This is a genomic window from Paenibacillus sp. FW126-R14 (assembly GCF_058789495.1).
This window is the reverse complement of sequence record NZ_JBYTBS010000023.1, coordinates 1-57,671: the sequence shown is the minus strand read 5'-3', so window position 1 is coordinate 57,671 and position 57,671 is coordinate 1. Positions and strand designations below refer to the sequence as shown.

At 51.3% G+C, this 57,671-nt stretch carries 53 protein-coding genes, 2 tRNA genes and 1 riboswitch (1 of these 56 running past the window's edge); of the genes, 15 read left to right on the top strand and 40 right to left on the bottom strand.

Features of this window, described 5'->3' with window-relative positions:
* The 3 genes from AC3WRW_RS16300 to uptA all read right to left on the bottom strand — a co-directional run.
* Positions 1-254, bottom strand: partial view of an MBL fold metallo-hydrolase gene (locus AC3WRW_RS16300; RefSeq protein ID WP_492547354.1) — the 5' portion only. It extends 370 nt beyond the left edge of the window; the window shows 254 of its 624 coding nt (coding positions 1-254); its start codon is at positions 252-254; the stop codon falls past the left edge of the window.
* A gap of 22 nt (positions 255-276) precedes the next feature.
* Positions 277-843 (bottom strand): thioredoxin family protein, encoded by a 567-nt coding sequence (locus tag AC3WRW_RS16295; RefSeq protein ID WP_171687497.1) that lies wholly within the window; start codon positions 841-843, stop codon positions 277-279.
* Positions 844-918: 75 nt separating this feature from the next.
* Positions 919-1,518 (bottom strand): undecaprenyl phosphate transporter UptA, encoded by a 600-nt coding sequence (uptA, locus tag AC3WRW_RS16290; RefSeq protein WP_492547353.1) that lies wholly within the window; start codon positions 1,516-1,518, stop codon positions 919-921.
* A gap of 262 nt (positions 1,519-1,780) precedes the next feature.
* On the opposite strand from uptA, the gene AC3WRW_RS16285 reads away from it, so the two are divergent.
* From AC3WRW_RS16285 to AC3WRW_RS16270, 4 genes are all read left to right on the top strand, one after another.
* A complete protein-coding gene (locus AC3WRW_RS16285) occupies positions 1,781-2,152 on the top strand; it encodes a cupredoxin domain-containing protein (protein WP_492547392.1) in 372 nt (123 codons plus the stop codon).
* Between the two features lie 74 nt (positions 2,153-2,226).
* Positions 2,227-2,934, top strand: coding sequence for a response regulator transcription factor (locus AC3WRW_RS16280; RefSeq protein WP_492547391.1), 708 nt, complete (start codon positions 2,227-2,229; stop codon positions 2,932-2,934).
* Positions 2,931-4,310: a sensor histidine kinase gene (locus AC3WRW_RS16275; RefSeq protein ID WP_492547352.1), complete on the top strand. Its 1,380-nt coding sequence runs from the start codon at positions 2,931-2,933 to the stop codon at positions 4,308-4,310. Before AC3WRW_RS16280 ends, AC3WRW_RS16275 begins: the two co-directional genes overlap by 4 nt.
* A 99-nt stretch (positions 4,311-4,409) precedes the next feature.
* Entirely contained in the window at positions 4,410-4,727 is a 318-nt protein-coding gene (locus AC3WRW_RS16270; protein WP_492547351.1) for a dehydrogenase, read from the top strand.
* Between the two features lie 56 nt (positions 4,728-4,783).
* Here AC3WRW_RS16270 and AC3WRW_RS16265 read toward each other — a convergent pair whose 3' ends face one another.
* A complete protein-coding gene (locus AC3WRW_RS16265) occupies positions 4,784-6,082 on the bottom strand; it encodes an alpha-glucosidase/alpha-galactosidase (protein WP_492547350.1) in 1,299 nt (432 codons plus the stop codon).
* Positions 6,083-6,226: 144 nt separating this feature from the next.
* Between AC3WRW_RS16265 and AC3WRW_RS16260 the strand changes: the two genes are divergently transcribed.
* Positions 6,227-7,081, top strand: coding sequence for an AraC family transcriptional regulator (locus tag AC3WRW_RS16260; RefSeq protein ID WP_492547349.1), 855 nt, complete (start codon positions 6,227-6,229; stop codon positions 7,079-7,081).
* 127 nt (positions 7,082-7,208) lie between these two features.
* On the opposite strand, the gene AC3WRW_RS16255 is transcribed toward AC3WRW_RS16260, so the two are convergent.
* From AC3WRW_RS16255 to AC3WRW_RS16245, 3 genes are all read right to left on the bottom strand, one after another.
* Positions 7,209-7,502 carry a Dabb family protein gene (locus AC3WRW_RS16255; RefSeq protein ID WP_171687489.1) on the bottom strand — a complete coding sequence of 98 codons (294 nt, stop codon included), beginning with the start codon at positions 7,500-7,502 and terminating at the stop codon, positions 7,209-7,211.
* 110 nt (positions 7,503-7,612) lie between these two features.
* Positions 7,613-8,293: an NAD(P)H-binding protein gene (locus AC3WRW_RS16250; RefSeq protein ID WP_492547348.1), complete on the bottom strand. Its 681-nt coding sequence runs from the start codon at positions 8,291-8,293 to the stop codon at positions 7,613-7,615.
* 58 nt (positions 8,294-8,351) lie between these two features.
* On the bottom strand, positions 8,352-9,149 hold the full coding sequence (locus AC3WRW_RS16245; RefSeq protein WP_492547347.1) for an RDD family protein: 798 nt from the start codon (positions 9,147-9,149) through the stop codon (positions 8,352-8,354).
* A gap of 138 nt (positions 9,150-9,287) precedes the next feature.
* Between AC3WRW_RS16245 and AC3WRW_RS16240 the strand changes: the two genes are divergently transcribed.
* Positions 9,288-10,262 carry a stage II sporulation protein M gene (locus tag AC3WRW_RS16240; RefSeq protein ID WP_492547346.1) on the top strand — a complete coding sequence of 325 codons (975 nt, stop codon included), beginning with the start codon at positions 9,288-9,290 and terminating at the stop codon, positions 10,260-10,262.
* Here the strand turns inward: AC3WRW_RS16240 and AC3WRW_RS16235 are convergent.
* The 6 genes from AC3WRW_RS16235 to AC3WRW_RS16210 form a co-directional block, all read right to left on the bottom strand.
* Entirely contained in the window at positions 10,257-11,630 is a 1,374-nt protein-coding gene (locus AC3WRW_RS16235; protein WP_492547345.1) for a DUF58 domain-containing protein, read from the bottom strand. The two genes, AC3WRW_RS16240 and AC3WRW_RS16235, sit on opposite strands and share 6 nt — an antisense overlap.
* Positions 11,581-12,501, bottom strand: a complete 921-nt coding sequence (locus tag AC3WRW_RS16230) for an AAA family ATPase (protein WP_492547344.1) — start codon at positions 12,499-12,501, stop codon at positions 11,581-11,583. The genes AC3WRW_RS16235 and AC3WRW_RS16230 overlap by 50 nt, the downstream gene beginning before the upstream one ends.
* 5 nt (positions 12,502-12,506) lie before the next feature.
* Positions 12,507-13,649 carry a DUF4350 domain-containing protein gene (locus tag AC3WRW_RS16225; RefSeq protein WP_492547343.1) on the bottom strand — a complete coding sequence of 381 codons (1,143 nt, stop codon included), beginning with the start codon at positions 13,647-13,649 and terminating at the stop codon, positions 12,507-12,509.
* A complete protein-coding gene (locus AC3WRW_RS16220; RefSeq protein ID WP_492547342.1) occupies positions 13,624-14,277 on the bottom strand; it encodes a DUF4129 domain-containing protein in 654 nt (217 codons plus the stop codon). The genes AC3WRW_RS16225 and AC3WRW_RS16220 overlap by 26 nt, the downstream gene beginning before the upstream one ends.
* Positions 14,270-15,304, bottom strand: coding sequence for a hypothetical protein (locus tag AC3WRW_RS16215; RefSeq protein ID WP_492547341.1), 1,035 nt, complete (start codon positions 15,302-15,304; stop codon positions 14,270-14,272). Before AC3WRW_RS16215 ends, AC3WRW_RS16220 begins: the two co-directional genes overlap by 8 nt.
* Before the next feature lie 124 nt (positions 15,305-15,428).
* Positions 15,429-17,030, bottom strand: a complete 1,602-nt coding sequence (locus tag AC3WRW_RS16210; protein WP_492547340.1) for a sensor domain-containing diguanylate cyclase — start codon at positions 17,028-17,030, stop codon at positions 15,429-15,431.
* Between the two features lie 185 nt (positions 17,031-17,215).
* Between AC3WRW_RS16210 and AC3WRW_RS16205 the strand changes: the two genes are divergently transcribed.
* Positions 17,216-19,363, top strand: a complete 2,148-nt coding sequence (locus tag AC3WRW_RS16205) for a DNA topoisomerase III (RefSeq protein ID WP_492547339.1) — start codon at positions 17,216-17,218, stop codon at positions 19,361-19,363.
* Between the two features lie 85 nt (positions 19,364-19,448).
* Here the strand turns inward: AC3WRW_RS16205 and AC3WRW_RS16200 are convergent, their stop codons facing one another.
* The 4 genes from AC3WRW_RS16200 to AC3WRW_RS16185 form a co-directional block, all read right to left on the bottom strand.
* Positions 19,449-19,793 carry a hypothetical protein gene (locus AC3WRW_RS16200; RefSeq protein WP_492547338.1) on the bottom strand — a complete coding sequence of 115 codons (345 nt, stop codon included), beginning with the start codon at positions 19,791-19,793 and terminating at the stop codon, positions 19,449-19,451.
* 99 nt (positions 19,794-19,892) lie between these two features.
* Positions 19,893-20,363 carry a signal peptidase II gene (gene lspA, locus AC3WRW_RS16195; protein WP_492547337.1) on the bottom strand — a complete coding sequence of 157 codons (471 nt, stop codon included), beginning with the start codon at positions 20,361-20,363 and terminating at the stop codon, positions 19,893-19,895.
* 147 nt (positions 20,364-20,510) lie between these two features.
* Positions 20,511-21,146 carry an HAD-IA family hydrolase gene (locus AC3WRW_RS16190; RefSeq protein ID WP_492547336.1) on the bottom strand — a complete coding sequence of 212 codons (636 nt, stop codon included), beginning with the start codon at positions 21,144-21,146 and terminating at the stop codon, positions 20,511-20,513.
* Positions 21,140-21,436, bottom strand: coding sequence for a hypothetical protein (locus AC3WRW_RS16185; RefSeq protein WP_492547335.1), 297 nt, complete (start codon positions 21,434-21,436; stop codon positions 21,140-21,142). Before AC3WRW_RS16185 ends, AC3WRW_RS16190 begins: the two co-directional genes overlap by 7 nt.
* A gap of 164 nt (positions 21,437-21,600) precedes the next feature.
* On the opposite strand from AC3WRW_RS16185, the gene AC3WRW_RS16180 reads away from it, so the two are divergent.
* The 7 genes from AC3WRW_RS16180 to AC3WRW_RS16150 all read left to right on the top strand — a co-directional run bounded on the left by AC3WRW_RS16180 (position 21,601) and on the right by AC3WRW_RS16150 (position 30,180).
* Positions 21,601-22,164, top strand: coding sequence for a CcdC protein domain-containing protein (locus AC3WRW_RS16180; RefSeq protein ID WP_492547334.1), 564 nt, complete (start codon positions 21,601-21,603; stop codon positions 22,162-22,164).
* A gap of 256 nt (positions 22,165-22,420) precedes the next feature.
* Entirely contained in the window at positions 22,421-24,718 is a 2,298-nt protein-coding gene (locus AC3WRW_RS16175) for a helix-turn-helix domain-containing protein (protein ID WP_492547333.1), read from the top strand.
* Between the two features lie 153 nt (positions 24,719-24,871).
* Positions 24,872-25,822 carry an ABC transporter permease gene (locus tag AC3WRW_RS16170; RefSeq protein WP_492547332.1) on the top strand — a complete coding sequence of 317 codons (951 nt, stop codon included), beginning with the start codon at positions 24,872-24,874 and terminating at the stop codon, positions 25,820-25,822.
* 11 nt (positions 25,823-25,833) lie between these two features.
* A complete protein-coding gene (locus AC3WRW_RS16165) occupies positions 25,834-26,700 on the top strand; it encodes a carbohydrate ABC transporter permease (protein ID WP_492547331.1) in 867 nt (288 codons plus the stop codon).
* Positions 26,701-26,743: 43 nt separating this feature from the next.
* Complete coding sequence (locus AC3WRW_RS16160) at positions 26,744-28,282, top strand: extracellular solute-binding protein (protein WP_492547330.1); 1,539 nt, start codon at positions 26,744-26,746, stop codon at positions 28,280-28,282.
* Positions 28,283-28,305: 23 nt separating this feature from the next.
* Positions 28,306-29,724, top strand: coding sequence for a sulfatase family protein (locus AC3WRW_RS16155; RefSeq protein ID WP_492547329.1), 1,419 nt, complete (start codon positions 28,306-28,308; stop codon positions 29,722-29,724).
* Between the two features lie 168 nt (positions 29,725-29,892).
* Complete coding sequence (locus tag AC3WRW_RS16150) at positions 29,893-30,180, top strand: hypothetical protein (protein ID WP_492547328.1); 288 nt, start codon at positions 29,893-29,895, stop codon at positions 30,178-30,180.
* Positions 30,181-30,463: 283 nt separating this feature from the next.
* On the opposite strand, the gene AC3WRW_RS16145 is transcribed toward AC3WRW_RS16150, so the two are convergent.
* The 18 genes from AC3WRW_RS16145 to yyaC form a co-directional block, all read right to left on the bottom strand.
* Positions 30,464-31,504 carry a FecCD family ABC transporter permease gene (locus AC3WRW_RS16145; protein WP_492547327.1) on the bottom strand — a complete coding sequence of 347 codons (1,041 nt, stop codon included), beginning with the start codon at positions 31,502-31,504 and terminating at the stop codon, positions 30,464-30,466.
* Positions 31,501-32,526 carry a FecCD family ABC transporter permease gene (locus AC3WRW_RS16140; RefSeq protein ID WP_492547326.1) on the bottom strand — a complete coding sequence of 342 codons (1,026 nt, stop codon included), beginning with the start codon at positions 32,524-32,526 and terminating at the stop codon, positions 31,501-31,503. The genes AC3WRW_RS16145 and AC3WRW_RS16140 overlap by 4 nt, the downstream gene beginning before the upstream one ends.
* Before the next feature lie 80 nt (positions 32,527-32,606).
* Positions 32,607-33,590, bottom strand: a complete 984-nt coding sequence (locus AC3WRW_RS16135) for an ABC transporter substrate-binding protein (protein ID WP_492547325.1) — start codon at positions 33,588-33,590, stop codon at positions 32,607-32,609.
* Positions 33,591-33,728: 138 nt separating this feature from the next.
* A complete protein-coding gene (locus AC3WRW_RS16130; protein ID WP_492547324.1) occupies positions 33,729-35,063 on the bottom strand; it encodes an LLM class flavin-dependent oxidoreductase in 1,335 nt (444 codons plus the stop codon).
* Positions 35,064-35,081: 18 nt separating this feature from the next.
* Positions 35,082-35,720: an RraA family protein gene (locus AC3WRW_RS16125; protein ID WP_492547323.1), complete on the bottom strand. Its 639-nt coding sequence runs from the start codon at positions 35,718-35,720 to the stop codon at positions 35,082-35,084.
* A 29-nt stretch (positions 35,721-35,749) separates the two neighbouring features.
* A complete protein-coding gene (locus AC3WRW_RS16120) occupies positions 35,750-37,705 on the bottom strand; it encodes an IucA/IucC family protein (RefSeq protein WP_492547322.1) in 1,956 nt (651 codons plus the stop codon).
* A complete protein-coding gene (locus AC3WRW_RS16115; protein WP_492547321.1) occupies positions 37,705-39,525 on the bottom strand; it encodes an IucA/IucC family protein in 1,821 nt (606 codons plus the stop codon). The genes AC3WRW_RS16120 and AC3WRW_RS16115 overlap by 1 nt, the downstream gene beginning before the upstream one ends.
* Before the next feature lie 10 nt (positions 39,526-39,535).
* Positions 39,536-40,774 (bottom strand): MFS transporter, encoded by a 1,239-nt coding sequence (locus AC3WRW_RS16110; RefSeq protein ID WP_492547320.1) that lies wholly within the window; start codon positions 40,772-40,774, stop codon positions 39,536-39,538.
* Positions 40,775-40,776: 2 nt separating this feature from the next.
* Positions 40,777-42,531: an IucA/IucC family protein gene (locus tag AC3WRW_RS16105; RefSeq protein WP_492547319.1), complete on the bottom strand. Its 1,755-nt coding sequence runs from the start codon at positions 42,529-42,531 to the stop codon at positions 40,777-40,779.
* Positions 42,532-42,566: 35 nt separating this feature from the next.
* Positions 42,567-43,934 carry an aspartate aminotransferase family protein gene (locus tag AC3WRW_RS16100; RefSeq protein ID WP_492547318.1) on the bottom strand — a complete coding sequence of 456 codons (1,368 nt, stop codon included), beginning with the start codon at positions 43,932-43,934 and terminating at the stop codon, positions 42,567-42,569.
* Between the two features lie 125 nt (positions 43,935-44,059).
* Entirely contained in the window at positions 44,060-44,524 is a 465-nt protein-coding gene (locus tag AC3WRW_RS16095; protein ID WP_492547317.1) for a helix-turn-helix transcriptional regulator, read from the bottom strand.
* Positions 44,521-46,536, bottom strand: a complete 2,016-nt coding sequence (locus tag AC3WRW_RS16090) for a helix-turn-helix domain-containing protein (RefSeq protein WP_492547316.1) — start codon at positions 46,534-46,536, stop codon at positions 44,521-44,523. The genes AC3WRW_RS16095 and AC3WRW_RS16090 overlap by 4 nt, the downstream gene beginning before the upstream one ends.
* A 145-nt stretch (positions 46,537-46,681) precedes the next feature.
* Positions 46,682-47,119, bottom strand: coding sequence for a rhodanese-like domain-containing protein (locus AC3WRW_RS16085; protein ID WP_492547315.1), 438 nt, complete (start codon positions 47,117-47,119; stop codon positions 46,682-46,684).
* Between the two features lie 104 nt (positions 47,120-47,223).
* The gene (locus AC3WRW_RS16080) at positions 47,224-48,111 is read right to left on the bottom strand and encodes a LysR family transcriptional regulator (protein ID WP_492547314.1); all 888 of its coding nucleotides are present in this window, start codon (positions 48,109-48,111) and stop codon (positions 47,224-47,226) included.
* A gap of 211 nt (positions 48,112-48,322) precedes the next feature.
* Positions 48,323-48,772, bottom strand: coding sequence for a hypothetical protein (locus tag AC3WRW_RS16075; protein ID WP_492547313.1), 450 nt, complete (start codon positions 48,770-48,772; stop codon positions 48,323-48,325).
* Between the two features lie 58 nt (positions 48,773-48,830).
* Entirely contained in the window at positions 48,831-49,811 is a 981-nt protein-coding gene (locus AC3WRW_RS16070; protein ID WP_492547312.1) for a phosphotransferase enzyme family protein, read from the bottom strand.
* Between the two features lie 857 nt (positions 49,812-50,668).
* On the bottom strand, positions 50,669-52,417 hold the full coding sequence (locus tag AC3WRW_RS16065; protein ID WP_492547311.1) for an ABC transporter ATP-binding protein: 1,749 nt from the start codon (positions 52,415-52,417) through the stop codon (positions 50,669-50,671).
* Positions 52,418-52,506: 89 nt separating this feature from the next.
* Positions 52,507-53,040, bottom strand: coding sequence for a spore protease YyaC (gene yyaC / locus AC3WRW_RS16060; RefSeq protein WP_492547310.1), 534 nt, complete (start codon positions 53,038-53,040; stop codon positions 52,507-52,509).
* A 97-nt stretch (positions 53,041-53,137) separates the two neighbouring features.
* Between yyaC and AC3WRW_RS16055 the strand changes: the two genes are divergently transcribed.
* A complete protein-coding gene (locus tag AC3WRW_RS16055) occupies positions 53,138-54,316 on the top strand; it encodes a glycosyltransferase family 2 protein (RefSeq protein WP_492547309.1) in 1,179 nt (392 codons plus the stop codon).
* Positions 54,317-54,405: 89 nt separating this feature from the next.
* Here AC3WRW_RS16055 and AC3WRW_RS16050 read toward each other — a convergent pair whose 3' ends face one another.
* The 5 genes from AC3WRW_RS16050 to AC3WRW_RS16030 all read right to left on the bottom strand — a co-directional run bounded on the left by AC3WRW_RS16050 (position 54,406) and on the right by AC3WRW_RS16030 (position 57,670).
* The gene (locus AC3WRW_RS16050) at positions 54,406-55,065 is read right to left on the bottom strand and encodes a hypothetical protein (protein ID WP_492547308.1); all 660 of its coding nucleotides are present in this window, start codon (positions 55,063-55,065) and stop codon (positions 54,406-54,408) included.
* 168 nt (positions 55,066-55,233) lie between these two features.
* Positions 55,234-56,064, bottom strand: coding sequence for a C40 family peptidase (locus AC3WRW_RS16045; RefSeq protein WP_492547307.1), 831 nt, complete (start codon positions 56,062-56,064; stop codon positions 55,234-55,236).
* A 61-nt stretch (positions 56,065-56,125) separates the two neighbouring features.
* Positions 56,126-56,276: riboswitch (cyclic di-AMP (ydaO/yuaA leader) on the bottom strand.
* A 142-nt stretch (positions 56,277-56,418) separates the two neighbouring features.
* Positions 56,419-57,348 (bottom strand): aldo/keto reductase, encoded by a 930-nt coding sequence (locus tag AC3WRW_RS16040; protein ID WP_492547306.1) that lies wholly within the window; start codon positions 57,346-57,348, stop codon positions 56,419-56,421.
* A gap of 171 nt (positions 57,349-57,519) precedes the next feature.
* Positions 57,520-57,590 (bottom strand) — tRNA-Gly (locus tag AC3WRW_RS16035).
* Positions 57,591-57,596: 6 nt separating this feature from the next.
* A tRNA-Pro gene (locus tag AC3WRW_RS16030) sits at positions 57,597-57,670 on the bottom strand.
* Position 57,671: the final 1 nt, after the last annotated feature.

The following is a 57,671-nucleotide window of genomic DNA, read 5'->3' as shown; positions in this document are numbered from 1 at the left end:
AGCCAATCGGCTTCCAGATCGTGAATGTAAACGGGACAGTTTTTGAGCTTGCGAATTTCCTCAACGCCGCCGATATGATCGAAATGAGCATGCGTCAGAAGAATCGCCTCAATATCCAAATCGGCAATCTTCTTGATCAGCGACTTCGGATTCATCCCAGGATCGATGATAATGCCTTTTTTTGTTTCCGGATCGGATAATAAATAGGCGTTCGTGCTTACAGGTCCCAAAACAAATGTATCTATATTAATCATATGCCCTCACCTTGGAATTCGCTTAGAACGACTCGATTAAGTCACGAAGTTCCTTCACGATAACCGCATGGTACCCGTTACCTTCGCCATATTGACGGCCCATTTCGGCTCTGGCTACTTGAATTTTTTCGTTATAATCAGGCGCTTCGCGATCTGGATTTTCTTTCTTGAACTGCGTCATGACCGCCTGCACGTTTTTCGGACGAGGTCCCCAGTGTCCAAGCACAAAGCCGCCGGTATCGGTAAACACAACGATCGGAATCGCGCGGCCGCCGCCTGTCAGGAATTGATCGATAACGTCGTAGTTTTGCTCAATAATCAGCACTTCTACAGGCACACCGCTGTTCTCCAGCGCTTTGAATACGACAGGCACGTTGCGAACGACGTCGCCGCACCATTCTGCAGCAATAATGAGGCAGCGCAGATCGTCGCGGTTGTTGAGAGAATCGAAATATTCCTTATCCTCTTCATTGTCCCATTCGAATCCATTGTAATACGCCAGAAATTGCTCTTGATTTTTCTCCATGCTGTCAATGAATTGCTGAGGCTTTAAGCCTGTGCGCAGTTTGCTTGCAAGATTCGTGCTCATCGCTACCCATCTCCTTTTTCATGATTCTTCTTTAATATTGTAACAAATTGCTTCGAAAGCGCCAAATACAGGAAGCTAATTCTTCGCTTTTCTTTTCAAATAGAGTTGATATCCCACATATAAAAGCGTCAGTATAATTGCTGCAATGATTAATGGTTTAATATAAGGCCCGGCGATTTCGTCAATCGTCTCCCAGTTGTCTTTGAGCTTCATCCCCAAGTAAACATAGAGAAAAGAATAAGGAATTAGAGCTAGCCCCGTGTACAGTGTAAATTTGCCAAGCGGCATTTTGGCCATGCCACCAGGAAGCGATATCGCGTGACGAACAATGGGAATGAATCTGGCTGTGAAAATCATGCCCGTGCCATAGCGGTTGAACCACGCTTCAGCTACATCGATATGATGCTTGCTAATAAGCAAGTATTTGCCGTACTTCTCCAGGAAAGGTCTGCCTCCGTAACGTCCGATCCAATAAAGCACGATTTGTGCCAGGGTCCCGCCGACAACCGCGCAAACAATAGCACCAATAAACTGAATTTCTCCTTTGGATACCAAGTAGCCGGCATAGGCAAGAAGCAGCTCGTTCGGAATTACTTCCAGCATCAATCCGAGGAAAATCCCCCAATACCCAAGCCCTTCCAAGTAAAGCAAAACATTGTGAATCAACTCACCCATTCCTGAACCCTCTCTCCCTCTATTATCCATTCCGAATCTACCCTTCATTCTACCACAGACGGGCTCTGATCAACCAGCTTCGCCGTTCTCCCGCCGCCTGGCAGCAGCAAGTATCATAAACATATTCATGCGCTGACAAGCCTCTGCATAAAATGTACAAGTATGTTTGTACAGGAGGCGGGTCCCTATGTCCCAAGTATGGATTGTAAAACGCAAGCATCTCTATCGGGCAGCCCTCGTACTGCTGCTGCTTCTTTCCGGCATGCTCTATTTGAACCGCGGGAAAATCGTCCCCACGCTGGCCGAACCGGCGTCCGAAAGAACCATCCACATGGTTGTGGGGGAGTTCAAATCGACGTCCAAAGACGGGAAAACGATCGAAGCGTACCGGTGGGATCCAGGCACAGTCCTTATCCGTAAAGGCGAGAGAATCAAACTGAGCATCTACGGCGTCAACGGCGACAGCCATCCTTTTCTGATTGAAGGACTCAACATTAGCGGTGAAGTCAAAAAAGGAAAAGAAACCGTCGTCCATTTCACCGCCGAGCAAGAAGGCACCTACCGCATTATTTGCATGACGCATGCCGATATTGCCCATAACGGTCCGATGATCGGATATCTGGTCGTGGATTAACGGTCAGCGATTCCTCCATCGCATACAAGAAGTGGCAATAAGCTTTCTTTTCGTTTACACTGTTGCCAAGCTTAATGATTATCGAAAAGAAGGTGCGCAAACTGATAACCCAGATTCTTGTTGCCGATGATGATGCTCACATTAGAGAACTGCTCCGTTTCGTATTTTCCAAGGAAGGATACAAGGTGTTTGAAGCAGCGGACGGTGAGCAAGCGTCAGAATTGATGGTGCGCGAGCAGATTCATATAGCGGTTGTCGATGTGATGATGCCCAATCGGGACGGCCTCGCTCTATGCGCAGAAATTCGCGGACATTACGATATACCGGTTCTTCTTTTAACCGCGAAGGGAGAGCTGGAAGATAAGGAGCGAGGCTTTGCGTCCGGGACCGATGATTATATGGTAAAACCGTTCGAACCGAAGGAATTGTTGTTTCGCGTACGCGCCTTATTGCGCCGTTACCAGCTTGTCTCCTCGGAAAAGATTACGTTAAACCAGACCGTTATCAATCTCAAAAGCTATGAAGTGATTTCCCAAGGGCAAACGATGCTTCTTCCGCTCAAAGAATTTCAGCTGCTGGCGCAATTGGCCAGCCATCCCGGGCGCATTTTTACGCGGGAGCAGCTGATTCAGATGCTTTGGGGAACCGACTACCAAGGCGATAGCCGGACCATTGATGTACACATTAAGCGGCTTAGGGAGCGATTTCAGGACATGACCGGCGATTTCATTCTTACAACGGTGCGGGGGCTTGGCTACAAGCTTGAGGTGACCGGAGGGTGAAGACGCTATATTTTCGGATTGTCATGACCTTCGTCGTCATTGCCATGGTCAGCAGCATGCTGGCCCTGCTGCTATCGAACAGTTATTACTCGGCTAAACTGCGGGACGAAAATGAAGAACAAATCTGGCGAGTAACGAACGAAATCCGCTCGTTATATGAACAGGTGCCTGAGCTGGAACCGGGCGTCTTTTTCACGCATATCGCGGGCATGGGCTTTCAGCTTTATGCGGTTAACGATCGAATGGAAGGCACCTTCTACGGGGCTCCTTTCCGGCATATCCAGCTTGATTCCGAACAAATCCGCCAGGTGTTGAACGGCGAAACCTACCGCGGCATTCTTGTCGAGCGCCACTTCCTTATGGTGACCGGCTTTTTTGAAAATAGTTTGCGAAACAGCATCGGAGTCCCTCTTCAGGTGCAGGGAAAGCCATATGCCTTATTCGTGCGGCCTAATTTGGAGCAGCAGATCGGCGGCGTTCGCGTCCTTATGGCCTTCCTGCTAGGGCTTACCTTTCTATTCAGCATCCTTCTCATCGTTATTTTCTCGCAGTACATTGTGAAGCCGGTCAAAAGGCTGCGGGAAGCTACGAAACGGATCGTTGGGGGCGATTTCAACATCGCCATGGACGTTTCCCGGCAGGATGAGATCGGCGGGCTGGCCAGAGATTTCACCTATATGGCGCAATCGCTCAAACAGCTGGATGAGATGCGGCATGAGTTCGTCGGCAATGTTTCGCATGAGATTCAGTCGCCTTTGACGTCCATACAAGGCTTCGCGCAATCCATTCTGGATAAAGGCACGTCTGAGGAAGAAAAGGAAAAGTATCTGCATGTCATTTTAGAAGAGAGCAAGCGGCTCTCCTCCCTTAGCAAGCAGCTCCTGACACTAGCTTCGTTGGACAAAGAAAGCCATGTCGTCAAGCGGAGCGTCTACCGGCTGGACGAGCAGATCCGCCAAATTCTCATCGTCACCGAATGGCAATGGAGCGAGAAGGAAATTGCGATCGAGCTTGATCTGCCGGAGGTCACGATATCCGCGGATGCCGGGCTGCTCCACCAAGTGTGGCAAAATTTCGTTACGAACAGCATCAAGTTCTGCAGGCCGGGAGATACCCTGAGGATCGGCATTCAGCTGGAGGCGAAGGACATTCTGGTAGAAATCAGCGATACCGGCATCGGAATTCCTGCCGATGAGCTGCCGCACATTTTCGACCGCTTCTACAAAGCCGATAAAGCAAGAAACCGCGCCAATGCCGGAAGCGGCCTCGGGCTGGCGATCGCGCAGAAGATTATTGCGCTCCATCATGGCCGCATCGACGTGCAAAGCGATTTGGGCCAAGGCACCTCGTTCAAGGTGCGTCTCCCTCGAGAGTAAACGAACATTCAGCAACTTGGGCTCCTTAGGTTCCTGTCCCTAGTGGCTCCAAGCCCACTCCATGCATACAAATAGCATAGAGGGAGTGTGGTTGCAGTCATGATCAACAACAAGCAAAGTGAAAAACATAAGCAGCAGCTGCCCAATGCCCGCAGCATTCGGAGAGCTTGCAGCAAGGAGCTGTACCGGACTGTGAAACGGTTGAAAATATGGCTAACCCCGGAGCAAATTAAAGAAGCCGAGGAGCTGTATGTGAAAAAGGTGATGCTCAATCTCCCCTTCATCGTGGAGAACGGCTCCAACCGTAGAGCGCTGTCCGACTGGTTTGACGATAACGTCGGACCTGAGATTGCTCCGATTTGGAAAGTCGAACCAGCGGCCCTCAACAGCGCCTTTCGCGATGCATTTGGCGGGTAAGTAAAAAGGCCATGCGTATGCCAAACATACGTCATGACCTTTTTTTATGGAAAGGATTATGAAAACTCAGGCAGCCAGCTGCCATGAGCGGCAATCAAATCGTCGCACATCGCCACGATGTCGTCCATCGACAGCTCTGCCGCCGTATGCGGATCCAGCATCGCCGCGTGATAAATATGCTCGCGTTTGCGTGTAATCGCCGCTTCAATCGTCAGTAGCTGCGTATTGATGTTCGTACGGTTAAGCGCCGCAAGCTGTGGCGGCAGATCGCCGACATAAGTAGGCGTAACCCCGTTGCGGTCAACGAGACAAGGCACTTCCACGCACGCTTCGCGCGGCAAATTCGTAATTAAGCCGGTATTCATCACGTTGCCGCCGATTTTGAACGGAACATCCGTTTCAATCGCTTCGAAAATGTACGACGCATACTCGTGAGAACGCACATGCGTCAAATTCGCATCGTTCACGAGATCCTCGCGCATTTGCTTCCAGCGGCTGATCTGCTCGATGCAGCGGCGCGGGTACTCGTCAAGCGGAATGTTAAAGCGGTCAATCAGCTCCGGATAATTCCGTTTGATAAAGTAGGGATGATATTCCGCATTGTGCTCGGAGGATTCCGTAATATAATGGCCGAATTTCAGCATCATTTCAAAACGGACCATATCCGGGTGCTTTTCTTTCTGCTTCTCAATCGCCCGCTTCTTGATTTCCGGGTACAGATCGACGCCGTCCTTCGTAACTTCAAGCAGCCAAGCCATATGGTTGATGCCTGCGATTTTGGCTTTTACGCCTTCCTTCTCCATGCCAAGGCTTTTAAACAGCTCAGGAATACATGCCTGTACGCTGTGGCAGAGGCCGACGGTACGAACGCCGCCATACGTGTTCATCACATTCGTTAATACAGCCATTGGGTTCGTATAGTTTAGGAACAAAGCATCCGGACATACCTCGCGAATATCCGCCGCAAAATCGAGCATAACAGGAATCGTACGCAGATTTCGGAAAATGCCGCCAATGCCGACCGTATCCGCGATCGTTTGCCGCAAACCGTACTTTTTCGGAATCTCAAAATCCGTAATCGTACATGGATCATAGCCGCCTACTTGGATGGCGTTCACCACATATTTGGCTCCTCGCAGAGCTTCCTTGCGGTCTGTATACGTTTGGATAATCGACGTGCTTCCAGCCGTTTTTTTGATATTATTCAACATGTTTGCCGAGTCCTGCAGGCGTTCGTGGTCAATATCAAAGAGAGCGATTTCAAAGCCTTGCAATGCGGGAGTTTGCAGGCAATCTCCGAGCACGTTTTTAGCAAATACCGTACTTCCGGCGCCTAGGAATGTAATTTTGGACATGTAGGAATACCCTCCAATATGAAGTCGTTTTCATATCTTCACTATAGCGCAGGTGCTCAAGGAAGCATATGGATTGAACGAATTCCAATATGGACATTTGTAGTTTATTGCGGTACCTTAAAAATAAAAACATGCGAGGCAACCATGATTGCAGAACATAACTATTATACCGTCAGCATTAATTCTCATGAGAGCAATAGCGAGCTGTCCGTGCTTTTTAGCGGAGAAGGCAAGCCCCACCCTCTTCACAAGATGGGACCGGCCGTCCATGATTATTATTTGATTCACACCGTGCATGCCGGCAAAGGGACTTTCGAGATGCATAACCGCACTTACACATGCGAAGCCGGCGACAGCTTCATCATCTTCCCCGGTGAGTTGTTTAGCTACACCGCGGATGCCGAGCAGCCTTGGCACTATACGTGGGTCGGTTTTAATGGCCGGAGTGCGGGCATGACACTGACCCAAATTGGCGCTTCCCCGCAAAATGCCGTCATTTCGGGAAGCTCCCCCCGCTCCATCCGTCACTTTTACCGCCGCATCCGCTCCTGCTTTCATCCGTCGATGCAGCCGGCGCTTGAGGATATCGCAGCCGCCGGCTGGCTTCGGCTGCTGCTCCGCGAGCTTGGCCGGACGGGCAATCCTCAGGCGACGGAGAAGCCTGCCACAGAAACGGACATCCAGCGGCAGGTCAATCAGGCGGTCCGTTACCTGGAGCTGCAGTACACGCAAACCGTCTCCATCGAGCATCTCGCCCGCACATTAGGCTACCACCGAACCTATTTATGCAAAATGTTCAAACAAGCCACGGGCCTCGCCCCCATGCAGTACCTATTCAAAATCCGCATGGAACGCGCCAAGCAGCTGTTGGAAACGGACATGACCATTGATCAGGTGGCCTCTTCCGTCGGCTTCAACGATGCGCTCTATTTCTCCAAACAGTTCCACAAATGGAGCGGCAGCGCACCTTCCGTGTATCGGAAGGAACGGGCAAAGTAAGGGCGAGTTTAGCGGGGGAGCGAGCATAAGAGCGGATTGCATGGGATGGGCGTGTGCGGGCATCGCAATGCCCCTTCAACAATCTAAAAAGCTCCCCGCCCCATTAGAGGCAGGAAGCTTTTTCCCGTTAAATCTCAATATCAACGATCAAGCTATCTTCACGACCCACTTCGCGAATATAAGCTGCGACCGCTTGATGCTCCGGATTTGGACCGTATGCTTCCAGCGCAGCTCTGTCCTCGAAGCGGACCGATAAAACTACTTGATATCCTTTATTTTTCTCCGAAAAGTTAAGCCCTGCTTGAATATCGACGATCCCCGTCAGATGAGGACGAAGCGCTTTAAAGCGGTCAACGACTTCTTGAAGCTGCTCTTGCGTTGTTGTTTCTCCGAATTTCACGAGTACAATATGATCGATCATGGTATAAAACCTGCTTTCCCCAAACAATTTTGGCACGTTTATGATTAACGTCTCTAATCATATCAGGAAGACGTATATTCGTCGATAATGGCTGAGGGCCCCAACTGTCCCTACTTCGCAGCCAGCTCGGCAATGCGGGAGGACGACACAATGTGAGCACCCGCCTCGCCCATCTTCGCAGAGGCAATTAATCCGGCGGCAATCGTGCTCGCATGAATAGGACGGTAAGTCCGAAGCCCGCCAATCATCAGCGGCGAAATCGCCCGGGAAACCAGGCTGCCAATCTGTTCGCCCACACGGACCTCATCCCGGTCCCCCAGGATCAGAGAGGGACGCAGCAAGTAGAGCGAACGCAGATTCAGTGAACGCAGCCCCTGCTCGACATCGCCTTTTACGCGATTGTAGAAAATAGACGACGCGGGGTTTGCCCCCATCGCCGTCACGATGGCAAAAACCCCCGCCTTCCCCCTGCTCGCGATTTCCCCCAGTTTCATCGGGTATTCGAAGTCTACTTTGCGAAACTGCTCTTGAGAGCCGGCCTTTTTAATCGTCGTTCCCAATGTGCAGAATACGTGAGCATCCCCCAGCATCACAGGTTCAAGCTCCTCATTCAACCGGTCGTAATCGGTAATCACTTGGACCAGCTTTTCATGCCCCCGAAGATGACCGGCTTGCATGTCCCTGCGCACGAGCGCAATAACTTTATCGTACGAACGGTCTTCGAGCAGCAGCCGGATCAGCTCGCGTCCCACTAACCCTGTTCCTCCGGCTACGACAGCTGACGTTCCCATACTTTCCCTCCTCTGAGCAGCGCTACGTACGGCCAACCGCATTGGTTCGCCATTTCATTTATATCTCCCAATCTTCTCGCAAAGTCGCATAAACCTTGACTAAGAACGCAGGAGCATCTTGGGCAATCCCGGGATTTTGATTCAACTTATTGGCCAAATACTGCGCAATAGGCGCGGCAAGCTCTGCCAATTTCACTGCAGGCATCGTAGGTACGCGCTCCACCCAAGCCTGCAGAAGCTGCCAGTCCTGCGCAGTGATCTCCTGTCTGAAAGCATCCTCGATATTCAATACGATATCAGGATAGTTTTTTCTAAAAATCGCCTTATCCAGTCGTTTCCTGCGTTTGATCCGTTCAAAACGAGCTTCGATCACGACAATGGTTCCGGCAACCATATCCCCGATCCGCTTATCCTTCGAGCTTAAGAAGATGCTGACCGCTCCAATAAAATAGAACATCGGCATCATATCCAGCAAACGAAACAGATTCCTGATCAGAATGGATAAAATCGTAGCCGACTGGCCGTTGTTTTGAATGACGCGCAGCCCGAGTATTCTCTTGCCTGGCGTTTGCCCGCCCATGAAAGCTTCCGTACCAATGAAGTAACCCAGATTCAATATAATCCATAAAACGATGGTAATTGCGAGGACGTAATCCGCAAGAGCAGGCAGCCAATCGCCTGAATACAACCGGGCCACCAGAATAGCGAATACAAACAATAACGCATTGATCCCTGCCAAAATGAGGCTGTCCAAGAGATGCGCCACCGATCTGCTGCCAATCCCGGCCGTTTGGAACTGCAGCTGCACCTGCTCAGGGGTAATGATGGTTACTTCTTTATCCAGAGATTCGTTCATAGCATCTCCCTTAACATTGCAAAATTATGGTAATCCTAGACTTAAATATGATAGAATGAACAGGTTAAAACGCAAAACGGAAGCCTAACGCTTCACTCACCCTTACGTTTTGCCAAGTAGAACGCTTAGGAGGCTTTCATGGACATCTCGCGCTTTATCCGGGAACACAAATCGCAATGGACGGAGCTCGAAGAGCTGCTGCTCCAGCTTGGTAAGAGAAAACGCAGCCTGCAAGCCAGTCACATAAACAGATTTACCGAGTTATACAAAATCGTTTCCGCCCATTTGGCGACGCTGCAAACGTACTCGCCGGCGCATGAAACAACGGTTTATTTGAATCACCTTGTCTCCCAAGCGCACAATGTCATGTATAAAGAAGGAAATAAGAGCAGCACACAACTGAAGGAATTTTTCCTCCATTACTTCCCTTCGCTGATTCAAGCCAGAAGCCTGTTCGTCGGCTTGGCCTTCGTCCTTTTTCTGCTTGGAGGCTTGCTCGGCTTCCTGTCGGTCTGGAAAGATCCGCTCAATCTGTCCCTGATTATGCCGGGAACCATGGCGGACAGCATCGATCCGTCCAAAACGGCAGATCCGCGCGGCGACTTGCATTCCCCGCTTGTTTCAACGGCCATCATGACGAACAACATCCGGGTCGCCGTGCTTGCCTTCATCAGCGGTGTGACGCTTGGCATCGGCACCGTCTACCTCATGATCAGCAACGGCCTGCTCGTCGGCGCCTTAGCGGCTGTCTTCATGCAATCCGGGAAAAGCTATGTATTCTGGGCGTACATTTTGCCCCATGGCATCATTGAGCTTACGGCTATTTTTATCGCGGGCGGAGCCGGTTTGTACATGGGCTATCGCTTCTTCGTACCAGGACCCTATCCGCGCAAGCTGCGCTTCCTGGAGTCGGCCAAGGAATCCGCCCAGCTTCTCATCGGCACGATCCCTTTATTCGTCATCGCGGGAATCATTGAAGGCTACATTACGCCTTCCACGCTATCTCTCGAAATGAAATACATCATCGCGGGCGTTACACTGCTGCTCCTGGCTCTATATTATGTATATGGCAGCCGCAAAAGAGCCAACGGGCAACCGCAATTAACGCTATAAGCGATCGCCCGCTTTCAAATCCAAATACGCATTAACCGCGCTCAGCGTCAGTTGGTCGGCGGGGACATCCATCACGGGAATGCCTCTGCCGGCCATTTCGTTTACGTAAGCGTAGCGATCCGTCGCGAATTTGTGAGCCACGCTCTGCCGGTAAGCCTGCCGGCTATCCTCAGCGCGGATGCGCACCCATTGATGAATAAGCGGGTCCTGCAAGGAGAGGAGCAGCACATGGTGACTTCTGCGGAGCCGCTGCACGTAAGGCAGCATTTCCCCGTTATACAGATAGCTTTCCATATCTGAAAACAATACGATGAGCGAGCGTTTTTTCAGAAAACGCAGCACATGCGTGAAGGCGATCTGCGGGCCGGATTCAACGAAATCGGTGCTCAGATCATACACGGCCTTCGTCAACGTCTGTAAATGAGAGAGCCCTTTTCCCGCCGGCACATACACTTTGACCTCGTTCGAGTAGGCGATGAGCGCGACTTGATCCCCCTGCTTGAGAGCTACGGCAGCCAACGTCAAAGCAGCTTCCAGCGTCCGGTCCAGCTTCACTTGCCCGTCCAGCTCAATCGCCATTTGCCTGCCGCAATCCAGCACGAGCGTGACAATCTTCCCTTTTTCCGGTTGAAAATGGTTCGTCATCAGCTTCGTCGTACGCGCCGACGCGATCCAATTGATATGCCGGATGTCATCCCCCTGCACATAATCGCGAATATAGTGAAATTCGGAGCCGCTGCGCTGCTTTTTAAACACACGGTGGCCTTCTAAAATTAAAGTATCCTGAACGGCGCTAAGCACTCCGCGCACCTGAGACAAATCGGGATAAATCTCGATCGCACCGCGGGAACTGATTCGCACCTGCTTCTGCCAAAGTCCCATGCCGCCGGAATAGCGCAGATACACGTATTCAAAAGCGTACTTGCCTCTTTCAAGAGCCGTTGCCGTGTAACCGAAAGCTGCAGTCGTCCCGCGAAAGGCTCCGCTTAATCGGCTGCTCACCAAACGGAAGGTGTAAGGCACATGATCCATAAGCTCTATGTGAACGGAAGAAGGCTGCGAAATCTCAAGCTCAAGATTGACATCAAAAGTGCTTCTCACATCCGCTTGCTCCGGAAGCGTGCGGCGTAAGCTCCAACTGCCGCGCTTGGGCAGCAAAAGGAGATCCGCAGCGCTCAGCACAAGCAGCAGCGCATTAAAGCTCCAGAAGACCGGCAGGACCGCATCCAGAGGAGCGGCGATCAGCAGACAGGCAGCGCCAACCAGCACGATAACAATAAATCTTCGCGTAGGCAGGATGAAGTCTTGAAAGATCGTTTTATCTAGGAACCGGAATAGAGCCGAGCGTTTCTTGGATGATGTGGTCACTTGTTCCGCCCTCCAGTTCCGCTTGCGGTGTCAGCAGCAGTCTGTGCCGCAGCGAAGGCCGCGCCACAAGCTTAATATCGTCTGGCGTGACATACGTCCGGCCATCCAGCAAAGCCCAGGCTTTGCTCGCCATCAGCACGGCGATACCGGCCCGCGGACTTGCCCCCAGCTGAACTTTTTTGGACTCGCGGGTTTTGCGGACGATCGTTGCGATGTAAGTGTACAAGGAATCCTCCACCACCACATCCGCCAGCTTCCGCTGCAGTTCCGTGATTCGCTCAGGAGTCAACAGAGCCTGAAGCGGCTCGTCTTGATGCTGATGAAACGGCACATGTCCCCGAAGAATGGCGACCTCGGCTTCTTCGCCGGGGTAATCAAGCACCAGCTTGAACAGGAAGCGGTCGAGCTGCGCTTCCGGCAGCGGGTAAGTGCCTTCGTATTCAACGGGATTTTGGGTCGCTACGACAAAGAACGGGTTAGGCAGCTTGTAGGTATTCCCCTGAATCGTCACCTGCCGCTCTTCCATCGCTTCGAGCAAAGCCGCTTGCGTCTTTGGACCGGAACGGTTAATTTCATCAGCCAGCAGCACATGGGTGAAAATCGGCCCCTGGATCGTCTTAAACGAATGATCCTGCATCTGATAAATCACACTGCCCGTAATATCTGCGGGCATCAAATCCGGCGTAAATTGGATGCGCCGGTACTCGCCGCCCAATAATTCCGCCAGCGTGCGCGCCATTTTGGTTTTCCCCAGGCCCGGCACCCCTTCCAGCAGGACATGTCCCCCGGCTAACAGGGCGGTGATGAGCAGCCTGGTGTTCAGCTTTTGACCGAACACGCGCTGTTCCATCGCTTGTATAAGTTCATTCATTACGCTCACTCCTTCTCCAAGTAGGCGATCATCTCGCCCATCTCCCGCGTTCGCTGCACGAACGCTTTGGCGCTCACGCCGCCGCTCGCAGGCGGCGGCGCAAGCAGACGCGCAAGCTGCGCCGCCTGCGCTTCCGACATCCGGCCGCGCGCAGTCTCCGCGGCCTGCGAAGGGCTGGCGCTGGGGCTAAGCCCCCAGCGCTGATGCAGCAGCTGCCGCAGGAACAGCTGCTGCTGGGCGAGCGCCTCGTGCCGGTAGCCGAGGCGCTCGTACCAAGCGGCGACGGCGTGTACGCCTTCGTCGCCGCGGCGGACCGTCCACGCCCGCGGCGTATGGACGGGACCGAAGCGCTTGCCGCGCAGCCAGAGCCACAGCAGCAGCGCTAGACCGAGCTGCACGCTGGCGAACACGAGCCACGCGGGATAGACGGCCAGCAGTCCGGGCTTCGTCCCGAAGCCGTGATGGGTCTCATCGACCCACACGGCGTCCCAGGACTTCGCGAACAGCGGCCAGATCAGTTCGAAATGGGACGCTTCGTCAATCATCCCATTTTGCATCCAATCCGGGGTCAGCACCACGGTGATGCTGCCAGCCCCTTCCTGTACGCGGCTGGCGAGCACGCCGCGGTCATCCTCGAACAGCGCCTGCCCGCCGCTGTCAGGCTTAATTCTGTAGAGGGTGTCTACTCTGCCTGTCAGCGTCCCCTCCGCTGGCGTATAGCCCGGCTGGACCCGAATCGTCGAGAGGCTGTCGTCCTTCGCGCCCCCCTCCACCGGAAGAACTTCCCAAGACGCCCACCTTTCAGGGTCGCGATCAAACAAAATAGCGTCATTGCCGGCTTGTACCCATTTCAGCAATTGCTCCCGGTCCGACTTCGTCACAGCGGACGGCTGAATGGCGACTAACAGCATCGAAGAACTGCCGCTAGGCAAGTATTTCCAATCCAGCCGCCATTCCTTAACGGCTGTCTGCTTCGTGCCGAGCAGCTCTTTCCAGGCTTTCGTCCCGTCTACGTCCGCTGAGAAGGAAAGATAGGGCGGCTGATCCGGAAGCTTCGGCTTCACCAGCCAGTAGCCTAGTCCGAGAAACAGCACGATGCTGAGGGCTAGTCCCGCATAAAGCTTAATCGGCCCTTGCGTCATCGCCATCGCCCCCCTTCCTGCCGATAACCCTGGCAACCTGTTCGTACAGCCAAATAAACTGCTGCTCGGTCACAGCTTCCTTCCCGTACCAGATACGCTCGAAAAGCAGCGAGCTCTCCTCAAACAAAGGAACCAACGAAGAAGCTGCGCTCTTCAGCTCCTCCGCATATTCCCAATTTGTTTTCCATTTCTCCACACGGATCAAACGCGCGTCTTCCATGTAAAACAGAAGTGTCAGAAAGACGGAGCGCACTCCCTCCCGCCAGTCGCCCACTCCTCTGAGATCCGCTGCCTGCTGCCAATAATGGCGGTAAGACCGGCTTACTTGACCTTCCGGCAAATAAGCTTCCGAACGAACCCTCTTTTGCCATATGATTTGTTTCACGAACCAATAGATCGCAAAAGCGGCAATGCCCAGCAGCAAAATCGCGACCCCTACAGTCAGCCAGTCCGTAACCGTGTCAGACACCTCAAAATGAGGCAGCCAGCTCTTGATCTTGCGAAATACGGGCTCCAGCCATGACCAGAGCGATCCGTTTTGTTTCGCTTCATAAGCCGTATATTCATCCTGCTTCAATATCTCCAGCAATTGCTGTTTATCTTCCTGCAAAGAATTAACAGAAGCATTAATCATTCTTTTTATCCAGATCAATAGGAATTTGTATGTGTTCGTTCCCCATCTCAGGAATCGTGCTATCGATTAAAGATTGAAGGCCCAGTCCTTCATTCCGCACCTTCAAATCGAAGAAGCTCACCGCATACGGCAGGAACCAAAGCGACATAACCAGGATGGAAATCAAGCTTTGCAGCAGCTGCGCTCCAAGCCCTAAACCGAAAACAGCGGCAATAACCAGCTGAACAACGATCAGAAAGAGATACAAAATCAGCGTAAGCACAACATACATTCCGAATAGACGCCAGAAACTTTTGCGCGTTAATCTCCAGCTGTTGCCGATGCCGACGGAATCCTCCCCCAGAGCAACTACAGGCAGACAGTAACCCCAACGAATAACAAAATAAGCAAACGTGAATAGCGATCCTAAACCAAGCAGGGTAAAAAATACAATGGTAAACACTAACGCACCGCCGCCAAAGCCTCCTGCAGCATTCGATAAGCTTCCGCCTACAGCAAAAATAATAGCGAAAATACCTATTACAATAGCTATTCCCAAATAAATTCCAATTGTAATGAGCCCGAATAAGAACGTACTGCCTGCGAGAGGCCAGAATCTTGCGAACGATTTCCTTAATAATTGCCCTACGCCGGGAGTTTCTTCCCCATACAGACTGGCTTTCACAAGATGAACGACAGATGCGACCGAGGCCGGCATGAGTCCTAACATCATAATCGGGATCAATACCAGCACCAAAACGAGCGTTCTCCATAAGTATCCTTCACCACGGGATGCCGGGTCATTTTGCAGGAAAGTAGAATTTGGCCCAAACATATTCTCCAGCGAGCCGCCATTTCGAATTTGCTCCAAAATCGACCCCGATGTCATTGCAGTTTCTTGATAAGTCAATAAGTGCTGAAGGAGATAAAAAGGGCCGTATAAAATCAGCATGATCAATGTTAATACTAAGAAGTGTTTCCGATACAATTGGAAGCTGCGGTCTAAAATTCTCCCAATTCCCATCGGACTTAAAGATACGTTTTGCATGGTTAGCCCCCCAAATGTTGGTAATTCTTTAACTCCCTGACTATTATACACTAATCCTTCGGGATTCTGACCACTAAATTGCATAAAAATATGCAAAATGAAAAAAAGCCAGACCCATGATTTCTCATCGATCCAGCTCGACCCGGTTGCGTCCGGCTGTTTTCGCACGATACAGCGCATGATCCGCTCGGGAGATCATATCTTCAAGCACGATAGTGCCGTACTCCAGCTTCGGTGAGAATGCAGCGACCCCGATACTGACTGTTACCGGCACCGTGACCTTGTCATCCCTGCATGGTTCCATCTCGATCCGCGCCCGGATTTCCTCAGCCATAAGTGCGCTGTCCCGGGCATTTTTCCGCAGGCATAATAAAATGAATTCTTCCCCTCCGTAACGCGCCACAATCGTCTGGTTGTCCGCCAACCGTTTCAACAGAGAGGCTGTATGCAGCAGAACGCGGTCTCCCACTAAATGCCCATGCGTATCATTCACTTTTTTAAAATGGTCGATATCCATCATCAGGACTGAACACGTATGTCCCGCTGCGATGCACGCCTTCAGCTGTTCATACCCTTCGGACATCATGTACCGGCGATTAGGGATATCCGTCAATTGATCAACCAAAGCGGAAACCTCCAGAAGAGAAATCGTCTGCTTCAGCTTTTCAGACATCAAATTAAACGTGTTGACCAGCAATTTCAGCTCGACCGGAGCGCTTCTGATTTCACCCGGATCTATTTGGTAATGGTAATTTCCTTGGCGGATGTGCTGGGTCGCACGAAGCAAATAGCGGATCGGTCTCTCAATTCGCGAAGCGATCGTTACCGCTGCAAGGATGCTGACAAGGAAGGCGATTAGGGAAATGAAAATGATCGTGATGACTAATTGATTTAATTTCTGGAAAACTTCCTTTTGCGTGATTTCGCCGACGACAATCCAGTTTTTCTCTGTCGACCATTGATATTGCCCGAATACTTGTTCACCATGAAAGCCTGTATACACCTCGCTCGATATGCTGCCGGTCTTGGCTCTTTGGATAATTTCAGATGACATTGTGGTGTGAAGGGCCTCGCCGCTTATCCCCGGATCCCCTGAAGCGGTGACGATTTGCCCTTTGGCATCCAAGACATAAACCTCTCCCGTTTCACCGAAGCGGAGCTGCTTCATTAGCTGATCCAGCATATTGAGCGTGACTACGCCCATCACAACGCCTTTAAAGTCGTTGTGATCGCCAAGTACCGGAGCTGAAAACGTAATAATCGGCTTTCCGGTTTCTTTCGATAGGTCAACACCGGAAATAAAACTTTTCTTATCGAGCGCATTTTTAAAAAACGGCCGGTCTCCTACATATATAAAGGAGTTATTGCCCGCATGAATCGTCCCGTCCTTCTCCACGAAATTAAGGGAATCAAATTCCGAATTGACACCGGCATAATTCTGAAACTCCCGGTTTAAATCGCCGATCCTGTGAAATTTGGCATTATCCGAAAGAGCGAACCGTTTGATCGCATCCAGCTTTTCCTGATTCCATCTTTCTATGTATAAGCTTTGCAACGCAATGATTTGTTTAAGCTGACTTTCCGCTTCATGGATCAGGTTTTTCTTCTCTATCCAGTAAAAAGGAGTAATAATTGATAAGGCCAGAGCCAAAATTGCGACGCCAATCCACACTTGAAACTTCATTTTCATCGATTGGCTGGAGAAATAAGCAAATTTGCGTCCCATCCTTGCGTCAGCTCCTTTCTTATCCCATACGTTTATTATACCTTGAAATTAGGACAAAAGCAGGCAAAATCAATCGTTATTCGACAAAATTCTTTAGGATTATTTACCCATATTTTATCCCTATTTGAAAAGAAATCGTCTTTCGCTTATGCTAATTTGTAATAAGAAATGAGGTCATTATTCCTATGAAAACTCTTGTGCTCACTGAAAAACCGAGCGTCGCCAAAGAAATCGCCCGCGTACTCGGCTGCAATCAGAAACAGAAACACCATTACGAAGGCGCCAAATATGTCGTCACCTGGGCGCTAGGCCACCTCGTTACCCTCGCCGAGCCCGATGATTACGATACCAAGTACAAAACTTGGAATTTGGAGGATCTTCCCATCCTCCCTGAGCGCATGAAGCTCAAGGTCATGAAGGAAACGTCGCATCAGTTCCGCGGAATCGAGCAGCTGAGCCGGCGCGGCGATCTCGCCGAACTGGTCATTGCGACGGACGCCGGGCGGGAAGGCGAGCTCGTCGCCCGCTGGATTATGGAGCTGATCCGCTGGAAGAAGCCGTTCAAACGGCTTTGGATTTCGTCGCAGACGGATCAGGCGATTCGCGAAGGCTTCTCGAAGCTAAAGCCGGGCACAGACTACAACCGGCTGTATCAAGCAGCCGTCTGCCGTTCCGAGGCCGATTGGCTGATCGGCCTTAATGTAACGCGCGCGCTGACCAGCAAGTTCGGCGCGTCCTTGTCCGCCGGGCGTGTGCAAACGCCCACGCTGGCCATGATGATTAACCGCGAGGCGGAAATCCGGGATTTCCGGTCCGTCGACTATTGGTTAATCGAAGCCGATTTGGGCTCTTTCCGCGCAGCGTGGCGGGACCCCAAAACGGGAGACACGCGCATTTTCGACCGCGAGCGCGCAGACAGCCTGAAAGCGAAGCTGCAGGGCCAAAGCGGCCGCATCGCTCAGATTCAGCAAACGGAGAAGCAGATTCCCCACCCGCTTGCTTACGATTTGACGGAGCTTCAGCGCGACGCCAACCGCAAATTCGGCTTTTCGGCCAAACAGACGTCGAACGTCCTGCAAAGATTGTACGAACAGTACAAGATCGTCACCTATCCGCGGACGGATTCACGCTATCTGACTTCGGATATGGCTGCGACCTTGGCTGGCCGGCTCAAGGGCGCCGCGATCGGTCCCTATGCGCCGCTCGCCGCTCCGCTGCTGCGCAAGCCGTTAACGATCACAAAGCGCATTGTCGACGATGCCAAAGTATCCGATCACCATGCGATCATACCGACCGGCGAAGCAGTTTCGCTTGCCGCCTTAAGTGCAGACGAGCGCCGGCTCTACGATCTAATCGTACGCAGATTCCTGGCCTTGTTCTATGGCCCTTGCCGCTACGACGAAACGAAGCTGACCGTCGACATAGCCGGCGAGAAGCTGTATGCATCAGGCAAAGTGGTGAAGCAGGCCGGCTGGAAAGAAGTTTACGGCGCTAACGATTTCACCGATCCCGACCGGGAAGAAACGGACACGGATGACGATGCCTCTCAGCTGCTGCCGCAGGCCAAAGAGAAGGATCCCGTTACCGTCAAACAAGCCCGCCAGTTGAACCGCCAGACCAAGCCGCCGGGCAGATACAACGAAGCCTCTTTGCTGGCGCAGATGGAGAAATGGGGCCTTGGCACGCCGGCAACGCGCGCGGATATTATCGAGAAGCTGGTCGCTTCCGACACCATCGAGCGTCAAGGCTCCCAGCTCATTCCGACAGGCAAGGGCAAGCAGTTGATTGAGCTCGCCTCGGAAGAGCTGCGTTCCCCTGAGCTGACCGCGCGTTGGGAGCAGGAGCTCGAACGCATCGCCAAGGGCAAAGGCAGCATGGACAAATTTTTAAGCGGGATTCGCGCAAAAACTGTGGAATTAGTTAGCGAGGTTAAGAAAAGCGATGCCGCCTATAAGCCGCATAACTTAACGGGCAGCAAATGTCCGGATTGCGGACAATTTCTTCAGGAAGTTAAGGGAAAAAGAGGCCGTTATCTCGTTTGCTCCAGCCGGGAATGCTCCTACAAGCGGGAAGCGGACGGACAGCTGACGAATCACCGTTGTCCCCAGTGTCATAAAAAGATGGAGATTCACACAGGCAAATCCGGCAAGTATTTTCAATGCCGTCCCTGCAACGTGGTCGAGAAGGTGGACAATGAAGCTTCCGGCGGCGGCCGCCGTGCCTCAGCCAAAGCGAATCGTCAATTAATCGAGCAGTATTCCGATCAAGCAGGGATCGGCAACTCGCTCGCTGACAAGCTTCGTGCGGCCATGCAGCAGAGCAAAGAAGAATAGCCTCTTCGTGGCGTGGCTCCCTTACACGAACCCTATGCAAAAAGCTGCCCCTCGTCATCTACGATGACTTTGGGGGCAGCTTTTTTTATGCGTTATTCGCTTGTGCCGTAACTTTGCCTTTTACCGCCAGCTCCAGCTGCTCCAAGCTTGTAATCCCCAAGCTGATCAGCGCTTCTCCCGCTTCCATATGAACATTCGCCAATATATTCATACTTGTATTGGGAACAAGCGATTTGCGGAATTCATGAAATAAGACGGCGTTATACGTCTTGAGAACCGTCATGAATTCTACTGTCGGAGGAACGAAGCCGCGCATTTCGGAAGATTTCCAGAAAAAATCCCTTACATGTATAATATCAGCGCCTGTCCGATTCAACTTACGAATCATAGCAAAAAATTCATCGATCAAAGCCTTTCTCTCCAGACTCACACGATCATCTCCAGTCTAACATGAACCCTTTTCATACTCCCGTATAAAAGGATAATTATAGTTCCTTAGATCTATAATTATAGTATATTAGACCTATATTTACGAGAGGATTTTTTCTTTGCTATACCTTTTCCTAAGAAATGAGATTAACATTTCCAAGGCAAAACAGACGACGCCCAAATTAATCGCCAAATCCGCCACATTCATGATGCCATTCCCCGAACGGAAAACGATAAAATCCGTTACTTTCCCGAACAGCAGACGCTCAATGCCATTTCCGATTGCCCCGCCCGCGAAAAAAGCCGCTCCAGCTTGCATGAGGTAGCCTTGGATGCGCCCCGTTTTCCGGAAGTAGAGAATGACAGCGACAATAACGACGGCCAAAATACCGAGGTAACGGCCCCATCCCTGCAGCGAACTGCCTGCCGCTCCCGTATTTTGATAATATGTAAACGAAATAATGTCCTTATAGAACGGCATGGATTCTCCCACTTTCAACATGGAACGAATCCAGACCTTCGATATTTGATCAACGGCCGTAACCAAAATTAAGATGAAATAAAATAACATGACACTTCTCCTTCATCAAATAGATCCTCTCTTTGCCATTTTACATGATGCATGACCGTTACTGCGAATTTTGCGCCTCCGGCATCCCGGCGCTCTTCAGCCGGAAACGCAAATAGCCGCCTCAAGGGTGCTTAGGCAGCTGCGCAGTCATACTAACCCCTGAAGCGTCTTCAACAGCTCCCCCGGGGTATTTGCAAAATAATCGGGCTGTCCTCTATACAGCAGAGGCCGGGCGTCAAACCCCCATGTGACCGCCACAATCGGCACGCCTAATTTCTTGCAGGCCTCGATATCTCTTAATTCATCTCCGACGTAAATCATCCGCGCAGCCGTTGTGCCCCATTGCTTCATGACTTTGCGAATGGCATGATGCTTGCCGAAAAGGAGCTTGGCGGAAATAATTTCCCTAAAGTAGCCTTCCATCTTGTTATTTTTCAAAAACAGACGGATGTTCGCTTCCGAATTGGAAGAGAGAATAGAGCTTTTCACCCCCTGGGAGGCAAGTTTGGCTACGACCTCTTTCATTCCCGGCACGATATGAAGCGCACGTATGTTATCTTGATATAGCTGCCTTCCGGCGATGATGAGTTTAGGAATCTGCAGGGCCGGCACGCCCAAGTGATTAACCCGCTCCGCCATGGAAAGCGTTCTGAGAAGCGCAAAATCCTGTTCGCGGATTTTGCGAAATTGATGCTGTCCCGCCATTTCATTGTACAACTTCACGAGCAAAGCTCTGGAATCGACAAGTGTTCCATCGAAATCAAATAGGATATGTTTTACCATTCTGTTGTATATAGAAACAGGGCCGGCCCCTCAGTCGGCACTTCTTTGATTTGATTTTGGGCAAATTCTTCAAGCGGATCTTTGACGATATGGGGATTGCTGACGACTCTCAGATCTTCCCATGCACAAGTTACACCGCGTCCATAAGTGTCTGCATCGCCGGCAAACATTTTACAGCCTTGACAGAAATGCTTCTGCTGCTGGGCATCCAGCTTTACAACTTTATTCCGAAGACAACAGTAAATTTCATTGTCAGCATTACATACATTAACGTGAGTGATTAGAGCCATTTCCATGTCAACTCCTTGCGGCGCATTTTGTGTGTAATAGTAAGTTTATAGCACTACTATTAAGTGTATGACAGTTTTTTGTAAACGGAATAAGATTTCTCATGACAAGCTGCCTAAATTTGCTACAATAAGTAAAATGCTGCAAACGAAATGGAGGAACACCTATGCAAGATTGGATGCATTACGCCATCCCGATTGTTCTCATTGGCTTTATTATTTACCGTCGAACCAAACGCACCATCGGCTTTCAAAAGCTGTCCAAAGGCCGGCTCAAGTTCCGGCTCACACTGTTCAGCATTCTGGGGATATTCATTTTCCTGCTGGGCTTCATCCATCCGATTCATTTCATCGGCTATATCATCGGCCTTGCCGCCGGAACGGGACTCGGGCTCACCGCCATTCGCCATACCCGGTTTGAGCATCGGTCCGACGGCTGGTACTACCGCACTCACCTGTGGATCGAAATCGCTGTTCTCGTGCTATTTCTTAGCCGTATCGGCTATCGACTGGCGTTCATCGCACTTTCCGCCGACCCTGCCAGTATGAATCCGGCCGATCCGTCGCAATTTACCAAAGATCCGGTAACCGCGGGCGTCTTCTTCATCATCGTGTCCTACTACATCCTGTTTTTCGGCTATCTGCTTCGGGAAGAAACCAAGTTGGATGCGACTGCAACGATTTCCAATGTCTCCGGCAGCGAAAGCTCTGGCCCTCAAACTGTAAAATAATAAGACAAGGCAGCCCTCCAGGTCCGAAAGCACATAGACCTCCTGAGGGCTGTCTCTTTTTCTATGCAACCCCGCGTAGTTTTAAACCCCCTATTTTTCCGAGTTCGACAGAAATTTTATCTGCATAGACATCTATACCGACAAATTTTATGGTATCCTTCATAGATATACTGCTCCTTATTTGATTTGTCGTTTTATTTTTTGTAAAGCGCTTACATAAAAAAGGACCGGAAATCCGGCGTTCTAGGGGGAAGCTATGAAACGAACCGTATTTATGCGTCTTTTGCTGCATTTAACCATTGCCGTCGTGCTGATTACACTGCTGGTCGGTATGCTCGTTTACCGTTATACAGACTCCATGCTCAAAGAAGAAGTGCTCCTCCATAATCAGGAACTGCTTGGACAGTCGAGGAAAATGGTCGAGCAGGCACTTGGAGAAGTAAAGCAATCAGCGGCTTCGCTTGCCCTGCACTCCGATCTGCAGAAAACGGTATGGCTCTCATGGGATTTGGAGGAGGAGTACCGATTTCTGAAAAATACCGAAGATCTCATCACCGAACGAATCAATTCCTCCACGTACCTGGACTCCATCTATTTGTACAGCGCCCAAAATCAAAAGTTGATCTCTTCCTCCGGCATCACCGACTTGCAGCAGTTTTCATACAAGCAAGGTGTGCAGCAATTTATGGCAAGCAAGCATATTTACGATTGGCAAGCTGTACATCTGGAAGAAGGCGATCATTCCGTCAACGTCATGACGTTTCTTTTCTCAGTCCCCATTTGGGGCATTCAGAAGCAAGGCGCGATCCTTATGAACTTGAAAGAGGATGTGCTGTACAGCGCCGTCGTCAATTCGAATAACCGCAAGCTCGGGAATATGGCTATCTTAAATCAGGAGGGCGAGGTGCTCTCTTATAAGGATAAAAGCATGCTGCTTAGCCGGTTTAATCAAGCGGACATCGAGCGGATTCAGCGCGAGAAGGAAGGCTCGTTCACCGAAAAGATCAATGGGCAGGATACCCTTGTTTCTTTTCTGACCTCGGATGCCAATGGCTGGATTTATTTAACTTTGAATCCCTCAGCCGAAGTATTTAAAAAATCCCATGAAGTCATCCGCGTAACGCTCATGATTTCCTATATCGCATTTTCGCTGGGCATGCTGATGATGATCATCGTATCCATAAGATATTACAAGCCTGTAAGTAGAACAGTGCACATGATCTCGACGCTGCTGGACAAGCCTTTCTCCAAAATGCACGACAGGGATGAGTTCAGCTACATCGGCGATTCGGTCAATCGGCTTTATGTCGAAAAAGAAGCATTTAAAGAAAAATTTCGCGGTCAAGAACTCGTCATTCGGGATCACGTTGTACTCAGCCTGCTTGCGGGCAAGACGAATGACGACGAGTTGATGCGCCAAATGCAGTACTATGAGCTGGATTTAGATCACGCTCATTTCATTGTGCTTGTGCTTCGCATTCATGTGGATGCCGATATTCCGGTTGAGCCTGAGGAGCAAGCGCTAAATTTACTGCATTTTCGTGTACGCGCCATCTGTGAAGAGCTCATAGCAGCTTGCGGGAAAGGGCTGTACGTCAGCCAATTCCACAGCCGTGATGTGCTGATCATGAACGCCGGTCATTGGGGAGGCCCTCAATCCGCCTACCATCATGCGAAGGAGCTGGCGATTCGGTTGCGGAGCCGGGTGGCTGATGAGCTGCATGGAACGGCAGTTACCGTAGGCATCGGCGGGAAGTATGAAAAGTTAAGCGAAATCTCCCTCTCGTATAACGAAGCTTTGGATGCTTTGCTATACGAGCGGATTGCCGGCAAAGGCAGCATTCTAAGCATTTCAGACTATCAAACCAACCATGTGGACCGGAGTCGCTTCACCGCCTGCAGGCAGCTCGTGGACAAACTGATTCATGAGCTCAAAACGTGGAACACGGATAAGGCGCTGCAGCTCAAGGACGAGCTGATCGAGCGGCTTGCGAGCGATGAGTTGGTGGGCTTTCCCTACAAAGATATTATGTTGACGCAGCTTCTTCATTCGCTTATGACCGTTCGTATCGAGCTTTGCGGAGACGAAGAAGACGGCAGTCCGGACTTGATTTTGGCATTCAGCAAAAAGAACAGCTTGGAGCAAGTGCGCGTCGACCTCGGTCTCGTTATACGCGATATCGCTGGAAAGTTGGAAGGAAAACGTGAAGTCAAGCATCAAGATGTCGTGGAGAAGCTGGTCGAGTATACCAAGCAGAATTACCGTGAGCCGATCAGCTTGCAGACACTCGCGGATATGGCCTTGATGAACAGCCAATACGTGTCCAAATTGTTCAAAGAAGTGACCGGGAAAAAATTCCTCGATTATTTGACCGAAACGCGTTACAACGAAGCTTGCCGTTTGCTTGAACAAACGTATTTAACGATAAACGAAATTGCGGAAGCAACCGGATTCGGGCAGAAACAAAATTTGATCCGTACATTTAAAAAATACTGCGGTTTAACGCCTTCCGAATATCGGAATCAGCGATCCGTACAGCGGATTAAAGGGTAAAATGCAACAATTGATACTAAAATGAAAATCTGATACCTAATCAAAAACGAAAATTGAATCCATTCAACCGTATTGATTCTTGCCCGACCTCCCCCTCCTTTTTATGATGAAAGTGCAGTCACAAATGCAGGAAAAGAGAGGGGGAAAAAAGCGATGTCAGTGCCAATCACGACAACTGCACACAAACGGCAGCTTCGTAAACCGACTTTTTGGAAACGTTTACTGGCTAACCGTTATTTGTATGCCATGTTGGTACCTGCGCTTGTCTATTATACGGTGTTTCATTACGTACCGATGTATGGAGCGCTTATTGCTTTCAAGCAGTTCAGCATTACCAAGGGCATTATGGGCAGCCCATGGGTCGGATTCCAGCATTTCACGTATTTATTTGAATTGGAAAAATTTTGGCAAGTCTTTTGGAATACGATCGTAATCAGCTTGTACAGACTCATCTTTGGGTTCCCGTTGCCGCTTATCGTCGCTATTCTACTTAATGAAGCCCGTAAAATCATGTTAAAACGGACGATTCAAACCATCATCTACTTGCCTCACTTCATTTCCTGGGTCATTATGGGCGGACTCTTGATCAGCTTGCTTTCTACAGATCAGGGTGCCGTTAACAATGCCGTCCGTTCGCTATCCGGGGAACCGATCGGTTTCTTAACCGATGAGCGTATTTTTCGCAGTACGTTGGTAGGTTCGATGATCTGGAAGGAATTCGGCTGGAATACGATCATTTACATGGCTGCCCTGGCGGGTCTAAATCCGCAGCTGTATGAAGCAGCCGTTATGGACGGAGCGAATCGATGGCGGCGAATCTGGCACATTACACTGCCGGGCATCCGCAGTACGATTATCATCTTGTTCATCCTGCGAATAGGCAGCTTAATGGAGGCAGGATTTGAGCAAATATTCGTCTTGTATCATCCTGGCGTCTATCGCGTAGCCGATATCATCGACACTTATGTTTATCGAATCGGGCTCACCGAAGGGCGCTACAGCCTGGCTGCCGCAGTCGGCCTGTTCAAATCCGCTATCAACTTCACGCTGCTTATCGTCGCCAACTGGTTGTCCAGAGCGCTCGGCGAGCAGGGTGTGTATTAGGAGGGACAGCTATGCCTAACAGCAGCTTAGGGAGCAAAATCTTCGACTCGCTCAACTACGCGCTCCTAGCACTTCTAGCGTTACTAACGGTATATCCGTTCTGGGATTCGCTGATTGTTTCGATTACGCCGATGCAAGAGAGCGTGACTTCGAGTTTGCATCTAATTCCAAAGAGTGTGACATTCGAGGCTTATCAATACATGCTCAGTCTGGAGCAACTATGGACTTCTTACGGGATTAGCATATTCATAACCGTCCTGGGTACAATCATCAGCATGATCGCAACGACAATGGCCGCCTATGCCCTCTCCAAAAAGCAGCTTCCCGGCGGCAGAACAGTCATGTTCTTGATCATTTTTACGATGATGTTCAGTGGTGGTATTATTCCGACTTACTTGGTCATTAAACAGCTTGGCATGATGAACACCGTATGGGCCATGATGGTTCCGACAGCCATTACAACCTATAACCTGATCATTATGCGCAGCTTTTTCAGCTCCATACCTGAGAGCTTGGAAGAGTCCGCTAAGCTGGACGGATGTAATGACTTCGGCATTTTGCTAAGGGTGGTCGTCCCCCTTTCCATGCCGGCATTGGCGACGATCGCCCTCTTCTACTCCGTTTCCAGGTGGAACGAATTTTTCACGGCGGTCATGTACATTACAGATAAAAAGATATGGCCTCTACAGCTCTTCCTGCGCTCCATGCTAATTGACAACGAGGCCGCTTTCCAATCGGGAGGGGACAGCCCTTTCCTGCTTGGTCCGTCCGTCAAAATGGCGACGATTATGATATCCGTGATTCCTGTTATTCTTATCTATCCCTTCTTTCAACGTTATTTCGTACAAGGGGTTACGCTTGGAGCTGTTAAGGAGTAGCCAGAATCGTAATTTAAGTATAGGAAAATGAGGAGGAACGAACATGCGAATGCAATTGCAGACAAAATGGGTAAGTTTTGCATTAGCTTCAATACTAGCATTAACAACGGCAGGTTGTTCTACTACAACGGACAATGCGAACCTGGCGGAGAACAGCGCAAAAAACGGGCAGCCCACGAAGCTGGTGTTTCTGACATCGGGCGATGCGGCCGCCAAGTCGATTCAACCCGGGGACCGGATTATTGCTGAAATTAACAAGCGACTAGGCATTGATCTCGAGGTCAGGACCGTTCCAGAGGGCGGATATGAGAAAATCAGCGTAGCCATGGCTTCGGGCGATATGCCCGATGTCGTAACCATTAACTATCCTTCAGCTTCCGTGAGCCAATGGATCAGTGAAGGGTTGCTAGTCCCGCTTAACGACTATTTCCCCGTTATGCCGACCGCGAAAGCGAAAATTGAAGCCAATTTCAAGGGAACGGCTGTTGACGGAAAGTATTACGGCTATCCATTCGTTGAACTTGAGCGTTCCAATCAAGCGCTTGCCTACCGAGCGGACTGGCTGGAAACGCTTGGGTTGAAACCGCCTGAGACGCTGGATGACTTTTATCAAACCATGAAAGCCATTGCTACGCAAGATCCGGACAAAAACGGCAAAGCGGACACCTATGGCCTAACGGGAGTTAAGAGTACCGGGTTTAACAGTTCCTTTAACTTCGTATTTTATGCCTATGGTTTGCCTTACTCGGATTGGGCGCTAGATAACGGGGGAAAAGTTATTCCCATTTTTGAACATCCCGCATTTAAGCAAGGCGTTCAGTATATTCACAAATTGTGGAGCGAGAAGCTGATCGATCCCGAATTTTTGCTCAACGACACCCAACAGCGCGAGCAAAAGTTTTATCAAAGCAAAGTCGGATTCATGGCCCCTGCTCTTTACCGCCATGTGAATCGACTGGAAACAAGTTTGCAAAAAGTGAATCCTAACGGCAAGCTTGGCTTTATGGCTCCGCCTGCAGGTCCGGAAGGAAAACGGGGGTTGGCTCAGGCCCCGAAGAGCGGCTTATTCACAGCTATTACGAAAAGTGCGAAAAATCCCGAAAAAGCGGCTAAATTCATTGAATTCATGCTCTCCAAAGAAGGTCGTGATCTACTGGAGCTAGGGATTGAAGGCGTCCATTATACCAAACAAGGCGATAAAATTACTTACAATGAAGAAGAACGGGCAAAAGATAACTTTGCTTCGAACGGATGGTCTCATCCGCTTGCTTGGGGTAGTGTCGTTTGGCCGCTGACGGAAACCTACTTGCCGCAAACCGAGCCTCAAGCGGACAGGGCTAAACAATCCGTTGAGATTGCCTCTAAATATATGGTTCCGAATTTGGTCAACACGACAACGCCGGAAGAAATTGAACGAGGCAGTGTCATTAATGAACTGGCCAATCAATATTATTTGGATATGATTACGGGCAAGAAGGATATCGACAGCGGGCTAACCGAACTGTCCAAGAAGTGGCGGGAACAAGGTGGCGACAAGGTGCTGGAAGCTGTTAATAAAGCTTATTTGGCACAAAAAAAATAAGTAACGGAGGCGAATGAACAACGATGAGTAATGATCAAAAGCAGGAATCGAAAGCAAGCCGAAATGAGCAGCCAAACATCGTAGTCATCCTATCGGACGACCACGGGGCGTGGGCTATGGGATGTGCGGGCAATCACGAGATCCGCACACCCAATCTGGACCGACTTGCAGACCAAGGGATGAGGTTCTCGAGCTTTTTTTGCACCTCGCCGGTCTGCTCGCCGGCACGTGCTTCGCTGATGACTGGGCGCATTCCGTCCCAGCATGGCGTGCATGATTGGATCCGGGATGGCAATGTCGGCGAATCCCCTATTCAATATTTGCAGGGGCAAACGGCGTATACCGATGTTTTGGCTGGCGCCGGTTACGTTTGCGGGCTAAGCGGCAAATGGCATCTGGGAGACAGCGTCACACCGCAAAAAGGGTTCACGCATTGGTACGCGCACCAAAGCGGCGGCAGCAATTATTACAATGCACCGATGATTCGCGATGGCGAACTGGTGAATGAGCCTGGTTATTTAACCGACGTCATCACGGACGATGCGCTCTCCTTCTTAGATCGGCAGGACGGCAGCAAGCCGTTCTACTTAAGTGTCCACTACACAGCGCCTCACAGCCCATGGATCGATAATCATCCTCAGGACATTGTGGATTCTTACGATGGCTGCAATTTTGAAACCTGTCCACAGGAGCCCAAGCATCCATGGTCGATTAAAACAGCGCCTTGGTCGGACGATCAGCGGGAGAATTTAAAAGGTTATTTTGCCGCTGTAACCGCGATGGATACGAATATCGGCCGGATCGTAGATAAGCTGGACAGCATGGACATTCGCAAGGATACCCTGATTATTTATATGGGTGACAACGGCTTCAATTGCGGCCATCACGGCATATGGGGAAAAGGAAACGGTACGTTTCCTCAGAACATGTACGATACTTCAGTCAAAGTGCCAGCCATTTTCAGCCAGCCGGGCATCATTCCCCAAGGGCAAGTTTGCGAAAATCTCGTTAGCGGGTACGATTTCCTGCCTACACTGCTTGCTTATGTGGGTTGTGATCAACCGAATACCATTAGGCTTCCTGGCTCCAGCTTCCACTCCCTCCTCCTGGGCGAGTCAGCTCCTATGCGTGAGCAGGTTGTCATTTACGACGAATACGGTCCCGTGCGGATGATTCGGACGACCGACTGGAAATATGTGCATCGATACCCTTACGGCCCGCATGAGCTGTATAATTTGAGCGAGGATCCCGATGAAAAGCATAATCTGATCGACCTTCCCGAGACGCAAGAGCAGTCCATCGCGATGAGAGGAGAGCTGGAAGCCTGGTTTGCCCGTTACGTCGATCCGATGATCGACGGCGCCCGTGAAGGCGTAACCGGGCTTGGGCAAATAGGATTGGCCGGAGTTCGAGGTAAAGGGAAGAAGGCATATTTTGAATAAGACATATTAAACGTACACAGAACCGCCATGATCCAACATTTGGAGCAGCAAGTTTGTTCACTGCGTCTTTCCTGTCGTTAAAATTACCTAGAAAACGACAACGGCATTCGAGCGACATTTTAGCCGAAGTACGTTAACCTATGAAAAATGATTCATAGGAGGACAACAATGATGCGAGATTTGGGATTCATAGTACTGGGTGTGTTCGTTATAGGTATCATGTTGTGCATGTTTGTAGATGTGCTCATAAAGAACAAATCGATGATGCTCTCCTATCAGAGTCAACATGGGAATGAAAGTACTGAGAGATCCGTGAAGGTCATTGAGGTATTTGAGGGGCTTGAGGATTTTGGAGCCTCAGAGGAGTTATGGTCCGCTCAGAATAGAGAAGTTGTTTACCCGATGTATATTGATTGCAGCCGCAACGACTATCAAGTGCAGCCTTCTGCGTGCTGAAGGCGGAACTAAACCTGGGCTGAGGATGCAGGGAAAGCTAACAAGGGAATGGATATGGGGCCTCACACCCTGCCCATTCCCTTGTTGCTCTCGTCCCGACTTTCGGCCCTATCCCACCGCTCATCGCCCGCGAGACAGCCTTTTCGGACCTCTCACGGCCGTTCCTCGCCTTCTCCGCGTCTGAGACGGCCTTTTTCGCTCGCTCACGCTGGCTTTCGGCCTTATCCCACCACTACCCCCCGCTAATTCATGAGCGGCGTGGCCCCTTTACAGCCCCTCCCCGTCATCGATTGCGATTCCGATACAGCAAAAAAATAAAAAACGGCGCGCCCACCCCTGCCGTAAACACGCCTGCCGGAATGTCGAGCGGAGGAAAAGCCGTCCTCGCCACCGTATCGGAAATCAAGACCAAGAGGCTGCCGATCAGCGCCGACACCGGAATCAGTCCCCCATAAGCGGGAGGGACCAGCTTTCTGGCAATATGCGGGGAAATTAATCCGACGAAGCCAATCGCTCCCGCAACAGCCACCGCAGAACCGGCCAGCGCCACACTAATGAACAGCAGCATGAGCCGGTGAAGCTGGACTTTGGCTCCCAGCCCTGTCGCCAGATCATCCCCCAGCTCCTGCACGTTAATTTGTCTGGCAAAGTAAATAGCCAGCGGAATAAACACAATGACCCAAGGCAGCAAAGTATACACGTTGTCCCAAGAAGCGCCGTAGACGCTCCCGGTCAGCCATGTATAGGCTTTGCTCGCGGAATTCATAGGGCTTAGCACGATCATTAACATAGTTAATGAACTGGTCGCCGCCGAAATCCCGATCCCGATCAAGACAAGTCTCGTTGGCGTAACCCCTTTATGCCATGCCAATAAATAAATGATAACGGACACCAGGGCAGCCCCAACGAAAGCAGCCAGCGGCATCCAATGAATGCTGACAGTGCCCGCAAAATAAGTAATAAACGTAACAGCCGCCAGGGTCCCTCCTCCGGTAACGCCAATAATATCAGGCGAGGCTAGCGGATTGCGGATCATCCCTTGAAGAATCGATCCTGCAACCCCTAGCGAAGCTCCCACAAGGATTCCCACAATAATCCGAGGAAGCCTTAGCGTTCCGATCACCAACTCTTGCTGCGGGGTGCCTTGTCCAAAAATCGTTTTCAACACAGCCTGCGGTGAAGTGAAATTGGTGCCAAGCCCCGTGCTGACGAAAAATAGCAGGACGGTAAGCAGCGTCAGCCCCGAAATAACGAGAAGCGTCCTCCCGTGAATAAGAAACGAATAACGGTCAGCCTTGCTTCGAAATGCGATTAACCGTCTCATGGCTTTCCTCCTTTCGAGCCCAGCCCTTTTCTAGCCGTATAGATGAAAAAAGGCACACCGATCAAAGCGGTCATAATACCGATCGGCAGCTCGCCGGGCATGATGACGAACCGGGCTGCAAGATCGGCCAATAGCAGCAAAACAGCCCCCAGTACAGCGCAATAAGGAATGACCCAACGGTAATCGATGCCGACAATAGATCGCGTGATATGCGGAATGACGAGACCGACGAACCCGATCGAGCCGGCGACGGCGACGGAGCTTCCCGCTAGAAGAATCACCGTAATCGCAACGGAAACTTTCACCAACCCAAGCTTCTGCCCCAAGCCTCTGGCGACATCGTCGCCAGAAGAGAGAATGTTCACGGGATGCGCCAGCACCAAGGCTGCACCCCCGGCTGCGAGCATGTAGGGCAGCACGGGAATCAACGCATCCAAGTTTTTGCCCGCCACCGATCCGGCCAGCCAGAACATCACATTCTGCAAGGTAGCCTCGCGAACGACGAGCATGCCTTGCGTGAACGAGCTGAACAGTGCCGTCATAGCGGATCCGGCCAGTACAATTTTAACAGGCGTCAATCCCTCTCTCCCCAAAGAACCAAGGAAATACACGGCAAACGCAGCAATGGCTGCCCCCGCAAAGGCCACCCATATCAATTGGTTGATAGACGTAAGAGGGAGAAACGTAATCGCGATGACGACACACGAAATGGCGCCCGCATTAATGCCGAAAATGCTCGGAGAAGCTAGCGGATTCCGTGTCAGCGCCTGCATAAGCGCCCCTGCAACGGCTAAGTTGGCTCCTACCAGCGCAGCAAATAACGCTCGCGGAATCCGGGTCGTTCGGATAATCACTTGCTCGTTCGAATTGACATCGTAATGAGTCAGCGACTGGACAACCGACGCCATGCTTGTATGCGACGAACCAAGCACGACGCTTAATCCGAACGAGACTAGCAAAATAACAATGCCAAACACCAAACCCAACGCTTTATAGGGTGTCTGGTGCAATAATGGTCTCACAGGGATTCTCCTTTCCTATACTTGCTTTAAAATTAAGGGAAGGCCGTTGACATAGAAGGTCAACAGCCTTGAGCTTATAACTATTTTGTTAAACCGTAGAAGCCATACAAATCATCGAGCATTAGGACTGCCGCAAGCGGACCGGAACCGTTATTCCATGTCGCCGCATTAACCTCGAAGACTTTGCCGGCTTTCACGGCTCTCAAATTTTTCCACAGCGGAGAATCGCTCCACGCTTTCCTCAATTCCAAGCGGCCATCTGTCCGATTCGCCGTCTGGTCAAAAATGATGTCAGCATCCATCTGCGTAATATTTTCTTTGGATTGAAGCTGGATTCCCCAATCCTTGCCCCTCTGGCTGGCCGGACGCGTGATGCCGAGCTCCTCCAGAACTGAGGCCGAGAACCCTGTGTAAACGATGCGGGCATGATCCACGCGGAAGTCCACGATGCCGGCTTCCAGTTTCAACTTATCTCCCATTTTCGTTTTAAAATCCGTTACTTTCTTGTTCCAATCGGCCAAAAATTTGCCCTCGGCCTCCTGCGTGTTCGTCGCTTCAGCCGTCAATTTCAACGAATCTTTCCAGAAGTACACGTCTTCCGTCATAACCGTTGGCGCAATGGCCTTTAATTGCTCGTAAATTTTCTCATCACGGAACTTGCTCCCGATAATCAGATCCGGCTGAAGAGCAACCAGCTTCTCCAAGTTCGGCTGGTTCTCCGACCCCAGATTCGTAACGCCTTCCATCTTCCCTTTGATGTAGTTGTACCAAGGCTGCTCGATCCAAGCCTCAACCGCTCCTACCGGCTTCACGCCTAAAGCCAGCGCGGCGTCCGTCGCCCCTTGAAACAAAGTGACGACTTTTTTAGGCGTCCCTTTGATTTCCGTCGTGCCCATCGCATGCTTGATCACTCTCACGCTATTCGCGTCCGCAGTCGCCTGTGCCGGCGCTTGCGTTGATGCTGTTGCCGGAGCCGCTTCCTGCTTAGGCTGACATCCGGTGAAGACGGCTGCCATCGTCAGCATTGCAGCGAGCAGCAGTGTTGCTTTTTTTTGCCGTACCATTTCTGTTAATCCCCCTAAATATATATTCAATTAATGATATTGATTCTCATTCTTATTATACGGAAGTGCTTGGCGATGAAAATGGACATTTGCGACAGCTTTTTTGTACGATTCTGACAACCATCCGCTCAAAACCGTCTAACTGCGTACCGCAAGCTTGTCATCAAGCGTTAATCCCAAATGCTCTCGCAAAGTTGACCCCGTGTATTCCGTCCGATAAATGCCCCTGTTTTGAAGCTCGGGAACAACTTTGTTCACAAAATCATCCAAGCCGCATGGCAGCAGAGCAGGCATCAAATTAAAGCCGTCAGCAGCCCCGTTCTCCAGCCAGCGCTGCATCTCGTCTGCCATCTGCACGGCAGTGCCGGCGAATGTGAAATGTCCCCTGCCGCCTGCTGTCCGAATAATCAGCTCTCTAATCGTCAGCTTTTCCCGGCGCGCCAAGTCTACGTACAGCTGGAAACGTGCTTTTTGCCCTTGAATTTCGTCAACGGAAGGAAGATCCTCCAGCGGTACGGGGCCGTCAAGCGGATAGCCGAACATATTGACTCGGAGCAGATCCGAGAGGCTCTTGATGCCATACTCCGACACCGCCAGCTCATTAAGCTCTCTCTCTTTATCCTTGGCTTCCGCCTCGGTATCGCCCACGATTGGGATGAAGCCCGGCAAAATCTTCAATTGGTCCTCGGATCGGCCGAACGTTCGCAGTCTGCTTTTTACATCTGCATAAAATAAAGCCGCGTCCTCCATTGTGTTTTGCGCCGTAAAGATCACTTCCGCCAGCTCCGCAGCGAACTGCTTGCCATCCTCGGACGAGCCGGCCTGCACCAAGACGGGATGCGTCTGAGGCGAACGAGGGATATTCAAAGCCCCTTTGACAGAAAAGAACTCACCGTTAAACTCTGCTCCCTTGATCTGGCCGACATCGGCATAAAGGCCTGACTGCTTATCGATGAGCAGCGAGCTTTCGGACCATCCTGCCCACAAGCGCTTAACAACCTCCACAAACTCCTTCCCTCGCGCATAGCGGACAGTATGGTCCAAATGGTGCTCCCGGCTAAAATTTTGCGCCGTCGCATCCCCCGTGGAAGTCACAATGTTCCATCCCGCACGGCCGCCGCTAATGTGATCCAGCGAAGCGAATTTTCTCGCTATGTGGTACGGCTCGTTATAGGTGGTTGATGCCGTAGCCGTCAGACCGATGCGTTCGGTCACAGCCGCAATGGCAGACAACAGCGTAAAAGCTTCCAATTGGGGAATGACCCGATATTTAATTAATGGGGTTAACCGATATTTTTCCGCCAAAAAAATAGCGTCCATTTTGCCGCGTTCGGCCGTTTGGGCCAGCTGTTGGTAATAGCTCAGACTCGTCGCAAGCTGCGGCTGTGCGTCCGGATGCCGCCATGAGGCTTCATGATGGCCCGTGCTCAAAATAAATAAGTTCAAATGCAGCTGTTTCTTCGGCTTATTCACTTCTATCACCTCGGATACTCAATTTATCTGTGACGGCAGCACAGGTGGCGAAAGCACATAGCCGTATTCTTGTCTTCTCTGCTCTTCTTTCCGCTGCTTTTCCAACGCTTTAATGCCGATTTCCGCCGCTTCGCCCGGACTGATAACGAAAACGCCGTCGTCGTCCCCCACGATTAAATCGCCCGGCTGGACGCTGACCCCAAATACGCTGACCGGCGTGTTGACCTCGCCTTCAAGCTTCAGCGTCCGCGTAGTAAGCGCGCTGATTCCCTTGGAGTAGACGGGGAAGCCGAGCCCTGTAATCGCCCGAACGTCCGCAGCGCAGCCGGAAACAATGACACCGGCAACCTTCTTGGCTATCGCCGCATAGGTTCTGAATTCCCCCCAGCAAGCCCGCTGCTCGTCGCCCGACATGTCAATGACGAGCACATCTCCGGGCTGCACCAGCTCCATCGCCTTCGTAATCGCGCTGGAGTCAATATGGGGAGTCCGCACCGTAACGGCGTTTCCCAGCAGCCTGATCGGCCGGAACAGCGGCTGTGCGCCGTGCAGGAACCCGAAATCCGTCAAGTGACCGATGGTGGAGGGACTAATCTCCCGGTACAACTCCAGCAGTTCCGGTGTTACGCCTTGCACTCTTGATTGAATACGAAACATAAACGATCTCTCCCTATTCTTAAAATCATTTATCCAAGACCCGTTAGCTGCGCTTCTTGGTCCAAGCCCTGCGTCTTAGCCAAAATGTGAAATGGATTCGCCACTTCGCCTTGCCCATAAGGCATGCTGCCCGGTACGCGCATCGTCTGCTTCTTAAGAAGCGGACGCACCACCTGCTTCCACGGCCATACGGCTTTAACGAACAGTGCCTCCTGCAAAACGTTTGCCACCTCATCCGGCAATTCCGCTTTCTGCATGGCTTCCTCCAAACAGGTTTGCAGCTCTTTCCACAAGGATTCCTCGCTCAACCCGTAATACTGGGAAACGCTTCGCAGAATCGCATAACTGTTCACTTGGATGCCGAGCATTTGGAAAAAAGTCAACAGCTTATGCGGCTGCTCGTGATACAGCGAGTTCGGATAGCCCGCGCGCAGCGTATAAGCTGGGTCCTCCAGACCGTTTGCGTTCAACCACGGCACATGCACTCGCAGCGCATCGTGATCGCGAAGCAGCAGCCCTTCGATTTTGCCTTGCTTCCAAACCAGCACGCAGTTTTGACCGTGTACTTCCGGCATCATGCCGAGTCGGAATAAGCGGAAACAGATCTCGAAGTAGGGTACCAGTACTTCATGAAATAACTGCACGACTGCAGCTGGTTCGCTGCGATCCGATCCCATCAGCTTTAGCCACTCATCGAAAATATGGCCGTTTTCCGCTGAAGCGTAAACCGATAACGCGGACATCGGCAGCAGCCGAATGTCGGCATCCTGCACGAGTTCGGCGGGATATTCCCGAACCATCGCCGACAGATGCCGGGGATAATCGGCGAACAAATCGCGATCCTCCGGCAAATACGCCCACCATTTCGTTTCATCGCATAAAAAAAGCTTCTGCTGCAGCACCGCATCCCGCTCCACGGCTTGCCTCATCAACCGTTCCGCCTGCTGGCCGTTCATCAGCTTGATCGCCGACAAATAGCGCAGCCCGCCTAACGAATAAATGCCTAACGGCAGTTTGACATGATAAGGGCTCTCATTTTCGGGCATTAACGAACGGACGGATGACGTAGCGTAGAACGTTCCCGTCTCAGTCTCCAACGGGATGCAAATTCCCTCTTCAAGCTCTTTCTTGATCTGCTCGGGCAAAATGGCCGACATTTGCCACGGATGCACAGGAATAGCCGTATAAGCCCCATCGCCCAGACCGCGTCTGTTCAGTTCATCGCTGATCTGGCTCCGCTCTTCGTCGGAGAGCAGCAGGTCGACAGGAAATAATTCTTTCCCTTCCTCAAGCCCGGATACGACATAATCCTGCTTCACCGCCATCCAATTCAGCTTGATCGGACGGCCGAACTCCGCCGTATAGCTGCTGCACTCGTCATAGGCCCAGCCCTGCTTCACCTTCGACACCGGGTGGAATGGCCTGTCCCGGTAGCCTGCTTTTCGTTCGGCCGCCAAGAAGGATGCACGCTGCGGCAGCCCGAGAATGTGCGCAGCCGGCTGCTCATTTTCAAGCGAGAATGCGGTTTGCAGCAGCGTTTGCTCGATCATATGCAGGAACTTTACCGCCCCGTACGGATCAACCGCCGCCGGATCGTTCGCATACAGCATCACGACATGCCCCATCAGCTCCAAAGGGCTGGGTTTGGACAGCAGTGCTGCCTTGCCGGCATGAAGGCTTGCTTTGTACAATCCATAAGAAACTTCAAACCAATACGGCTGCGCAATGGACGCACGCACGGGAAACACAATGACGGCATCCTCCAGGTGCCACCGATATACATGCGTTGCCTGCGCCGCTTCAGCGCCAAACTGCTCCTGAACCGCCTTCATCTGCGCATCCTGCATGATAATCGCTTCCCATTCCGCTTTGGATAGGCGTTCTACGGACGCATGGCCGTCGAGAAACTGTTCCGCCAGCAGCGCATTCACCAAATCTTCCATGACACGTTGTTCGGCTCTATCCCGCGTAAGTTTGTTTGGCATTAGCTTTGGCCTCCTTGTGAGAAACGATAGTGAGATAAAGGATTAGGAACATGCTTGGGATCGACTTCCATGTCTTTCCACAACCTTCTCCGCGCCAACTGTTCGATCCGAATTGTATCGGAGAAGAGATTATATTTTTCAAAGTTAGCCCCATGCTCGGGGTGCTCTTGCTGGTACTGATGAATGACATCCGCGACCATTTGCCAAAATTGAGATTCCTCAAGCCCATAGCGCTCATGCAAAAATAAGCCGATATCACCTAAGCATACGAAGAAGAAGGCGCTGTGCAGAAAATCTTTGACCGCATCCAAATCGTCGGTTTGCATATAGGAATGGCGGTTGATCGCCCGGTGCGCCGCAGGCTCCAGGTTCAGATCCGGGCAAGCCTCAGGCTGCGGCAGCTGCGCTTTGGAGAACCGCAGGCCGTCATGGAAATCTTTCAATGCCAGCCGGGCGGGCAGGCCGTCCTTATGAAGGAGGACGATATTTTGTGCGTGAGACTCCATCGCCAGTCCGTGCGCATACAGCATGTGGATAAGTGGCGTAATGGTTACATCCAGCAGTTGGCGCGTCCATGCTTGGATGCCGTATTTTTGCACCCAAGGTTCAATGAATGGCTGCTGGCCGTCTACATACGTAACCGAGCTTAACGGAATGGCCTCTTCGCCCTCACTCAAAAAGCGGTGTACGCTTTGCCTCCACACAGCCCCTAAGTTTCCATATGCCTGCGGCTGCAACTCCTCCTGAAGCTTCTCATATTGATAGGTGACCCCGGCGAACTCCGCCAGAAAAACCACCCCAAGCTTCTTAACCACGGCATCGTTCTCGGTCACCGACAGCAGCCAACGTGAAACAAGCGGTGCGTTCAGAACGGTGTGCTTTGCGAGCATGCGTCTCGTCGACGTATTCGTAATATTCAGCGCCATTTTCAAATAAGCTTTCTCTTTGTTCGATTGATTTGCCCAACTACGGATAGATTGCTGCGCGTGATATACGTCGGAGCCATAACCAAGCCTTACAATCTTAGAGTCCGCTAACTGCTGCTCAAAAGCCGCTGCAATCACATGCTCCCACTGCCACGGATGAACAGGCATGAACAAGTAGTCCTCCACATTCAACCCTTTGTCCGTCAAAACAGACTCGAACCGCTGATAGGTTTCGCTCCCAAGTTCATACTGGAGGATAGCCCGGTAATCCTCCCCCTCCAGAAGGGACAGCTGACTTTCAGCCTTGGAAACCGCCAGCCACACAGGCCGCAGGTCTTGTCTAAATTCCGGACCGTATTGTGCGTTCTCCTCCGCGCTAAAGCCGATTCGCGATTTATAGCACGGGTGATACGGATGTCCGTCCAGCAAGCTTTCCAACTCATCATAGCTGCGTTGCTGTCCCGATTCAGACACAGAGACTCTGTAAGTCTGAGCCTGCACGTCTTTCACGAAGGTATTCCTCAGCTCGTCTTCCAGCATCCCAAGCCGCTCTTTATCCGGTTGAACCTGACCGAGCACTTCTTCTACGAACTGGGATACGTGCGCTCCCTCCCATTCTCCATTTCCTTTCTGCCGCTCGATCTTCTCTCTGTCTATACGTATGCGGTCAAAGGTAAATTTCCGCTTCGCCTTGAAACGGTACTGAACCGGCTCGCCTGCAGCCTTCTGCCCCTGCAAAACAAGCTCGCCGTCAAATCCGGAAGCCGGTACTCCGCTTAAAGGCACGGCGATTTCTTCATAAAGAACGGCCTCGATCAGTTGGCCGAGCACCCGCTGCTCCACTATTGCTTCAATATCAGACTGGCTTGCAGATACCCATTGTGTATTCGTCATTCGTCACACCTCATTTGTAAATTTCCTGGCTGCCCGTCAGGACGGCCGTTTCCTTGCGCTGCATGATATAGGGGAACACTTTCACTTTCATCCAAATGTTGCTGATGATGAGCAGGACTGCCGCACAAAGAAAGATCATCGGCAAGCCGAAGCTGGACGCTACTGCGCCCATACCGAGCGAGCCTGCCAAACCGCCCAGCAGCACGGCGCAGTTGACATAGCTGTATGTCCGGCTCTCCATGCCCGCCGGCGCATACTGCCGGATGAGCACATTCATCGACGGCATCATGCCGCCAATGCAGGCTCCCGTGCAAAACCTTAACACAATTAACTGCCACAGCTGGTGGACGAACGCTTGCGGGATCGAGAAAACGATCGCGCCAAATACCGCATAGAGGAAGATCCGGTGCGAGCCGAATTTGTCGCCCAGCTTGCCCAGATGCGGAGCCGTGATCATATTGGCAATGCCCATGGCAGCCGAGGTTATGCCTGCGAGGACGACCAGATTAGAGGATCCGGCCGCCAATTGCTGCACATACAGCGGAATGAGCGGCAGGGTGCCGATCATTGCCGCCCTTAGTAAGGCAGAGGAGACGAACAGCGAGGCGATTGGCTTTCTAGCCACGATCGTTTTGAAATCCTGTAGCATTCCCGTCTTCTTCTCGGTTTTTTCTTTCTTCTCAAACGTTTCCTTAACGCCGAAAATAACGATGATTGCCGCAACGAAAATGCTGATGCCCGTATAAAAGAACACTTCTCTCAGGCCGAAATGGTCGGCCATCAAACCGCCCAGCAGCGGTCCGCAAATCGTTCCGGCAACCGCGCCGGAATGTAAAACACCCAACGCATACCCGCTGCGCTCTTTGGGCGTATTCGTTGCCGTAAGGGCAATCGCTGCCGGACCGAACCCGGAAAGCACGCCGTTAACGAGACGCAGCAGCAGCAATTGTACCGGACTGGTGGCGACGCCCATCAAGGTGATCGTAACGGCCATGCCGATGCCGGAGCGCACCAGCATGACTTTGCGGCCGTACTTGTCGGCCAGCTTCCCCCAGAGCGGCGAGAACAGAAAGGCCGTCAACAGATTCGCTCCGTAGATCATGCCTGACCAGAAAAGCACTTTTTTCGGATCGGTTAGCCCAAGGTCTTGCAAATACAGCGGTAAAAAAGGGGTGATGCTGCTCGTGGAAGCCATAGCCAGAAATTGACCGACATAGATGATGTACAGATTGCGTTTCCATTTGTCCACGGCTATACCTTCATCGGATTGGGAATCTCGACGAACAGCGGTCTTTCTCCCCTGGCCAGAAAACAACTGGTGAAATTGGCTTTCGCCGGCAGGCATTCGCTGTGGAGCAAATCGTCGATATAAGGGAGCAGCCGGTCGTCCGCTCCTGAACGCTCCTGCTGGAGCACTTGTTGAACGATGTGCCAGTAAGGTTCCTCGCCTTCACGGCTGTAGGCCGCTATCGTATGAATCAGCGAACCCAAGTGGTTCACGAAGAAATAATATTTGGTCCTCATCCACGCTTCGGACTCTTCGTACAGCACAGGACTGCTCTCTGCGATCAGCTTGCCTACCCAGCCCGCCTCGGCTGCCTTGCGGCGATCGATGCTGACGCCTTCGAGGTCGCGCACATAATAGCAGTCGGGCATGCCATTCTTCAAGGACACCAGCGAATTTTGCAAATGCGCCTCGAAGGAGATTCCCCATTCGGCTAACAGCCGCAGCAGCGATACCATAGAAATTCGCAAATAGGCCGCCAACCAGTCGCGCAAATCAGGGAGCGCTCCCTGCCCGCTTCGTCTGATAGCCTGGATCAGCTTGGGCTCCGTTTGTTCCGGCAAACTTTCCAGGAGCGATGCCAGCACATAGGTGAACGGGTTAGGAAGCTCCATCGGACGGTAGATAACCGTGAAGCTTGATGACCATTCCTCCGATATCCTAACGCTGCTGTAGCCTGTCTCCGACAAAATCTGGAAGCAATCCGTTTGGCATTCATGCTTAAGATGATGCAGCACTCTTGCCGCATCCATCGTCCGCTCAGCCTGCTCCTGCGTATTCTCGCGGAGCAGATTCGTAATGCGAACATGCAGCGGCAGCTTGAAGCCGTAGCCTTCTGCCGGTTCCCATACTGTTCTTACCGAAGAAGTCGGATATACGACAGGCCCGCATAAGCCAAGACTGATGATGTCGGATTGTTTCTGCCACTGTCGGACTTGGGGCTGGCGCATCACATAATCCGCTTGCCATGGATGCATGGGCAGCAGGCGGTAGTCCCCGGCTGCCTCCTCCAACTGCTGACGAGCGTGCAAAATGGCGGACGGCGGAATCGCCGCAGCTTCTTCTCCGGCTAGCCACTCTTCATGGACGAATGCCTTGCGGACTGCAAAGTAATGCAGCTGGAAGGAGGCGCCCATCTCGGGGCTGTAAGCCGCAAGCTCGCTGAAGTCAAAGCCCTCGGTGCTTTTCGGATAGGGATGAAACGGATGCCCCGTATAGAGCGACTGCTCCGAACGGACGCATTCGTGCTTCCAAGCCTGCTCCGCTTGTCCCTGATGAAGGAAATGCTCCATATAGCGGCTCATTTGGCGGTAGCTGTTCTCGATTCGCGTTCGTATGTTCTGTTCGTGCGCCTCGCGATCGCCTGTTTTTTCACGGCATCCCAGCTCGGTGAGCAGCAGCGTAAGCAATCGCGCCATATCCAGCTCGCGAAATACCCCGCCGGACACCGCTTCGTATACGAACGCTCCATATACGTGCTGTCCGATAGCCGAATAATACGTCATGGCTCCCGCAATCGTTTTGCCGGTCATCGGAAGATGCAGCATAAACGGGTCGCCTTGCTTAGGGAAGGAATCGATGAAATAACGCAATCCGGGGATTGGAGCTCTTGGATCTCTTTCCCCGGTCTCTCTCAAATAACAGTTCAGTAATGCGCGTATGGTTGCCGTTTCGGCCAGTTCTGCGCTTTTGGCGGCTGCGTCCGTTTGCTGTTGTAACATCCGTGGTCGATCTCTCCTTTCCCTACCGGCTCCGATCATGCATCCAAAGCTGCGCAAGCCGCTTGAACGGCTTCGCTGAACAAACGTGCAATCTCATCTAATTGCTGCTGCGTGACGATGAGCGGGGGCAGGAAACGCATGACGGAGGAATGTCTGCCGCCGACTTCAAGAATTAAGCCTCTATGGAAGCATTCCTGTTGAATTCGTCTGGCCAGCTCAGGATACTGCGGATAATGGCCTAACGGGTCCAACGTCTTTTTCGCGTTGACGATTTCTACACCGACCATTAATCCCCGGCCACGCACGTCTCCGATACAAGTCACATCCAGCTTCAGCGCATTCAAATGATTGCGAAGATGTTCACCGAGCTGCTCCACTTTGCCGGGAATATCGTGCTCTTTGATGTATTTCAGCGTAGCAAGACCGGCTGCCATTGCCATTTGATTGCCCCGGAACGTGCCGATATGCGCACCAGGCTTCCATACATCCAATTTGCTATGGTAAATAACGACCGATAACGGCAGGCTGCCGCCAATCGCTTTCGACAACACCAGCACGTCCGGGATAATGCCGGCATGTTCGAAAGCGAACAGCTTGCCGGTTCTCCCTAGTCCCGTCTGCACCTCATCAATAATGAGCGGAATGTTCCTCTCCTGCGTGATCCTGCGCATCTCGCGCAGCCATTCCACAGGTGCAGGAATAGACCCGCCCTCGCCCTGCACAACTTCAAAAATCATGCCGGCCGGCGACACAATGCCGCTTTCTGGATCGTCGAGCAAGTTCTCGATATAACGGGAGGAAATCTCCTGCGTCCGCTCTCCGCCAACGCCAAACGGGCAGCGGTATGCGTAAGGATACGGCATGAAGTGTACGTCCGGCATCAGCCCGTTCACTTTCTCTTTCTGCCCGAGCGTTCCGCTGAGGCTCATCGCCGCATGCGTTGATCCGTGGTATCCGCCTTGGAAGGACAGGATGCTGCGGTTGCCCGTAGCTGTTTTGACGAGCTTAATCGCTGCTTCAATAGCATCTCCGCCTGTCGGGCCGCAAAATTGAATGCGTGCGTTCTTAGCGAACTCCTCCGGCAAGCTGGCAAACAACTCGTCTACGAACCTTTCCTTCAGCGGAGTCGTCAGGTCCAATGTGTGCAGCGGTCGTTTGCTGTCCAGCATTTCCTTAATGGCCTCAACGACCACAGGGTGATTATGACCAAGTGCAAGCGTGCCGGCACCGGCAAGACAGTCGTAATACACCTTGCCGTCCATATCTTTTACGTAAATTCCCTCCGCTTCTTGTATCGCAATCGGAAGCCTTCTGGGATACGATCTCGCGTTGGATTCCCGCTGCGATTGGCTTTCGAGATAGCGCGTATTTTGGGACTGTTCTGTGACAGTAAGATGGACCATTTTATTGCTTCACTCCTTCAGATCTTGTTTATTTTTAATTGATATTGATAATCATTATCAATTAACTTGTTTTTAGAATACCAAACAAGACTGAACCAAGTAAATTCTCCAATCAGATAATATCGCTACTCCGATTGAAGCATGACCTTTTCATCATTGCCCCCCTTTTGCAGCATTTGTTTCACCGTATATATAAAATCTGCGCCCGAAACGTCGATGTCCAGCGCCTTTTTCATGTTCTGAATATGTTTCTTGACCGTATTTACGCTCACATAAAGCTCATCCGCTATTCGTTTAATCGAATAATGGTTGCACAGCATCTCGGCGATTTGCCGCTGCCTCTCGCTCAAGCTGTCCATTTTCCCGGCTTGCAAGTCGTCCCCATCGTTCTCAACGCCGTCTGCCACCTGCAAAGAAAGCCGATCATCCGGATCGGCCTCCCCATATTCAATCGTAACTTTCACCGCTTCCTTCATTTTCAGCCGCATCACCTGGTCAACGACAATTTGATGCAGATCGACCAGCTTCGCGCGCGCCAGTTCATCCCCGGCACTGGAATCGATGGTCAGTCGCACTTTCGTTATGGTCATGTTCTCTCTCTCCATCCCGTATTTTCTCCGAGCAACGCTTCCGCTATTTCATCCGCGATGAGATCGATGGCGATAGGGCCATAGTATCCGATCCACATCGTTGTGCTACATGTATATACTTGGTTGGCTTGTACGGCTCGCAGACCTTTCCATACCTCGGATTGTTGAAACTCCCCCGTCAATGCCTGATTGGAATCGTCCGTTAGAACAAATAAGCGATCGACGTGCTGCAGAGCTTCAAGCGAAATCCACTTGCTGGACTTCCCCGTATCCTTTGCGCAATCAGGAGCTTGCATCCCCAAATCGCCGTACAAAATATCCGCTGTGCGATGCGAAGTCGTGTGCAGCCGAATTTGATTGTCACGCGGCCTGATTAAGGCAACGGTTTCGCCAGCCAAACTTCCTGCCAACGCAGTCTGCAGTTTCGCAATCTTGTGATGATACGATTCCAGTACGCCCGGCACCTCTTTTTCCTCGCTCGTAATCTGTCCAAACGTCTGAAGCGTCGAACGCCAATCGGCATTCCGGTCCAGCAGCAGCGTTGGCGCAATTCGAACAAGATCGTCATACAGGTGCGCCTGGAACTCCGTACAAACGATAAGTTCAGGCTCAGCCATCCTAATCGCCTCAAGATCGGGCTTCTCCTTGGTCCCCACTACTTGGATGTCACCCAGCTTATGAGAGATATAGCCCGGAAATTCCGAAACATCCGTAGTCGCAATAACACTGCCGACAGGTTGTTTGCCAAGCGCCAAAAGCTGGTCGATGTATTGCATATCCAGCACAACGATTTTCTCAGGCGCTTTGTCCAGCACCAGCTCGCCTTTCAGATGTTTGATCGTTCGGACCTTCTGCAGAGCACCGGCGGCACTCGATTCGGACAACTCTGCTAGACCTGCCTGAGATTGCATCAAAGCTATATTCGGATGCGCCGCGTTTCCGCCCGCCTGAGCGCTAGCGGCTGAAGGACCTGAGCATACGCTAAGCAGCAAGGCAAGCGTCAGCATGAAGCCGACAGCTATAGAAGATTTTGGACTTGTGTAGGCATATGCTGCCATCCCTTCGTTCCTATCGTAATAATGATATTCATCCTCACCTAACCCACTATACTTTTGCAATTTACTGGGAACAATGGGTAATTGCGACATAAGCCATGGATTTTGGCGACGGAAATCGCTCTGACCGGACTGCTCTCTAAACCGCCCCGGCGACACGCCGACATGCTTTTTGAATATCCGGCTAAAATAGTAGCTATCCGTATACCCAATATCCTCTGCGATTTCGGAAAGCGGTACGTCCGTATGCTGCAGAAGCGATTTCGCCTTCCCGAGCCGTACCTGCATCAAATACTCCATCGGCCCCATGCTTACCTTCGCCTTGAATAACCGCTGCAGCTGCCGCGCATTGCAATCCAACAGATCTGCCAATCCCTGCAGTGTAATCTGTTCGGCGTAACGCTCCTGCATATAACGGATCGCTTGGCCGACCGGCTCCGGACCTGTCATCTCGCTGCCCTGCTCCCGCAGTTGCTGCAGCATTTCATAAACAAACTGGTGAAATAGTGCTTTGACATGAAACTTTTCCAGCGCCCCTAGCTGCATCCACTGATGGTGCATCCCTTCCAGCTTTCCAAACAACGAAAGCGGATGCTGCGGCATAAATCCGAATTGCAGTTTAAAAGGATTGCTTTTCTCCTGCAACCGGAGCAAATCTTTTCTTGCCGGCAGCGCCAGAGAGGCTCTATAGAACACCATAAAATACTCAAACGTTTCCAAGACATTGACGATATCAAGAAAAGTGCCTTTGCCCGCATGAGAGACATGGCATTTCTCCACCGTATACACGATGTCATCGAGCATCACCTGAGCCCGCCCCCGCGTGGCATACAAAAACACGCTCGCCGGAAGCTGATACGCCAATACGTTTTCGCCCGGCTGCATAATCGTACGGCGAACGTCCAGCACTTTCAGTGCCGCATGATTCCACAGCAAAATTTGCTCCTGAAAAGACAATTTCGTTCACCTCCTGGTATTTGTTGGGTGTTTTCCTATTAAAATTATTATATTGATAGTGAGAATCAATATCAATCGTTCTGTTAAACTTTTTCCTAATAAAAAAAGACCGCCCCTCGGCAGTCCTCTTTCCACCCGTATGCGATTATCCGACTAATGGAGCCGCTTGCCCCAACGTACCTTCTACCTCGTTCCCTTCCTTGCGCCAGTACTCAATACCGCCAATCATTTCTTTCACTTGAAAACCAAGCCCGGAAAGGCGGGCAGCGCCCTTCGTGCCGCCATTGCATGCCGGTCCCCAGCAATAAACGACAATCACTTGCTCTTTGGGAAAAGCAGCCGTCGTAATCTCGTCGATTTGGTTAGAAGGCAGATTGATCGCTCCCGGGATGTGGCACTCGGCATACGCCTTACTGCTCCTCACGTCGATCAATAGGAAATCGTCCACCCCATGCTGCATATCGTAACGCACATCCGCTACATCCGTTTCTACCGATAATTTGTTCATAAAATGGCGATGCACAGCTTCCGGCGAAGCAGCAGGCGTTTCCAACACCAGCGAGTATACATTTTGGTTATTCATAATACCGCCTCCATTTGCGTGTTATTTTCAAGCTCTGAATGACTTGAAATGACTATAACACAGTCTCAAACCATGGAGTTATCGATAGAATTTGATAGCATACTTCATTCATTTTGATAATTGGATGCGCCGAGAACGTCTAGAAAGCCGAGGAACGCTTTGGACTGCCACTTTTTCTTCGAATAAATGAGCTGCGTATAGAACTTAAAATCCGGATGAACAAGCGGAACGGCGATGATCCGCCCCTTCTCTACATCTTCAGCCACTACAATGCGCGGCAATAAGGCAATGCCAAGTCCGTACATGACGCACTGCTTGATCGCTTCTAAGTTGCCAAACTCGTAAGACAAGGAATAAGGAATTTGATTGCTTTTGAGCGTCCTGAGCAGCATGGCGCGGTACGTGCAGCCCTCTTCCGTTAAGATGAACGATTCTTTCTCCAGATCCCCAATCTGCACTTCGTGCGCAGCGGCAAGTCTGTGGGCAGGGCTAGCGATAATGACCAGTTCTTCCTCTCTCAATATGCTGCAATGAAGCTCCGGATCTGAAAATGGGGGATCTAAAATGAAACCGACATCCAACGCCCCCTCTTTTACAGCTTCAATAATGAAGGGTTCGTTACCCGGTTGGATCATGACATTGATGTCCGGAAAATGCTGCCGGTACACCTGAAGACGTGGAGGGAGAAAGAAGGCGGCTAAAGTTTCAATCGTGCCAATCGAAAGGATGCCTCTGGACTGCCGGGAAACGACCTCCTTGGACTCCTCGTGAAGCCTGTGGATGTCGTTTGCATATTGTAAAAGCGCTTCTCCTGCCAGCGTCAACTTCATGCTTTTTCCGAACCGCTCTACGAGAACGGCACCATAGGATTCCTCCAACTTTTGAATCTGGGTCGTGATGCTCGATTGAGCATAGCCAAGCACTTCAGCGGCGCGCGTGTAGCTTCCCCATTTCGCTACTTCACGAAACGTTTTTAAATACGTTAATTCCAACGCGAATCACCTTTTTTATAAAAGAATATTAACTCTATAGTACCATACCCGGAACGCAAGGATAAACGACTTCGTCGTCCTCGGACGAACGCGTTTGTCAAGGTAGATGCGAAGCAAAAGTATAAAACTTATACTTTCCAAGCTACAAAAAAAGCCACCGAACTTCGGCAGCCTCTCTGTTACAGTCACTAACGCCTGTGGGACCGGTCCGCTAATTTGGCATAGCCAAGTTTAGTTGACGGCTGTATAACCCATTCGACTTTAAAAACCGTTTAACATCATGCTTGAAAGTTACGGCGACCACTTCATTTCCCTGCGTAAAAATTAAAAGCTTTGGGGTATATGAAGCCGACTGCCCGACAAATAAAACCACTTGCGTAACGGTTCCTGTTACCCATGGATTACTGACTTTCAAAGGAGGAGCAAGCTCAACCTTAATAGCTATCCCGCTAGCAGGCTCGATATGTAAAGAACCTACAGGACCGGTAACGGAAGCCAGCCACTTCCCCACTTCACTTTGCAAACTTGCCGAATGGATAATCGTCTTTATGACTTCACCCTTCCCAATATCAAACGCCTCAGCCCCGTCAGCGGCATAAACCGGATGATAACCGGCGGTCAACATAATGATGACAATCCAGATGTTCAGCAAAATTTTCAATATCCTACCCTCTCATCGACATTCCTATTTCCATTTATCATGTCCAAATCAGGTGATATTACGAAATGTGAGAAAAAATTTCCGGAAGCCGGTCCCACTGCTCGGTAAGCCACGCCAACTCCTGCAAAAACCGCGCGGGGACGCCGGTTTCTTCATAAATCTCTGTGCGTAGCCACCAAACGGATTCGATCAGATACAGCATGTGAACAGCCCTCAGAAGAGTTCCTTGGGGTGCGGCGGCATGTTCCCGGTATCCGTTTAAGAAACAATCGGCGGCATCCGGTCGAATCCGCTTCTTATCCCATGCGCCGGACAAAACCGCACGAGCGATATCGATTTCCGGATAGGCGACATCCATTCGGTCGAAATCGACGATCGCCGCTGCCCCATTTTCACGCAGCAGCAAATTATCCGCCCACAGATCCCAGTGAAGCCAGCCGCGCGGACTCTCTGCAAACACATCAAAATCTAGCGACTGAACATTCTTGATCGCCTTTTCCAGCAGGCCTGTGAGGGGCATGTTCCCAGCAGTCGCCGCTTGTTCGAGGTTAGCTTGCAGTTCCCTCAAGCATGCCTTCTGATCCGGTTGCCAAGCGTGCCGGCCTAGAGGAACATCCCGAAGCAGCTGGTGCATTCGGCCTGTCGTTCGGCCTAGCTCGTACATGTGGGAGTTGTCGATGCTGCCGGGCTCAGGAACGCTTCCCTCCACCCAATCCATCATCGCATATCGATGGCCTCCCTGCGACTCCTGAATAAACCGCCCCTCCAGGGCGTACACCTCCGGACAGGACAGGCCGGACTTAAACAATCGCTGCTGCAGATACAGGGTTTGCTCGATCTTTGCTCTTTTTTCCGTGACATGGAGCTTATATCGATCCGGATGATAAAACTTAACAAAAACAGAGCCGCCGCCTGTCATTAGCCGCCATTTTACATTCAGCCAGCCCTTATGAAGCTGCTGAGCATCCGTTACCTCCATGTCAAACTTGGCATGGATATCGCTTACGATTTCCTCCAGCACACGGTTGTTCTCTACCATCGGTTTGGCTCCTTGTCCTTTTATCCGTCGTTTGGGAATACTATTTATTTGGCGATTTTGTCGGGAACTCCTCCATGACTCCACAACGGGAATTCCTAGAATATTCCACAGTCTAAGGAGAGACCCGCTCCTCCACACGCGTACCTCTAGCCGCAATAACGACGCAGCACGTGCATACCTGCAGCTGGCTAACTACCTAGCACGCGTATTCCTGTAACCGCATAAATGACGCAAAAAGTTGGAGCTCCCCATGGCATCCTCAAACCACTCGGGGCGTTTGGGGCGATTTGGGGAACTACAGGGCTCTATTTCCACGAAAATCGGCCTATTTCCCACTCTGAACGGAACTACAGGGCTTTATTTGCCACCGTTCACCCTCATTTCCGCCAAGAACGGCAAAATAGAGGACCGTAGTTCCCCCACCACCAGCCATATCCCGGGTTTTCGTCGAATAGCGGAACACAGTTCCCTCTACCTAGCACACGTACTCCTATAGCTGCAATAAAGACGCCGTCTACCTTGTACACGCTCTCGTCTAACTGCATTACCGACACGCCTACCCAGCACACGCACTCCTATAGCTGCAATAATGAAGCCATCTACCTTGTACACGCTCTCGTCTAACTGCATTACCGACACGCCTGCCTAGCACGCGCACTCCTATAGCTGCAATAATAAAGCCATCTACCTTGTACACGCTCTCGTCTAACTGCATTGCCGACACGCCTACCCAGCACACGCACTCCTACAGCTGCAATAAAGCAGCCTCTACCCAGCACGCACATTCCTGCAGCCGCAACAATGGCGCAAAAAAAGGCGCCCCCGAAAGGTCTTCTCGGACCTTCCAGGGACACCCCCTACGCCTCGTCATTCGCCTTGGCGAACTGCGTGCTGTACAGCCGTGCGTACAGCCCGTCAAGTTCGAGCAGCTCGCGGTGCGTGCCCCGCTCCACGACGCTGCCCGCTTCGATCACCAGAATGTGATCGGCGGCCAGCACCGTGGAGAGCCGGTGCGCGATCACGAGCGTCGTGCGCCCTTGCATCAGCTCCTCGAGCGCCGCCTGCACATAGGACTCGGATTCCGAGTCCAAGTGCGAGGTCGCCTCATCGAGGATGAGGATGCGCGGGCGCTTCAGGATCGCGCGGGCAATCGCGATCCGCTGGCGCTCGCCGCCGGAGAGCCGGTGCCCGCGCTCGCCGACCATCGTGTCGTACCCTTCGGGCAGCGACACGATAAAATCATGGATGTAGGCCTGGCGGCATGCGGCCTCCATCTCCTCACGCGTAGCGTCCTCCCGCGCAAAGCGAAGGTTGTCGCCAATCGTCGCGTGGAACAGAAACGATTCCTGCGTCACGTACGCGATTTGCGAGCGCAGGGAGGCAAGCCCGACGTCGCGGACGTTCACGCCGTCGACCTCGACGCTTCCCCCCGTCGGGTCGTACAGCCGCGCGATCATGCCGATCAGCGTCGATTTGCCCGCGCCGCTCGGCCCGACGAGCGCAATCATTTCGCCCGGCTGCGCCTCGAACGTCACGTCCCGCAGCGCGTACTGCCCTGGCTTATAAGCAAAGGAAACCTGCTTATAAGCCACACGTCCCGCGACCTGGGGCAGCGGCCGCGCTCCGGGAGCATCCATCACATCAGGCACCATGTCCTGATATTCAAAAATCCGCTGAAACACGCCCAGCGCAGTCCCCACCTCAACCTGCAGGTTCAGCAGCGTGCCTACCGGCATATACAGACGCCCCAGATAAGCGGAGAAAGCGACGATCGCCCCCAGCGACATCGTGCCCGAAATGACCGAATAACCGCCATATAAATAAATGATGGCCGTCCCTAACGGCCCGAGTGTGCTCGTCGCCATGCCGAACCAACGTCCGACCAGATTGAGCCGCAGCTCCAGATCCATCACTTTCTGGTTCATCGCCTTGAACTCGGCCTCCTGATGCCGCTCCCTGCCAAAAATACGCGTCAGCAAAGCGCCTGAGATGCCGAAGTTCTCGTTCAGCTGCGAAGTAATATCCGACCGCACCTTTTGCGTTTCGATGCGGAGCGCCTTGCGCAGCTTGGAAACTTTTTTGACCGGCAACATAAATAGCGGAAGAATCAGCACAGAGATAATGGCCAGCTTCCAATCGAGGGCAAACAAAATGCCGATCGTTGTCGCAACAATGACCATCTGGGTAATGGACGAAACCACCAGCGAGGTGACAACCCCTTGAACGGCCTGCACATCCCCGGTAATCCGCTGAACGATCTCACCCGATCTGGCATCCGTGAAGAATGCCATCGATTGACGCTGCAAATTTTGAAACAACGACAAACCCAAATCCCTGATCACGCCTTGGGTTACTTTCGTATTGAGATGATTTTGCCATACCCCCAGCACACCGCTCAGAAGCGGAAGCAGCAGCATGAGCAGCGCCATCCCGGCGAGCAGCTTCATACTTCCTTGCGGAATCGCTTTATCGATAATTTCCTTCATCACCAAAGGAGGGATGAGTCCGAGCACAGCCGCAAGCAGCGCCAGCCCGATAATACCTAGCAGTTGTCCCCAGTAGCCCTTGAACAATGTCAGAATTCTTTTGACCGATACATCCTTCAACTTCGCTTTAGGCCGATCCCTGTCGGATAGACGTCCCATTCCGCCTGGTCCCATTTCCACCACTCCATTCTGCTGCAAAAGCTGTCTGTCTATTCAAGGGGAAAAGCATGCGAAATCGCTTTCGCCACTTCATCCGCCATGTTCATAACCCTGTAAAGCGATGTAGTTTGCAGAACATTGTATTGTCTGGGGCCATCCACGTTGACAATTGCGGCAATCGTATAATCGCCGACATGAGGCAAATCCTTGCCGACCGACTTTCCTGGAGCCAGAGGCTGATTCGACACTTGATACATGCCGACAGACAGCTTTTGACCTAAGCAAGCATCGATCGCGATAACGACACTGCCCTGCGGAATTTCCTGCAGCCTCGCCGTAATATTACTGGCATCGCAAGGTGCTTCCAGCGTCCCTATAACATGAGGATACCCAAGTTCAGCAAGTTTGCTTCCTACTAACGGACCCAATGCATCGCCTGTCGACCGGTCTGTCCCGATACATACGAAAGCGAGCGCATTCGGCTCCATCCCAGACGTGCGACCAATGGCTTCAAGAAACAGGGCCAATTGCCCGCCATTCATTTTTTTCCAAAATCGCTCCGGTGTACTGCGCGGCTCCTCCATCTATCATTACCTCCCACAAGCTTCTGTAAAATTTCCCCCTACTAAGGATGAATGATATAATGCGATCAACTTCTATTCTTCCACAAGGAGGTATCGTGTGTCCACTCTCGGTATCATCGCTATTCTGACGCTCCTTTATTGGCTGTATGCCGCTGTTGACGTGCAAAAAGGACTGCGTGCCCTGCGAACCCTGCCTGCATCCGCCAAATATCCGGACAAGCCTCCGCTTGTCTCTGTCATTATCGCTGCCAAAGAAGAAGAAGGCACAATCCGTGAAACCGTCCGGCATCTTCTTTCGCAAAATTACCCGCGCCTCGAAATCATCGCCGTGAACGACCGCTCCCGGGATGCTACCGGTGTCCGGCTGGAGGAGCTGCGCAAATGGTCCGAGGGCAAAAATGATATGCCTATCAAGCTGCAAATCATTCACATCACCACCCTCCCGGAAGGCTGGCTTGGCAAAAATCATGCGCTATATCAAGGCTATCTGCAAGCCAGGGGGCAGTATTTGCTGTTTACGGATGCGGATATCCTTTTTGCCCCGGGCACGATAACCGATGCTGTCACTTATATGAAGGATAATGACGTACACCATCTCACGCTGACTCCGAATATGACGGCGAGAGGCCCACTCCTCAAAGGTTTCGTTCATTTCTTTCTGTTCTCATTTTCATTATTTGTGCGTCCTTGGCGTGCCAATGTCGACAATTCCCGGGGACCGGGCATCGGAATCGGAGCCTTTAATATGGTGAGCAGGAATGCTTATGAAGCGATTGGTACGCATCGGGCGATCGCGTTAAGACCTGACGATGATTTGCAACTGGGCGTTTGCCTTAAAAGATCCGGCTTCCGGCAGCGGGTGCTCTCCGCCAAACATTTGCTCCAGGTCGAATGGTACCGTTCGCTTCAAGAGGCCGTAATCGGACTGGAGAAAAACCTTTTTTCCGGCTTCCGTTACAGCTACGCCTTCGCCCTGCTCGCTTGTATAGGACAGCTTGGCTTGTTCATTTTCCCGTGGTTCGGTCTCCTTCTCCTCTGGGATTGGCGCGGATCGGTCTATGCGGTTGCTGTTATGATGCAAATCTGGCTCTACCGCAGGCTGATGTCCCGCCTCATGAGCATGAAAGGGGATAAAGCCTATCTGCTGCCTGTCAGCGCTTCGCTGCTGGTCTACACCATTGCTCGTTCGGTGTGGCTTACTTGGAAGCAAGGCGGGATTTACTGGAGAGGAACCTTCTATTCTCTTCGCGAACTAAAAAGAAATACCCGGCGCTAACCTATAGCGCTTAAGCACCCTAACGCCAAATAAGCGTTACTCGACAGAGCAAAGCTTACCTTCACGGCTTGTGGCGAGATTCTTGTTCTCTAGTGAACACGGTTCATTCGAACAACCCGATAATACAAATGGCTGCTTGCCTCTTGCTCCACTTCCAAATATCCCTCGGCATGCACATAATCACCCGTTATAAAGGTGGAGGCATCTGCGGAACTGGAGTGCGTCAGGAAGAGGAGAGCGGCTTTTTCATTGCCTACGACAAAACCCGTTTGTTCTCTGATCTGAAATTTATCCAGGATAGTGCCATGATGGGACCTTGCGATATGATGAAACTTCCAAGACTGGCCTTCTTTGATTAGAAAATAAAGCACGCGATTTCTATGATTGTTGCTGAATTCCCGCGTAACGCCAATCATACAGATCTTCTCGCCCAGGCTTAAATATTCATCGATGACATAGGATTTCAACCGCAATCGCAGCACATTTTTATGTTGGATATAGGATTCCATCTCTTCAATGGTGCTTTGATCCCCCGGATCTTGCTTCGTTGCGTAAAATACTTCTTTTATAAACGTATCCGTTTGCAAGCTTCTAGCGCCTTTGAAATGATTGTAAGTGCGGAAAAATTGCTGAATGACTTCCCGGACTTCCTCTGGCATCGCAGGACCTTTATCCACGGTATACATGCTATCTGCTTTATTCGAATGTCTCTTTTTATAAAACCAGCTCTTCCAGACGCTTAATTGCATGTGCTCGTGTTCACCTGCTCTTTCTTTCTTCCAAGCATTTCTTCATTATAGGCTAAAAAACATAAAATTTCGATAAAAATCGCATGACTCCGCGGACGAAAAAAAACACTCGCCTTCTATGCCCCTCATTCGAATGACATTGAAAACAAGTGTTCGATAATCCTATTCTTACAAAACTCTCTTCGCTCCGACATATCTCGCTCTCCAATAAGAGCTCGAAAGACTGTCTACAGCCACGCCTCTGGATGTAGTCGCTGATATGAATTGATCATTGCCGAGATAAATACCCACGTGATTAACCGTTTTTGAAGCAAAAAAAACTAGGTCCCCGATCTTCAAATCCGTCACTCTTGTGCCTGCTTCATCATGCATTTCCACTGACGTACGAGGCAGGTCGATCCCTTTCGCTTGGTACACGAACCGCACAAAACCGGAGCAATCAAATCCGTTCGGCGTTGTCCCTCCCCATACATAAGGCACGCCCATATAAGCGTTTGCCGTTTGGATAATTTGCTCCGTCACAGACGGAACAACAGGGGCAGGAGCGGCTTTGGGTGCCGGCGGCGGTGCGATCCAGGCAGGCTTGTGCGACCTCCCGTCCACATCCACAATCGCGATCTGGTTAGCTTCATTCCATTCAATCGGCGAACCGAAGGTTTCCGTGATGAAACGCAGCGGCACATATGTATTCCCCTGGTACACGGTTGGACTGCTTTCCATACTGATTTTCTTGCTGTTTACAACCGCTTGCTGCTGATCTGTAACGAGTAAGATCGACTGCTGCTTATTGATCAGCGTGACCTCAATCTCATTCTCCAGCTTCTTCCAGCTCACCTGATAACCCAGCTTCTCGGACAGAACTCGAAGCGGCACCTGCATGATGCCCTTGTCATCAATGTACGGCTGCACTTCCGGAAACTGCAGCAGATCGTCATTGACCTGAACCTTGACAGAACGGTCCGTAGGTGCGGCAGCCTGGGCGTCATGTGCTGTAAACATAGGAACTGCGGCGCAAAGAATTGCGCATGAACAAATAAGACGTGAAGAAAAAGATTTCAAAACCTTGCCTCCTTGACGCCTCCGAGGTTAGTTGACGGGTTCGGGAAGAGGTTTTCCCTAGTACGCTCGCATTAGCGGCGCTCATTCACCCCAAGTAAAGAAGTCCCCCGTACCGGAGCTTTTGCTGCTCCAAGATTCGGCATTTTTTGTCTATGTTAGACTAGCATAGTTTATTTACTAGATACAACTTTTGCGCCGTAGTAAGTTTTTCCAGTCAACCTTTTTTTACTGGCGCTGCTGCGATATTTTCCCACAAGGATAAACGAGTTCGTCGTCCTTTCAGGAGTTCAGCCGTTAGTAGCCAATCACAGACAGCACTTGATCGCTGACCGTGTTCAAAGTTTCCAGCTCTGAAGAAGATAATGATAGTGATGCCGCTTGGATATTGTTTTCAAGATGATGTTCATCCTGCGTGCCTATAATCGCTGAAGTAAGCGCCTCCTGGTGAAGCAGCCACGCAATGGCGATTTGTGTAACGTTGGTCTCCTTGGCATCCGCTATTTCTTTCATTACCGCCAAAAGTTCCTTCTCCGCCTGCAGATGCTCTGTTAGGAAGAGCCTTCTCTCCTTGCGGAAGTCTCCGTCTTTCAGCGTCTTGCCATGAAGGTGGAAAGCCCCCGTCAGAATCCCTTTCGCAATCGAACTATAACTCATTATGCCAATGTTATGCTCCCGGCAAAAAGGCACAATCTCTTGCTCGATCGCTCTGTGCAGCAAGCTGTATTCCGGCTGAATTACATCGATTTGCGCATAGCTCACAGCCTCCTTCAGCTGTTCCAAAGAGAAATTGGATACGCCGATTGCCCGAATCAAGCCTTCCTGTTTCAGCTTTACGAATTCGGAAAGTGTTTCCTGCACCGGGATTTCAAAGCTTGGCCAGTGAATGTAATAAATATCTATGTAATCTGTATTTAAACGTTTCAAACTGTCTTCTGCCGATCTCCGCACATCCTGAGGACTTAGATTGCTTCGACTCACCTTCGTCGTGATGATACATTGCTTACGGATATCTGCCAAAGCGGCTCCGACAATTTCTTCGGAATGTCCATTCCCGTAGCCTTCAGCCGTATCGAACGTTGTGATGCCAAGCTCGAAGGCTTTGCGAATGAGCTCGATGTTGTTTTGATCGTTCGTAAACTCCCACGGCCCTCCACCCAGCTCCCAGCAGCCAAATGTCATCGTCGAGATGTCGAATCCGGCATTTCCAAGCTTTTTCGTCTTCATAGTGACCAGCCTCATTTCATTGATATTGTCTCATCGGTATGCACACGTTAACAAATTAAAGTATACCGCTTTCATCTTGGTTTGCCAAGAGATGAGGGGGCTACGGCCCTCTCCCCTCCCCTCCGCAGCACAAAGAAAAAGCCACCCGAAGGTGGCTCTTTCTTGTTGTGAAGCGGGTGATGGGAATCGAACCCACGCTACCAGCTTGGAAGGCTGAAGTTCTACCATTGAACTACACCCGCGTGTTATCGGGACGACACGATTTGAACATGCGACCCCCTGCTCCCAAAGCAGGTGCTCTACCAAGCTGAGCTACGTCCCGA

Excerpts from the sequence above, each read along its gene's own strand:
- AC3WRW_RS16265 (WP_492547350.1), bottom strand. The coding sequence starts at position 6,082 with ATGTCCAAAATTACATTCCTAGGCGCCGGAAGTACGGTATTTGCTAAA.
- AC3WRW_RS16240 (WP_492547346.1), top strand. The coding sequence starts at position 9,288 with ATGGACATCTCGCGCTTTATCCGGGAACACAAATCGCAATGGACGGAG.
- AC3WRW_RS16160 (WP_492547330.1), top strand. The coding sequence starts at position 26,744 with ATGCGAATGCAATTGCAGACAAAATGGGTAAGTTTTGCATTAGCTTCA.
- AC3WRW_RS16165 (WP_492547331.1), top strand. The coding sequence starts at position 25,834 with ATGCCTAACAGCAGCTTAGGGAGCAAAATCTTCGACTCGCTCAACTAC.
- AC3WRW_RS16205 (WP_492547339.1), top strand. The coding sequence starts at position 17,216 with ATGAAAACTCTTGTGCTCACTGAAAAACCGAGCGTCGCCAAAGAAATC.
- AC3WRW_RS16245 (WP_492547347.1), bottom strand. The coding sequence starts at position 9,149 with ATGAACGAATCTCTGGATAAAGAAGTAACCATCATTACCCCTGAGCAG.
- AC3WRW_RS16280 (WP_492547391.1), top strand. The coding sequence starts at position 2,227 with ATGATTATCGAAAAGAAGGTGCGCAAACTGATAACCCAGATTCTTGTT.
- AC3WRW_RS16185 (WP_492547335.1), bottom strand. The coding sequence starts at position 21,436 with ATGGCTCTAATCACTCACGTTAATGTATGTAATGCTGACAATGAAATT.
- yyaC (WP_492547310.1), bottom strand. The coding sequence starts at position 53,040 with ATGGAGGAGCCGCGCAGTACACCGGAGCGATTTTGGAAAAAAATGAAT.
- lspA (WP_492547337.1), bottom strand. The coding sequence starts at position 20,363 with ATGTTATTTTATTTCATCTTAATTTTGGTTACGGCCGTTGATCAAATA.
- uptA (WP_492547353.1), bottom strand. The coding sequence starts at position 1,518 with ATGGGTGAGTTGATTCACAATGTTTTGCTTTACTTGGAAGGGCTTGGG.
- AC3WRW_RS16100 (WP_492547318.1), bottom strand. The coding sequence starts at position 43,934 with ATGGTCCATCTTACTGTCACAGAACAGTCCCAAAATACGCGCTATCTC.
- AC3WRW_RS16220 (WP_492547342.1), bottom strand. The coding sequence starts at position 14,277 with ATGATTAATGCTTCTGTTAATTCTTTGCAGGAAGATAAACAGCAATTG.
- AC3WRW_RS16045 (WP_492547307.1), bottom strand. The coding sequence starts at position 56,064 with ATGTTTACAGCACATGACGCCCAGGCTGCCGCACCTACGGACCGTTCT.
- AC3WRW_RS16285 (WP_492547392.1), top strand. The coding sequence starts at position 1,781 with ATGCTCTATTTGAACCGCGGGAAAATCGTCCCCACGCTGGCCGAACCG.
- AC3WRW_RS16050 (WP_492547308.1), bottom strand. The coding sequence starts at position 55,065 with ATGCAATTAAGCGTCTGGAAGAGCTGGTTTTATAAAAAGAGACATTCG.
- AC3WRW_RS16170 (WP_492547332.1), top strand. The coding sequence starts at position 24,872 with ATGTCAGTGCCAATCACGACAACTGCACACAAACGGCAGCTTCGTAAA.
- AC3WRW_RS16095 (WP_492547317.1), bottom strand. The coding sequence starts at position 44,524 with ATGACCATAACGAAAGTGCGACTGACCATCGATTCCAGTGCCGGGGAT.
- AC3WRW_RS16210 (WP_492547340.1), bottom strand. The coding sequence starts at position 17,030 with ATGGGACGCAAATTTGCTTATTTCTCCAGCCAATCGATGAAAATGAAG.
- AC3WRW_RS16040 (WP_492547306.1), bottom strand. The coding sequence starts at position 57,348 with ATGAAGACGAAAAAGCTTGGAAATGCCGGATTCGACATCTCGACGATG.
- AC3WRW_RS16115 (WP_492547321.1), bottom strand. The coding sequence starts at position 39,525 with ATGACGAATACACAATGGGTATCTGCAAGCCAGTCTGATATTGAAGCA.
- AC3WRW_RS16180 (WP_492547334.1), top strand. The coding sequence starts at position 21,601 with ATGCAAGATTGGATGCATTACGCCATCCCGATTGTTCTCATTGGCTTT.
- AC3WRW_RS16085 (WP_492547315.1), bottom strand. The coding sequence starts at position 47,119 with ATGAATAACCAAAATGTATACTCGCTGGTGTTGGAAACGCCTGCTGCT.
- AC3WRW_RS16125 (WP_492547323.1), bottom strand. The coding sequence starts at position 35,720 with ATGTTTCGTATTCAATCAAGAGTGCAAGGCGTAACACCGGAACTGCTG.
- AC3WRW_RS16150 (WP_492547328.1), top strand. The coding sequence starts at position 29,893 with ATGATGCGAGATTTGGGATTCATAGTACTGGGTGTGTTCGTTATAGGT.
- AC3WRW_RS16105 (WP_492547319.1), bottom strand. The coding sequence starts at position 42,531 with ATGTTACAACAGCAAACGGACGCAGCCGCCAAAAGCGCAGAACTGGCC.
- AC3WRW_RS16295 (WP_171687497.1), bottom strand. The coding sequence starts at position 843 with ATGAGCACGAATCTTGCAAGCAAACTGCGCACAGGCTTAAAGCCTCAG.
- AC3WRW_RS16260 (WP_492547349.1), top strand. The coding sequence starts at position 6,227 with ATGATTGCAGAACATAACTATTATACCGTCAGCATTAATTCTCATGAG.
- AC3WRW_RS16255 (WP_171687489.1), bottom strand. The coding sequence starts at position 7,502 with ATGATCGATCATATTGTACTCGTGAAATTCGGAGAAACAACAACGCAA.
- AC3WRW_RS16145 (WP_492547327.1), bottom strand. The coding sequence starts at position 31,504 with ATGAGACGGTTAATCGCATTTCGAAGCAAGGCTGACCGTTATTCGTTT.
- AC3WRW_RS16270 (WP_492547351.1), top strand. The coding sequence starts at position 4,410 with ATGATCAACAACAAGCAAAGTGAAAAACATAAGCAGCAGCTGCCCAAT.
- AC3WRW_RS16215 (WP_492547341.1), bottom strand. The coding sequence starts at position 15,304 with ATGCAAAACGTATCTTTAAGTCCGATGGGAATTGGGAGAATTTTAGAC.
- AC3WRW_RS16135 (WP_492547325.1), bottom strand. The coding sequence starts at position 33,590 with ATGGTACGGCAAAAAAAAGCAACACTGCTGCTCGCTGCAATGCTGACG.
- AC3WRW_RS16230 (WP_492547344.1), bottom strand. The coding sequence starts at position 12,501 with ATGAATGAACTTATACAAGCGATGGAACAGCGCGTGTTCGGTCAAAAG.
- AC3WRW_RS16155 (WP_492547329.1), top strand. The coding sequence starts at position 28,306 with ATGAGTAATGATCAAAAGCAGGAATCGAAAGCAAGCCGAAATGAGCAG.
- AC3WRW_RS16225 (WP_492547343.1), bottom strand. The coding sequence starts at position 13,649 with ATGGCGATGACGCAAGGGCCGATTAAGCTTTATGCGGGACTAGCCCTC.
- AC3WRW_RS16070 (WP_492547312.1), bottom strand. The coding sequence starts at position 49,811 with ATGGTAGAGAACAACCGTGTGCTGGAGGAAATCGTAAGCGATATCCAT.
- AC3WRW_RS16250 (WP_492547348.1), bottom strand. The coding sequence starts at position 8,293 with ATGGGAACGTCAGCTGTCGTAGCCGGAGGAACAGGGTTAGTGGGACGC.
- AC3WRW_RS16175 (WP_492547333.1), top strand. The coding sequence starts at position 22,421 with ATGAAACGAACCGTATTTATGCGTCTTTTGCTGCATTTAACCATTGCC.
- AC3WRW_RS16190 (WP_492547336.1), bottom strand. The coding sequence starts at position 21,146 with ATGGTAAAACATATCCTATTTGATTTCGATGGAACACTTGTCGATTCC.
- AC3WRW_RS16120 (WP_492547322.1), bottom strand. The coding sequence starts at position 37,705 with ATGCCAAACAAACTTACGCGGGATAGAGCCGAACAACGTGTCATGGAA.